We start from the raw sequence: 52,786 nt of genomic DNA, 5'->3' as shown, positions 1-52,786 counted from the left end.
AGCCGGACGGTCAACGCCTCAGCGGCGCACCGCTCAGGCCACCACGCCAAGCAGATGGACGGCAGTCGCGGCGGTGGCCTCCCGGACGCCGTCGAGGTACCTGCGTGGGTCGACGGCCTTCGGCCGGTCGGCGAGTTCTTGCCGCAGCCGGGCGGTGCCGGCGATCGCCAGAGCGGTGCCGATGTTGACCTTGCGAATGCCGGCACCGACCGCCGCGTCGAGCACCTCGTCAGGCACTCCCGAACTGCCGTGCAGCACCAAGGGCACCGGCACTACCGCGTCCAGGACGGCGATCAGGTCGAGGTCGAGGGTGGCTGTGCGTTCCAGCATCGCGTGGCTGCTGCCGACCGCGACCGCCAGTCCGTCCACCCCGGTGCTGGCGACGAACGCGACCGCGTCATCCGGGTCGGTGCGGACGCCCGGGGCGTGCGCACCATCCTTGCCGCCGACCTCGCCCAGTTCACCCTCGACCCACAGGCCGAGCCGGTGCCCGGCCGCGGCGACCCGGGCGGTGGCAGCAAGATTCTGCTCGTAGGGCAGCGTCGAGGCATCGAACATCAGCGAACCCAGCCCCAGCTCCTCGGCCCGGGCCAGCAGCGCTCCCGCGAGCTCCGGGTCGTCGATGTGATCGGCGTGCAGCGCCACCGGCTGGGTCGCAGCCCGGGCGAGTTCGCAGCAGGCCGCCAGCAGCGGAGCGAAGCCACGGCGGAACCTGATCGCGTTCTGGCTGACCTGCAGAATCAGCCCCCGTCCGGCCTGTTCGGCTGCCGCAACGACGGCTTCGGCCTGCTCCAGGGTGATCACGTTGAAGGCGGCCACCCCACGTCCGCGCCGCCGTGCAGCTGCGATCAGGTCGGCGGTTCGGGCCAGGGTCATATGTCCAACTCTCCGCCCAGCGACCGCGGCAGGTAGCTGGCGTGGGCGGCGGTGAGATCGTCGCACAGGGCCCAGATCTGCTCGGGGGTGAGCGTGGAACTGGCATTCGGATCGGCCAGCACGGCCTGCCGGACATACCGCGGGTCGCCGGTGCGGGCGGCTTCGATCGCCAGTTCGGCCACCGAGAGGTAGGCCCGGTTGAGTGCGGCGCCGAGCAGCGGGACGCTGCCGTAGTGCTGGGGATGGACGCCGGCAGCGTCCACCAGGGCGGGCACCTCGACCACCGCGCCTGCCGGCAGGTTGTCGATCAGGCCACGGTTGACCACGTTGGCATGGATTGTCCGGGTGGTACCGGTGAGCATGGAGTGGATGACCTGCGGCGCGTACTCGGCCGCTTCATCGTGCAACTCCAGGTCGCCGCCGGCGGCCAGGGTGGCGCGGGCCTGTTCGAACTCGCGGACGTTCTCCTCGGAGATGCCCAGGTACTCCCCCGGTTGTAGCCGGTAGCGCTCCACCTGCGCGTCCGAGCGCAGGAACCAACTGAGGTATTCCGAGGAGTGCTCGCTGGTCTCGGTGGGGTAGTAGCCCACCCTGCCGAAGATCTCCACCCGCACCCGGCGTTCGAGTTCGGGGTCGGCAGCGATCGCGGCGCGCAGCCGGGGGTAGAGGTCCTCGCCGTGCCGGCTCCACTCGGTGAGCCAGGCCTGGTGGTTCACCCCACCAGCGGTGTAGTCGGTGCCCTCCAGGGGAACGCCGATCAGCTCGCACAGATCGTGCACCGTCCAGTAGACGCTGTGGCACAAGCCGACCGCCTTCAGTTGGGGCGCGACCACCGACAGCCACCAGATGTTCATCGCCATCGGGTTGGTGTAGTTCAGCAGCCAGGCGTCGGGGCAGACCTCGGCCATGTCGGCAGCGATCCCGGTCAGCACCGGGAAGGTCCGCAGTCCGCGGAACACCCCGCCCACCCCGGTGGTGTCGCCGATGGTCTGCCGCAGTCCGTAGCGGGCCGGGAGCTCCAGGTCGACACGGGTGGCGTCGATCCCGCCGACCTGGATCATGTTCACCACGAAGTCGGCACCGGCCAGGGCCCGCCGGCGGTCGGTTTCGGCGCGCACGCCCAACGGCTTGCCGAGTTGCCGGGCGACATTGCGGGCGGTACCCAGGGCGACATCCAGGCGTTCGGCGTCGATGTCGAACAGGACGAGGTCCACGGTGGGCAGGTCGGGGAAGCGGAGCAGGTCGACGATGAGCTGCCGGGTGAAGACCACGCTTCCGGCACCGACAAAAGTGATCTGGGCCATACCCTGATTCTCGCCAGGACCGCGCAATCCGAGCAACAGATTGAGCGGATTGACGCGCAAATACTCAGCTGAGATGATCGGTTCGTGGTCACTTCGTCACTGCAACCCGCCAACTTCGTCGCCGGACAGCCGGGCAAGCGTTCTCGTCGGCTCGCCGAGCTGCTGGAGTTCATCGGCGGTCGAGTCGAGACCAGCGTCGCTGACCTCACCAAACACTTCGACAGTTCCCCGGCGACAATCCGGCGGGACCTGGCCGTCCTGGCTGACCAGGGCGTGATTCTGCGCACCCATGGCGGGGCCCGCCCGGCCGACGGAGCAATCGAGGTACCGGTGGCGCTGCGAGACACCCGCTATGCCGAGGCCAAGCAGCGCATCGCCCGGGCGACCGTGGCACTGATCCCGCGGGAGCGGCACTCGGTGGCGTTCTGCGGTGGCAGCACCACCGCCTGTGTGGCCCGGGAGCTCGGCTGGCACACCGACCTCACCGTGATCACCAACTCGTTGACCATCGCCACCATGCTGACCCGCTTCCCCCGGCTCAAGGTGCTGATGACCGGCGGCATCCTGCGGCCGCAGTCGCAGGAGCTGGTCGGCGTCCTGGCCGAAGGGACGTTCAACGCCGTCACCCGGATCGGAACCGCGATCCTCGGCGCCGACGGCGTCTCGGCCGAGGACGGCGTGACCACCTACGACGAGACCGAGGCCAGAACGAACCACGCCATGGTCGCCAAGGCGGACCGGACGATCGTCGTGGCAGACGGCTCGAAGATCGGTCGGGCAGCGTTCGCCGCACTGGCAGGGCTGGACGAGATCAACATCCTGGTCACCGACGAGTCGGCAGACCCGGCCGAGTTGGACCGGATCCGGTCAGCCGGGGTACGGGTGGTCGTGGCCGGCGCCAACTCCTAAAGACCGTGAGTCCGATTGACGACGTACTCAGCGTCAGCGGTGCCTCGAGGGACGCTGACGGGCGCGGCAACGCCCGACAATGCGCGCCGGTGATGACCTGCTAGGTGGTGCGACCCGATGCGGCAGACAGCGCTTGCCACATCCTCATCCTCCACACCGGAACAACCAGCGGTTCCTTCGGCGACCGCGTTAGCGCAGTCCCGATCGACACGCTGTGGGCCACCTGAGCGCAACGCCAGGCCACCCGGACCTCACATACCGTCTATCTGACCCGCCTTGGCGCTTAAGCGTGACACGAGGCCACTGTCATCGCCCACTCGCGCCAGAGGTCTCGAAATCGCAGCCATGAACGCACCTCATCGGCATGGACGCAACGTCCGGTGGCTGTGCTGAACGGTGTGATCCCGGCCATCGGTGCTCCTCGTGATGCCCTGGAACACACCCAGAACGAACCACGTGGCTCTCGACGGACACACTCAGCGGAATCTCACGGTCGAGGAACCCCGTCGCACCATGTCACCGTGCCCAGAGGAGGGCAGCACCCCGCGAAACCATTGGGCACGTATTGGGCACGGCCCTGAATTTCAGAGGCCCCAGACTCGATATTCACCGTAGCCAGGGGCCTCTTTTTACACGTGGCAGGTGTAGGATTCGAACCTACGTAGGCTGTGCCGACGGTTTTACAGACCGCTCCCTTTGGCCGCTCGGGCAACCTGCCGTGCGCGAGCACTGTAGCAAAGCGGATCGGTCGACAACTAATCGGCAGTGGCCGAAACTGGTCACTCACTCACGACCGCTGGCGCCGCACCGTTAGCCTTCATTGACACCTCGCCGTGAAGGAGCACCATGACGTCGACTGCCCTCGCGATCCGGCACGTTCGGTTCGAAGACCTCGGCATCCTCGCCCCACTCCTCGCGCAGCGCAGCTACCGCATGTCCTACCTCGATGCGGGCATCGATCCGCTCACCGACGATGCCCTGCTGGAGTCCGACCTGGTGGTCGTCCTCGGCGGCCCGGTCGGGGTCTACCAGACCGCGGCCTACCCATTTCTGGAAGCCGAGAAGCGGGCCATCGCGAGACGTCTCGAGGCCGGGTCGCCGACCCTGGGCATCTGTCTGGGAGCCCAGTTGATCGCTGATGCCCTGGGCGCCGAGGTGGCCGCGACCGGACGCACGGAGATCGGCTACGCCCCGCTCACCCTGACCCCGCAGGGACAAGAGTCCGTCCTCGCACCCGTGGACGGGGTGCCGGTGCTGCACTGGCACGGCGACCAGTTCGCCATCCCGGAGGGCGCCGTAGGCCTGGCTGGCACGCCCGGTTTCCCCCATCAGGCGTTCGCGAGCGGCGCGAACGTCCTCGGCCTGCAGTTCCATCTGGAGGCCGACCACACCCACCTCGAGCCCTGGCTGATCGGCCACGCCCACGAACTCGCCAGCGCGGGCATCGACCCCCGCACCCTCCGCGCCGACGCTGCCAGCCACGGGCCCGCACTGCGTCATGCGGCGACAGCGGTCTTCGCCACCTGGCTCGACGGGCTCGATCGACAGCAGTGAGGCAGAATGGCCCCATGGCTGGTGAGAGCTCTTTCGACATCGTCAACAAGGTCGACCGCATGGAGGTCGACAACGCGCTGAACATGGCCGCCAAGGAGGTGCGCAACCGGTTCGACTTCAAGGGCACCGATGCGGTGATCAAGTGGTCAGGCGAGGTAGTCGAAATGGAGGCCAACGGCGAGGAGCGGGTGAAGGCCGTCCTCGACGTCTTCCAGACCATGCTGGTGCGCCGCAAGGTCGACCTGAAGTCGCTGTCGGCCGGCGACCCGCGGCTGTCCGGCAAGCTGTGGAAGATCAGCGCCACGCTGGACTCCGGCATCAGCGCCGACAACGCCCGCAGAATCGCCAAGCTGATCCGGGACCAGGGACCCAAGGGGATCCGCAGCCAGATCCAGGGCGACGAGTTGCGGGTGTTCTCCAAGAAACGGGACGATCTGCAGGCCGTCCAGAAGCTGATCCGGGACGCCGACTACGACTTTGCCGTCCAGTTCACCAACTATCGCTGATGCGCCCGTCGACTGACTCGGCGAGGTGCGCTGGTCGCCCACGAGGATCGCTGTCGGCGGCCCGGGGATCCCGCGGCGAACGATGCTGTATCACCGTCGGTCCAGCATTGTTTCCTCACCTGCCGTCGTGCCGGCCGGTGATGCCGTGAGGATCGCCACCGTCAACGTCAACGGGATCAGAGCCGCCGTCCGCCGCGGGTTCGGTGACTGGCTGGCCGGACGCGACTGCGACATCGTCGCCCTGCAGGAGGTCCGCTGCCCCACCTCCCTGCTGCCCTACGAGGCCTTCGAGGGCTACCACCTGAGCTACCACGAGGGGAACCTGCCCGGCCGCAACGGGGTTGCGCTGCTCACCCGGGCCGAGCCCGAGGCCATCCGCGAGGGCTTCGGCTACGCCCACGATGCCGAGGGACGCTACCTCGAGGTTGACCTGCCAGGGTTGCGGGTGGCCTCGCTCTACCTGCCCAAGGGCGGCGTCCCGGACACCGACGACCCGGACGAGACCCGCCGCTACCAGCGCAAGATGCGCTTCCTGCGGTCCTTCCGTCCCTACCTGACCAGAACCCGCCGCGAGGCGAAGGCGCAGGGCCGGGAGTTCCTGGTGATGGGCGACTTCAACATCGCCCACACCCGCAACGACCTGCGCAACTGGCGTTCCAACCAGCACTCGGAGGGCTTCCTGCCCGAGGAGCGGGAGTGGTTCGGTTCGATCCTGTCGCCGCGCACCCTGGTGGACGTGGTGCGCCGGCTGCAACCGGACGCCGACGGTCCCTACTCCTGGTGGAGCTGGCGCGGCCAGGCGTTCGCCAACAACACCGGCTGGCGGATCGACTACCACCTGGCCAGCGCCGAGTTGGCCGCGCGCGCCCTCACCGGCGGCACCGATCGCGAGGCCGAGTACGACTCCCGGCTCAGCGACCACGCTCCCGTGGTGGTCGACTACGCCGACCGGTAGCGGGGGCCGTCCTCAGCCCTTGGTGGCTCCCTGGGTCAGTCCGGCGACGATCCACCGGCTGGCGAAGGCGAACAACGCCATCGTCGGCAGGATCGTCAGCACGGCCGCTGCCGACATCGGCCCCCACTCGATGTTGAAGCTGGAGATGAAGCCGTTCAGTGCCGTCGGGATGGTCTTGCGGGAGTCGGTGTTGATCAGGGTCACCGACAGGAAGAGCTCGTTCCAGCAGTTGACGAAGTTGAAGATGAACGTCGCGATGATCCCGGGTGCCATCAGCGGGACGACGATCCGCCACAGGGCGCCCATCCGGCTGGTGCCGTCGACCATCGCCGCCTCCTCCAGGCTGTCGGGGATGTTGTCGAAGAAGCCGCGCAGCATGATCGACGAGAACGGGATGGTCATCGCGATGTAGATCAGGACCAGCCCGAAGCGGGAGTCGACCAACCCCAGCTTGACGAACATCTGGTAGAGCGGTCCGAGCGCGATGAACGCGGGGATCATCTGCGTGACCAGAAAGGCCAGCAGCACCGCACCCTTGCCGCGGAACTGGAACCGGGACAGGACGTACCCGCTCAACATGGCGATCAGGGTCGCAACCAGGCCCGCCGACAGTGCCACGGCGAAGCTGTTCAGCAGGTAGTCGCCGAACTGCGCCTTCTGGAAAAGATGCAGGTAGTTCTCCAGCGAGAACGTCTTCGGCCAGTACCGGACGGGGTACTCCGCGATCTGGCTGGCCGGCTTGAGGGAGGTCAACAGGATCCAGTAGAGCGGGAAGAGGGTGATGATCGCCCAGATCGCCAGGCCCGCTGCCCGGGCGATCTTCAGCGACAACGGGTAGCGGCTGATCATGAGCGCTGGTCCTTTGTCAGCAAGGTCAGGTAGGCACCGGTGAACACCACGAGCACGCCCATCACGATGAAGCCCAGGGCCGAGGCCATGCCGTAGTCGCCCTGCTGGGTGAACTGAATCATCCAGGTGGTGGCGATCTGGGTCTGGTTTGCCGGTCCGCCGCCGGTCATCGCCCAGATGATGTCGGGGAAGTTGAAGATCCAGATCACCCGCAGCAGCACCGTCAGCAACAGCGTCGAGCGGATGTAGGGGACGACGACCCGGGTCAGGGTGCGCCAGCGTCCGGCGCCGTCGAGGGCTGCCGCCTCCCGCAGCTCGTCGGGGACAGACTGCAGCGCGGCCAGGATCATGATGGCGAAGAAGGTCACGCCGTACCAGACGTTGGCGATGATGACGGCCAGCAGCGCCAGGTTCGGGTTGGCCAGCCAGGGAATCGGGACGGACGTGATGCCGGTCCGCTGCAGCAGGTCGTTGATGACACCGAATTCGGAGTTGAACATCCAGCGGAACAGGATGCCGATCAGAAAGCCGGACACTGCCCACGGGTAGAAGATGACCGCCTGGTAGACGCCCCGGAAGCGAAACGTCTGCCGCAGCGCGAGGGCGATCAGGAAGCCGATGACGAACTGGGCGAGCAGTGAGCCGACCACCCAGATCGCCGAGTTGAGCATGGTCTTGCCGAACAGCGGGTCGGCCACGAGCTTCTGGAAGTTGCCCAGGCCCACCCACGGCGTGCTGGTGAGGTCCCACAACGTCCAGCGCTGGAAGGCCATCCGTCCACCCACGAACAGCGGGTAGTAGGTGAAGATGACGACGAAGACGAAAGCCGGGGCCAGATAGCCCAGGATCGTCAACCCGGTGCGGGTCGTGAAGCGCCGCCGGGGCGCGGGGCGGGCGCTCGGCGCGCCCACCCCGCTGGCGACCTCAGAGGCCGTCCGGGCCACCCGTCAGGCCTTCCACTTCTCGGTCCAGTACTGGTCCCAGCCCTTCAGGGCATCGGCAGTACTCAGCTGGCCGAGCAGGACGGACTGCAGGTCGGCCTGCTCCTTCTGCGTCCACTCCGTCCACCAGGCCACTCCGCGCGGCTCGACCACCGAGACGTAGGTCTGTGGCTGCGAGGTCATCTCGACATAGGCCGTCCACGGGCCCGTCTTGAAGAAGTCGTCCTCGGCGGCCGACTTCTGGATCGGCACCAGCGAGTTCTCCTTGGCGAACTTCGAGGACTGCTCCTCGTTGGAGAGGAACTCGATCAGCTTCAGCGCCTCGGCCTTGTGCTGGGTGAAGGAGGTGATGCCCCAGCCGGCAGTGGCCATCGGCCAGGCCGCCTTGCCGGACGGGCCCACCGGGTTCGGCGCGACGCTCCACTGGTCGTCGGTCAGCGAAGATCCCTTGACGGTCGCGATCACCTCGGGATCCTGCAGCAGGAAGGCGGTGGAACCATTGGTGAAGCCCTCCACCATCTCGGCGTAACCCCAGGCCACCGACGAGGGCGGTGAGCCCTTCTTGAACAGCTCGATGTACGTGTCGAGCGCGGCCTGCGACTCCGGTGTCGAGAAGATGGACGCGCCGCTGGCGAGCCGGTAGGCGTTCGTCGGATCGATGTTGTCCATGTTGTAGGCCTCGAGGATCGAGACCATCTGGCCGACGGAATTTGTGCCGCCGCGGAAGGCGTAGCCGTAGCGGTTCTGCGCCGGATCCTGGATCTTCTCCGCCTGCGTGACCAGGTCCTCCCAGCTCTTCGGCGGCCCGGCGAAGCCGGCGTCCTTCACCAGGTCGGTACGGTAGTAGAGGCTCAGCCCGTAGAAGCCGTAGGGGATGAAGTAAGTCTTGCCGTCGGCCGCCATCGCGCCGGCGCCCTTGGCCTGGTCGGTGAGGCTGGCGTAGCCGTCCCAGTTCTTCAGGTCATCGGTGATGTCGGCGAGCCAGCCGTTGTTGCTGAACGGGCCGACGGTCAGGTCGCGGACCTCGAGCACGTCGACGCCGGAGCCGGCCTGCAACATCTGCTGGATCTTGGCGTCGGCCTGATCGGTCGGCGGTGAGATCAGCTGCACCGTGATGCCCGGGTTGGCCTTCTCGAAGTCATCCAGCATGCCCCGGATCAGCTCGGTGCGAGCCGGTGCGGTGAGCGACTCGACCATCTGAAGGGTGACCTCACCTCCGCTGGTACCCCCACCGGTGGTGCCGCCATTGGTCTCCCCGGTGCCGGAACAGCCGGCGAGCGCGAGGGTGAGTGCCGTGACCGCCGCCGTGGCGGTTAGCAGGTGTTTCCGCATCGTTTCTCCTTGTGATTGGTGGTCTTCAGGACGCAGAGGTTCCCCTGTTCCGGTCGACGGACCACTGGTGGAGCAGGGGAATCCCCACCGTGGCCAGGTACTGGTAGTCGGGCAGCGCGTTGTAGGCGTGTGCCGACAGTCGGAAGTAGCCGCGGCCACCGAACTCGGTGAACGCGCCGGCGATGCCGACGGCGTCGCTGAACGGGACGCGCAGCGCGTCCGCCTCGTCATGGCTGCCGCCGAGTTCGCCCGGGAGCCGGACCAGGCGCATCGGGCCGACCGGCTGGCCGACGTCCGGCAACGGGTCGTCCACCAGACCGTCGAGCGCGGCGGCGACCAGCGCGCAGGCCTCGTCCATCAACTGCCGCGCCGCGGTGCGGATGTTGGCCCAGCCCAGGGTCTGATCGAGGTGGCGCCAGGCGAAGGGGGCGACCAACCAGGCCGTGAGGTCCATCGTCCCGTTGTGATCGAACCGCTCGGGGTAGGGCAGGTGCGCCCCCCAGGAGTCGGTCAGGGGAAACAGCTCCTGTCCGTCCCCGCGGCTCACCAGCACGGCGGCTCCGCGCGGGGAACAGGCGAACTTGTGGAGGTTGCCCACCCAGTAGTCGGCCTCGCGGCAGACCGGGTCGGCCAGGACGCCCGGGGCGTGGGCGCCGTCCACCAGCGAGAGGACACCCCGGGAGCGGGCCAGCCGGCACAACTCCTCGACCGGGAAGGCGCGGGCAGTGGCGGAGGTGATCTGGTCGATCACCAGCAGCGACGGGCGATGCCGGTCGAACTCGGCGGTGATGATCGCGACCACGTCGTCGGCAGTCGCGTCGAGCGGAATGTGGGCCATCGTCCAGTGGCCTCCGGTGCGGGTGGCCAGGCGTTGGGCACCCATTGTCACGGCCCCGTAGCCGTGATCGGTCACCAGGACGTCAACCGGACCGCGTCCCAGCAGCGACTGGTACACGACGGAGGCGCCGGCCGAGGCGTTCAGCACGAACCCGAGCCTGGCCGGATCGACCCGGAGCAACGCGGCCATCTCGGCGCGGGCTGCGGCGATCCGCTCCGGCTGGGAGGCGAACCAGCGGACCGGGTTCCACTCCACCAGCCGCCGCAACCTGTCCTGCTCGGCCTGCACGGCCTCCGGGACGGCGCCGAAGGAGCCGTGGTTGAGGTGGCGCACCCGCGGATCGAGCGTCCAGCGGGGTTCTGGGTCGACGACAACGACACCCTCCGGCGCAGTGTGGTGAATCGGCATCCGCCCTCCTTGTCGGACAATCATTATCGTCATCACCGGCAAAACGCCAGAGCCAGCCAAGATTTCGCAGTGATTGTCTGACAATCGTTACATTCGGCAAGATAGGGGCATGGATTCGCCTGTAAGCGCCGTCGAGATCGCCCGGCGCGGGCTGTGCCGCATGATCGCCACCGGCGAGCTGGCAACTGGCCAGTTGCTTCCCAGTGAGGCCGAACTGTGCGAACGGTTCGAGGTCTCGCGCAGTTCGCTGCGTGAGGCCCAGAAGATGCTCGCCGTCGCGGGCGTGCTGACCGCCCGTCCAGGGAGCCGCACCGCGGTCTCCGACATGTCGGCGCAGCAGATGATGTCCGGACTGGAGATGATCATCCCGCTGCTGCCACTCGACCGGTTTCTCGAACTGTTCCCACTCCGGGAGGTGCTGGAGGGCCACGCCGCCGCACTCTCGGCAGCGAAGGTGTCGGACGGCCAGTGCCGGCGGCTGGCCGAACTGGCCGACGAGCTCGCCGCCACCGAACCCTCCGATCGGGCCCAGCTGCTCGACGCGGACTTCCACTCCATGATCATCGACGGCGCCGGCGATGAGGTGATCGCCGCCCTGCTGGCGACGATCCGGCGGCGCGGACGCGACTACCACGTCTACGAGGACGCCGGCCATGCCGATCTCAAGGTCATCAGCGACCAGGCTCACCACAAGATCGCCCAGGCGATCGCCGGACGGGATCCGGAGTCGGCGCGGTTCCTGGCCATGCAGCACGTCCGCACCACCCGCGAGTGGCTGGAGGGCATCCGGCCCGGGCCGGTGATCTTCGAGGCCGGCACCCCACCGCTGCCGGCAGCGGTCTCGCCAACGCCGGCAGCGGGGACGGGCCGGCTCAGGCGGTGAAGATCGCCGCCACCTCGGCGGGCGTGACCTCGTCGAGGCTGGCGTGAGTCCAGTGCGGAGTGCGGTCCCGGTCCACCAGTTGAGCGCGCACGCCCTCGGCGAAGTCGGGGTGCCGGGCCAGTGCCGAGCAGGCCACCAGGTCCTGGGCGGCCACCTCGGCCAGCGTGAGCCCGGCCGCCCGGCGCAGCGCCGCCAATGCCACGTGCACCGCCAGCGGGCTGCGGGCGCGCAGCGTCTCGGCCGCCTGGTGGGCCTGGGGTTGCGGGTGCCGCGACAACCGTTCGAGGATCGCCACCGGGTCATCACCCGCGTAGCACTCGGTGATCCAGTCGTGGTCGACGGCCAGCACCGGGGACGGCAGGGTGCCCACCACCCGGTCGGCCAGCCCCAGCCAGAGCGCGTCCGCCGCGTTCACCGCCGTACCGGTCAGTGCCAGGTGGGTGCCGACCTCGGCAGGCATCCGGGAGAAGTACCAGGTCACCAGCACGTCGGGGTAGAGGCCGATCTGGGTCTCCGGCATCGCCAACTGCGAGGTCGGCGTCACCACCCGGTCGGAGCCGTGCACCGACAGTCCCATCCCGCCACCCATCGTGATGCCGTCCATCACCGCGGTGTAGGTCTTCGGGAACTCGGCGATCGCCAGGTTCAACGCGTACTCGAACCCGAGGAACTCCGCCGGGTCGGACCCGTCGCCGATCACCGCGCGCAGGGCGCGGACGTCAGCCCCGGCGCACAGCCCACGCTCTCCCGCGCCGGTCAACTCCACTCGCTCGACCTCGGGGTCGACGGCGAAGTCGTCCAGAACCCGGCGGATGGTCTGCAGCATCGCGTAGGACAGCGCATTGATCGCGCGCGGCCGGTTCAACCGGATCCTGCCCACGCCCGCGACGACGTCGACCAGCACCTCGGGTTCACTCATCGATGGATCTCCTGCAATTCGAGGGTTGACTGAGCGTGAGCCTGGGTGTGCCGCCAGACGAGCGCAAGCAGCAGGGCGGCCGCTCCGAAGACCAGCCCGATCGCGTCGTTGCGCCAGGCCAGGCCTCCGGCACCATAGGTCAGCAGCGTGGCCATCACCACCACCGAGAGCTTGACCACCCGATCGGACGGCCGGGTCAGCGGCAGCAGCAGCCCACCCCAGGTGACGTACCAGCTGTTCATCGCGATCCCACCGAAGGCGAACAGCAGCCAGCCCCAGCTCAGGAAGGCCAGCGGACGCCGGCGGCCGACGGTGAGCGCCAGCCAGACCATCGCCACGCCGGTGAGTGCCAGGCCACCGATCCGGATCCCGTTCCACGCCGACACGGCGGCTTCCGGCTGGCCGAGCAGGGTGAGGATCGCCAGCGCGGCACCCCCGATCAGGCTGGTCGGCGCCAGTGTGATCACCGCTCCCGGGACGGTCGCCGCCCACACCCAGCCATAGCCGAGCCCGGACAGCCAGGTGATCCCGGCGAAGACGCCCGCCCCGATCGCGGTCGCGAGCGCCAGCCGTCCCAACGCCCGCAGGCTGTCCCGCCACCGGAACGACTCCCAGGGATGGTCGATCAGCGCGACCGCCCACGCCGCCAGCAGGGCCGGCTGTTTGATCGACGTTGCGACGCCCACGGTGATCGCGGCCAGCCAGAACCGGCGGTCGAAGGCCAACCAGAGCGCGAGCACCACCAGCCCCATCATCAGGGCGTCGTTGTGCGCCCCGCCGATCAGGTCGATCACCAGGATCGGGTTGAGCACCGCGAACCAGGCGGTGAACTCCCGGTCCACACCGACCCGATCGGCGAGCTTCGGGAGCAGGACGACGATCAGCGCCACTCCCACCAGCGCGGGGATCCGCATCAGCGTTGCCGCCACGTAGGGGTTGTTCTGGGCGAGGATCACCAGGCCGTGGAAGAGCTGCAGCGACAGCGGCGGGTACATCGCGGTGGTATAGCGCCAGGCCCAGGCGGCCTGGTCGGCGAACGCGCCCGGCAGCACGCTGATCGGGTTCTCGTAGGGGTTGAGCCCGTTGCGCAGCAGCCAGCCCTCGGCGGCATAGGCGTAGGCATCGTGGCTGAACACCGGAGGCGCGAGCAGGAACGGGAGGCTCCACAGCAGACAGACCGCCCACGGTCTGGCGACCAGCGTCGGCCGGGGCCGCAGTCTCAGCCAGGCGTCCGCCAGCAGCCCCAGCCCGGCCACTGCCAGGGCGGTGCCGAGCACCCGCACCGGCCAGGAATCCAGCCCGAGGGCACGCAGCGGCTCCCACCACGGACTGTTCTGCGGCAGGTAGGCCGGGGTCAGCGAACCGGCGAACAGCAGCACGGTTCCCAGCAGGCCACGCCGGACCGCGCGCGACGACCACGCCTCCGCGAGTTCGCGGCGGCGTGCAGCCAGGTTCGGCGGCGCCACGGATGATCCTTCCAGGGGTTACCCGACAGCCTATTCCCCCGCCGTGGTGGCCACTGGCCGCACCACCGTCCACCGCCATCACCCGTTGTCACTCGCTGCTCGTCGCAGCCGGTAAGCTGGCTGGACGGGGCTGAGCGAGGACGGTATCGGCGCGGCCGCCAGAGAAAAGAGACATTCCAGATCCATGAACGACATCACGACGCTCGACCATGTGGTGATCCGTTTCGCAGGCGATTCCGGCGACGGCATGCAGCTGACCGGCAACCGCTTCACCCACGAGACAGCAGTGGCCGGCAACGACTTCTCGACGCTGCCGAATTTCCCCGCGGAGATCCGCGCCCCAGCAGGCACCGTCGCCGGGGTCTCCAGCTTCCAACTGCACTTCGCGGACTTCGACATCCGCACCCCCGGCGACCATCCGGACGTGCTGGTGGCGATGAACCCGGCAGCACTGCGGGCGAACATCGCCGAACTGGTTCGGGGCGGCACGATCATCGCCGACTCCGCCGACTTCACCGCCCGCAACCTGGCCAAGGTCGGCTACGCCTCCGACCCGCTCACCGACGGGTCGCTGACCGACTACCAGGTGTACGCCTTCGACCTCACCGCGCAGACCATCGCCGCGGTGGCCGAACTCGGCCTGGGCCGCAAGGACGCCGTCCGCACCCGCAACATGTATGCCCTCGGCCTGCTCAACTGGATGTACGACCGGTCGCTGGACGGCACGATCGACTTCCTGGCGCACAAGTTCGCCGGGAAGCCCGACATCCGCGACGCCAACATCGCCGCGTTGAAGGCCGGCCACGCCTTCGGCGAGACCGCCGAACTGATCGCCACCCGGTACCGGATCGCTCCGGCCCCGGTGCTCCCCGGCACCTACCGGCAGATCTCCGGCAACAAGGCCCTCGGCTTCGGCCTGATGGCCGGCGCCGCCCGCGCCGGGCTGCGGCTCTTCCTCGGCGCCTACCCGATCACCCCGGCCTCCGACGTGCTGCACAACCTTGCCGCGGCCAAACAACACGGGGTGACCACCTTCCAGGCCGAGGACGAGATCGCCGCGATCTCCTCGGCGATCGGGGCCTCCTTCGGCGGCCAGCTCGGCGTGACCGTCACCTCCGGCCCGGGCATGGCGCTGAAGTCTGAGGCCGTCGGCCTGGCGGTGATGCTCGAACTGCCGCTGGTGGTGTGCGACGTCCAGCGTGCCGGGCCGTCCACCGGGATGCCGACCAAGACCGAGCAGGCCGACCTCACCCAGGCGCTGTTCGGCAGGCACGGCGAGGCCCCGTTGCCGGTGATCGCCGCCGCCTCCCCTGCCGACTGCTTCGACGCCGCCTTCGAGGCCGTCCGAATCGCGATCACCTACCGCACCCCGGTGATCCTGCTGTCCGACGGCTATCTGGCCAATGGCGCCGAGCCGTGGAACGTCCCCGACCTGGCCTCGCTGCCGGCGATCGACCCGGCCTTCGCCACCGAGCCGAACGGCCCGGACGGCAGCTTCCTGCCGTACGCCCGCGACGCGAAGCTGGCCCGGGCCTGGGCGATCCCGGGCACCCCCGGGCTGGAGCACCGGGTGGGCGGCATCGAGAAGGCCGACGGCACCGGCAACATCTCCTACGACCCGGCCAACCACGAGCACATGGTCGGCCTGCGGGCCGCCAAGGTGGCCGGGATCGCCGCGGAGCTGCCACCCGCGGTGGTCGACGACCCGAGCGGACGGGCGCGCGTCCTGGTGGTCGGCTGGGGTTCCACTCAGGGTCCGATCGCTGCCGCGGCACGACGCGTCCGCAGCACCGAGCGTGCGATCGCCACCCTGCACCTGCGCCACCTCAATCCGCTGCCGTCCAATCTCGGGGAGGTCCTGCGGGCCTACGACCGGGTGATCGTGCCCGAGATGAACCTCGGGCAGCTCGCACTCTGGCTGCGCGCCACCTACCTGGTGAACGCCGAGAGCTACTCGCGGGTGCGCGGCCTGCCGATCCCGGTCGCCGAATTGGCCGCAGACCTTGAGGCCATTGTGGATGAGGAGGAAGCCAAGTGAGTCAGCAGATCTCCGCCGGGCTGCGCACCGTGCCGCTGGCTGTCGAGCCGCTGAACCGCAAGGACTTCACCACCGACCAGGAGGTGCGCTGGTGCCCCGGCTGTGGCGACTACGCCATCCTGGCCACCTTCCAGGGTTTGATGCCGCAGTTGGGCATCAAGCGTGAGAACACGGTGATCGTGTCCGGGATCGGCTGTTCCTCGCGGTTCCCGTACTACGTGGACTCCTACGGCATGCACTCCATCCACGGCCGGGCCCCGGCGATCGCCACCGGGCTGGCGATGGCGCGAGAGGACCTGGCGGTCTGGGTGGTGACCGGGGACGGGGATGCGCTCAGCATCGGCGGCAATCACCTGATCCACGCCCTGCGCCGCAACGTGAACATCACGATCATCCTGTTCAACAACCGGATCTACGGGCTCACCAAGGGCCAGTACTCCCCCACCTCCGAGACCGGCAAGGTGACCAAGTCGACTCCCGCCGGCTCGGTGGACACCCCGTTCAATCCGGTGTCGTTGGCGCTGGGTGCCGAGGCGAGCTTCGTCGCCCGCACCGTCGACTCCCACCGGGCCCATCTGACCGAGGTGCTCGGTGCCGCGATCAGCCACCGCGGGGCGTCCCTGGTCGAGATCTACCAGAACTGCCCGATCTTCAACGACGGCGCCTTCGACGGCCTGAAGGGGCCCGACTCCGGGCTGATCCCGCTGCGGCACGGCGAGCCGATCGTCTTCGGGCCCGACAACGCCCAGGGCATCGTCCGCGGTGCCGGCGGCGTGCTGCACGCCGCGCCGGTCGCCGAGGTCGGCCTGGAGAACGTCCTGGTCCACGACGCCCACCGCGCCGACCCGGGGCTGGCCTTCGAGCTCTCCCGGCTGACCGATGCCGGCACCGTGGTGAACGCTCCGGTGGGGATCTTCCGGGATGTCGAGCGCCCCGCCTACGACGACCTGGCGCGCTCCCAGGTCACGATGGCCGACGATCCCGCCGAGCGGCTCGCCGCCCTGCAGGGACTGGTCAACGGGCCGGACACCTGGGTGGTCTGAACCGGACCGGCCCGCGCTCAGGATGCCCGGCCGACCCGCCAGTAGCCGACGAACATGATCCGGTGCTTGGGTACGCCGGCGGCCACCAGGTGCCGCCGCCCCTCGGTGGCCAGGGCCTGCTCGCCCACCACGTAGGCCGACAGCAGGTGCGGGTTGGCGGGGGTGAACTCCCGCAGCCCGGCCAGCGCCAGCTCCCCGGGGGTGGCGTGCGGGTTGTCGCGGGGCAGCCACTGCACGGTGACTCCCTCGGGACGCTCGACCGGCTGGGTGTCGGCGGCGTCCGGTACCTCGATGAGCGCCAGCCCGCGGGCCTCGGCCGGCAGGTCACGCAGGATCCCCAGGATCGCCGGCATCGCCGACTCGTCGCCCACCAGCAGGTGGAAGTCGGCGTCCGGGAGCAGGTCGAAGCCGGTGCCCTGGTCGATCAACGCCACCTGTTCGCCGGGCTCGGCGGCGACCGCCCACCGTCCGGCGATCCCCTCGTCGCCGTGCACCACGAAGTCGATGTCGAGTTCACCGGCCTCGATCCGCAGTTCGCGCACCGTGTAGTTGCGAAACACCGGACGATTCCCCGCCGGGGTGCGCAGATACTTCAGGTAGCCGGTCATGCCGAACTGGTCGGGCATCCGGGAGAGATCAGCCGGGCCGTCGGTGCCGGGCAGGAAGATCCGGAACCACTGGTCGTAGCCGTGGCGGGGCAGCTGCCGCAGGTCGTCGCCAGCCAGGGTCAGCCGCACCACGTGGGGTGAGAGCTGGTGCCGCCTGATCACCTCCGCGGTGTAGAGCCCCCGCCCCTTGCGTGCGTCCTTGAATGCCACCGTCGCCTCCTGCTCTGGTCTGTGCGTTGGGAGACGCTGGGGTGCGGCACTGCCCCACCGTTGCGGTGCCGGGCTCGGCCGTGGCTCAGCGCATCCTTAGGTAAGGCTAACCTTAGCCAGGTTGCCCGAGTCGGGCCGCTCCGGCTCGACCAGCGGGATCGGTGGACCGGGCCGCAGCCGGACGGAATCGCAGCCGGGATACCCCCGGAGCAGGCCGGAGCGCGCTTCCCTGCCGCCAGGGCTTCTCAGGCGGGGACTCGGACGGTCAGGGCCCCCGGAAGCACCCTGCACGACAGGCTGCGGACCTCCCCGACCGGGTCGCCGTCCAGTTCGGCCTGGACAGGTTTCACCGCGTCGACCTCGATCGCACTGCCTGTGACATAGCTGACCGTGCGGTGTCCCCGGCGGTGCCTGCTGAGGATGTGCACCATCAGGGCCAGCCAGCTGGCCAGCGAGCGGGGCGAGACCACCACGGCGTCCAGCCGGCCGTCGTCGACTCGCGCATCGGGCATCAGCTGCAGGCCGCCGGTGAGTTCCCCGCAGTTGCCGACCAGGACGGTGGCCGCCCGCTGCCGCGCCGTCCGCTGGTCGCCGGCGGTGACCGCCACCGCGAAGCCGGCGCGGAACAGTGCCTTCAGCCCACCCAGCACGTAGGCGAACCAGCCGATCCGCCGCTTCAGGGAGGTGCTGGTCTGTGCCATCGTCTCGGCATCCAGGCCCATCCCGGCCATCACCAGGAAGATCTCCGGCTGGCGGTTGTCGAACCGGACGCTGCCGACATCGATGGCGGCGTCGCGGCCGGTCAGCGCCACGGTCAGGGCGCGGGTCAGGTCACCGGTGGGCAGCCCGAGGTTGCGGGCCAGCAGGTTCCCGGTGCCGCTGGGCAGCAGCCCCAGCACCGCGCCGCTGTCCAGCAGGCCGGCAGCCACCGCGCGCACCGTCCCGTCCCCACCGAGCGGGCACACCAGCCGGGCTCCGGCCGCGACCGCGTCACGGGCCTGGCCGGTGCCGGGGTCAGACGCAGTGGTCTCGTACCACAGCGGCTCCGGCCAGCCGTTGTCGGCACAGACCCGGGTCAGCTCGTGCCGGGTGACGGCGGGGTCATCGAGCTTCACCGGGTTCACCACCACTGCCCAGCGCTCCTCCGGCCGCGCGGACGGCGGCACTGCCGGCGGTTGCTCGCCGGAACCAGACGAGTCGGACATGGTGGTGATCGGCCTCCAGCGCGGGAACGGGTGAGTGAAGGCTACCGGGGTCCGGGAATCACACCTCGGCGATGTCCAGCGGCAGTACCAGCGGACGTCCGGTGACCGGGTCGGGTACCACCTGGCAGGCCAGGTCGTAGACCTGCTCGATGAGCTCGGCGGTGACGATCTCCTCCGGTGTGCCCCGGGCAACGATCCGACCCTGTTTCATCACGATCAGGTAGGTGGCATACCGGAAGGCCAGGTGCAGGTCGTGCAGCACCAGCACCACCGTTCGGCCGGCCCGGTGCAACCGCCGGGTGAGGTTCAGCACCTCGATCTGGTGAGCGATGTCGAGGTAGGTGGTCGGTTCGTCGAGCAGCAGCAGGGGGGTCTCCTGGGCCAGCGCCATCGCCACCCAGACTCGCTGCCGCTGGCCACCGGAGAGCTCGTCGACATTGCGGTCGGCCAGGTCGGCGACATTGGCGGCGATCAGTGCCTCCACGACCGCGCGTTCGTCCCCGGACGACCACTGCCGCAGCAGGTTCTGGTGCGGGTAGCGACCACGGGCGACCAGATCGGAGACGGTGATCCCGTCCGGGGCCGACGGCGACTGCGGCAGCAGGCCGAGCTTGCGGGCAACCGCTTTCGGTGCCAGCTGCTCGATCGGCTGGCCGTCCAGCAGCACCCGGCCGGCCCGGGTGGGCAGCATCCGGGCGAGTGCCTTCAGCAGGGTGGACTTGCCGCAGGCGTTGGGCCCGACGATGACGGTGAGTTCCCCTTCCGGGATGGCCACCTCGATGTCGTGCAGCACCACCTGCTGGGTGCCGTAGCCGACCTGCAGGTTCTCGCCGGTCAGCCGGCTGGGAGGTGCGGGAGTCACAGACGTTTCCTTTCCACGGCCAGCAGCCAGACCAGGTAGAGCCCGCCGAGCGAACCGGTGATCACTCCGACCGCCAGTTCGGTGGGCGCGAACAGCCGCCGGGCGATCAGGTCGCTGACCAGCACCAGCACCCCGCCCATCAGGGCCGCGCCGAACAGCGCCACCCCGGGCGTGCGGGTGAGCTTGCGCACCAGGTGCGGTGCGGCCAGGGCGATGAACGCGATCGGCCCGGTGGACGCCGTCGCCACCCCCATCAGCGCCACTCCAACGACGATCAGCACCAGCCGGGAGCGCTCCACTCGGACGCCCAGACCGGTAGCGGTGGCGTCCCCGAGCGGCAACTGACCGAGCGGACGGACCCAGGCGACCGCGAGCGGGGTGAGCACGGCCAGCGCGACCGCGACGGCGGTCGCCTCCGGCCACAGCGTGCTGTTCAGCGAGCCGGCCAGCCACTGGGAGGCGGTCTGCGCGGCTTCCAGCGGTGCCTTCACCACCAGCAGGGAGTTGATGGAGGCCAGCACCGCGCCGACCCCGATGCCCACCAGCACCAGCCGGAAGCCTGCCACCCCGGACCGCCAGGCCAGGCCGTAGACGATCGCGGCAGTGATCAGGCCGCCTGCCACCGCGGCGAGTGCGACCGCGAGGGTGTCGCCACCGAACACGATGATCTCCAGCAGCGCGCCGGTCGCCGCCCCGGTGGTGAAGCCGATCACGTCGGGACTGCCCAGCGGGTTGCCGGAGACGGTCTGGAAGATCGCCCCGGACATGCCCAGCGCGGCGCCGACCAGCAGTGCGGTGACTGCCCGGGGCAGCCGTACCTGGGTGACGAAGTACTGGGCCAACGGGTCCTCGGCGGTGCCGGCCAGCGAGGCCAGCACCTGGTCGAGGGTGATCGGGTAGTCGCCGATCAGGATGCCGACGACAGCCGCTGCGACCGCGACCAGCAGCAGTACCAGGTAGACGGCCGCGGCGCGGCGCTCGAACCGAACCCGCAGCCCGCCCAGGCCCAGCACCGCATGCCGCCGCCGCAGGCTGGCCTGCGCCAGGTCAGCGGCCACCTCCCGGTCAGCCAGCCCCGTCCTCACAGCGCCGCGATCTTCCGACGGCGGACGATGGCGACGAACACCGGCGCCCCGATCAGCGCGGCGATCACCCCGACCGGGGCCTCCTGTGGCCGCACCACCACCCGGGCCAGCACGTCGGCTACCAGCAGCCAGACCGGGCCGAGGATGGCCGAGAACACCGTCACCCAGCGCTGGTCGGAGCCGACCACCAGCCGGGCGGCAAACGGCACCGCCAGGCCGACGAAACCGATCGGCCCGACCGCCGCGGTGGCCGCCCCGCAGAGCAGCGTGATCGCGATCATGGTGCCGACCCGGGTGCGCTGGACCCTCACGCCCAGCGCCTTGCCGGTGTCGGTGCCGAGTGCCAGCGCGTTGAGCGCCGGGGCGAGCAGCAGTGCCAGCAGGGTGCCGGCCAGGATGAACGGCCCGACGGTGGCCAGGATCGGGTAGAGGCGTCCCTCCAGCGATCCCGAGACCCAGAACCGGAACTCGTTGTAGGCGGTCTGGTCGGCCAGGATGATCGTCTGGGTGAGCGCCTGCAGGGCGGCGCTGATCGCCACCCCGGCCAGGGCCAGCCGGGTGGGGGTGGCGGCCTGGCGCTGCGAGGTACCGAGCAGGTAGACCGCTACCGAGGCCAGCGCGGCCCCGGCGAAGGCGAACCACAGGTAGAAGCCGATCCCGCTCACGCCGGTGAGGGCGACCACCAGCACCACCGCCACCGAGGCGCCGGCGTTGACGCCGAGGATGCCCGGGTCGGCCAGCGGGTTGCGGGTGAGCGACTGCATCAGGCTGCCGGCGATGCCCAGGGCGGCCCCGACGACCACGCCCAGCAGGGTGCGTGGCACCCGCAGGTCGTGCAGCACCGTCGACTCCGCGGTGCCGTCCGGGGCCAGCAGCAGCGCCCAGGTGCGGTCCAGCGGAATGTCCTTCGAGCCCAGCGACAGCGACAGCAGGACGGCCAGGGCCAGCACCGCGACAGTACCGACCAGGGCGGCGGCGCGGATCCGGCCCGGCCGGGTGATCCGGGGCTCGACCAGCGACGGCGGCCGGCCGTCGGTCAGGGTCGGGCTGGTCATTCCCCGCCGAGGCCGGCGGCCGGCCGCGTCGACTGCCGGTTCCGACGGGCCAGTGCCCAGCCGACGGCGCCACCGCCCACCACTACCGAACCGGCCAGCGCGGCGATGCCGGCGACCGGGGTCGTGCCGGTCGTCACCTCGGCGGCGGTGGCCGGGGCCGGCGCGGGTGCCGAGCTGATCGGTGAAGAGTTGGAGACGGGCGTTGCGGGCGCAGCGGACGCCTGCTCGGCGACCGGCGCGACGGTGGCAGTGGCGGTCGGGGACGGTGCCGCGCTCGGGCTGGCCTCCTGCCCGGCCACCTCGAGTTCGACGGTACCGCCGGCGATGCTGCCGTCCGCCTTCGCCGACCCGCCACCTTTCACGGTTGCGCCGGAACCGCCGGCGTCCTTGCTCGAGGAGCCTGTGGCGACCACGGTGAAGTCGTTCCCGCCGCGGCGGGTGTAACCCTGGTACCCCAGCTTCTCGCCGGTCTTGGCGTCGTACACGTCGCCGGTGGCCAGCATCCGCAGCCAGTGTTTGCCGGGAGCCAGGTTGGGCACCACCAGCGAGCCCTTCGCGCGACCCTTGCCGTTCAACTTCTGGGTGTGGTAGACGCAGGCGCCGTGCGAGGTGTCGGTGCACGCGGTGCCGTCGTCGATCTTGATGTACACGGTCTCGTTGGCCGGGAAGCCGGACACCTCGAAGTTCAGCCGGTCGCCGGCTTTCACTTTCTTCGGCCACACCCGCGAACTGGTGCCCGGGCTCTCCGGCCCGGGGCCGTCCGGGGGCAGCGCCCGGGCGGCCAGGGGCAGGCCCAGGGCCAGTCCGCCGGCGAGCAGCAGGGCGGCGAGCGCGCGTCCGGCACGTCGGGGGGTGGAGGTCGTGGTCATGGTCGGTTCCTCGATGCTTGCGGGGTCAGGGACGGGGCCGGGCCGGTGTGCGCAGCACGATCACACCGCTCGCCGAGCCGGCCAGCACCAGCACTGCCAGGCCGAGCAGCACCAGGGTGATCGTGGTGTCGCCGGCGACGGGGGCCGGCGGGGCCGCCGCACCGGCCGGTACGGACCCGGCGGGTTCACCGGAGGTCCCGGGGACGTCGGCCACGCCTGTGTCCGGGTCCGCGGCGGGCAGCGCGGCCGGGCCGTTGGCGGTCACCCAACCGACCAGAGTGCCTTCGGCGTCGACCAGGGCGAGTTTGTGGATCCCGTCCGGCAGCCCGCCGATCGCCACCGTGATGGTGTGGTCGGTGCCCACCTGCACCCAGTCGGTGGCGACCACCTGGCCGGTCTGGGTGTAGAGGAAGGGATAGACCCAGTGGCCGCCGGCCACCGGCGGAATGGTGACCGTCAGCGTGCCGCCGGCGGTGACGGCGGTGAGCGTGCCGACATTGCTGTCGTCCAGGTCGGCGTAGCCGGGTACCGGCTGGGCCGGCGCCTTGGCCGGCCGGGGCTGGCCCAGCAGCAGGCTGGCAGGTTGCGGAGCGCCGAGGGTGATCGGCCTGAGGGTACCGCCGGTCTTCGGTGCTGCCACCGTGGCCGTCGTCCAGCCGAGCAGACCACCGCTGCGGTCCTGGACGCTCAGCTTGTTCGTCCCGGTCGGCAGGCTCGCCCCGGCCAGCGGCAGGGTGACCCGGTGCTTGTCGTTGACCTGGTACCAGGTGTTGTTCCAGGGGAAGCGGGGCGACTGACCGTCGTAGAGATTGACGTAGACCCAGTCGCCCGGCGCCGCCGCCGGCACGGTCACCACCCAGCGTTTGGCCTGCTGGTCGATCTGCACCCCACCGCGGGCGGCGGCGGTGAGGTCCTCGGTGGCGTGCAGCGGGTCGGGAGCGGCGCTCGGCCGGCCCGGCTTCACGTTCTCCAGCGGAACGCCCTCGGCCACCACGGTGAACTCCGGGGTCTTCATGGTGCGCGACGGGTCGGGCCGCTTGCCCTGGTAGTAGGGGTCGGCGCTCAGCGTGCGGGTCATCAGCCGCAGGGTGTAGGAGCCTTCACCAAATGCCGGCACCGAGTCGGCCCGGGTCGGCAGCGGGACGGTGACGTCGAAGGAGCCGTAGCGGTCGGCCTCGATGGTGTACCAGATGGTCTTGTTCGAGGCGCAGGCCCCGGCCGGGCAGCTTCCCACCTCCTTGCCGAGGTTCGCGTCGAACAGCCGCGCGGTGTCGATCGAGCGGTGAGAGTAGGCCCCGTCGTTGAGCTTGATCGCGATCAGCGAGCCGCCGCCGACCAGGTTGCACCAGTTCCTGCCGGTGAGCCGGATGCTGCCGCCGACATTGGCCGCCGGTGTCGCCATGCCGGGGGCGAGGTGGTAGCTGGCCGCGCCCGGGGCGGCGGTGCAGGTGGCTCCCTGTCCCGGTTCCGGGACGTAGGGGACGTTGTCGATGGTCAGCGGCTCGGACACCCAGTACCGCGCGACGTCGCCGAGGGCGGTGCCGTCGTCGGTGGTGGTCAGCTCCACGGCGACGAAGTCGCCCCCGCCGGCTTCGGCCGGCAGCGGCAGCCGGACGTCGAGGTCCCCGGTCTCGGACGCCTGTACCACCTGCCACACGGTCGGGTCGGCAGGGTTGGCGGGGTTGCGGTAGTAGGCGCCGGTTTCGTCCTGCAGCCGGACCGTGACGGTCGAGCCCCACTGCCGGTCCTTGGTCAACCAGCCGGTGCCGGTGAGGGCGGCGGTCTGCCCGGAGCTCACCTGCTGCTGCAGCCAGGCCACTGCCTGGTCGCCGGGTTCCTCGGAGGCGAAGGTCTGGTGCTGATAGGGCGGCTCGGCCAGCGCTACCTGGTCGTCGAGCGACTCCACGACCGTGAAGTACAGCGAGCCGCCGCGCTGCCGGTCGGGTGGGTTGCTGAGCAGCGAACCGGTGAGCATCCGGAAGCTGTGGGTGGTGCCGGGGGCGAACTTCGCGTCAAGGTCAGCCTGACTGTAGCTGCCTTTGCCGTCGCTGGTCGGGGACACGGCGTCGAGGGTTGGCCAGGGGATCTCCACCCGCCAGCTGCCGTCCACGTCCGCCTGCACGATCGCATGCGTCCGGCGGTCGCTGACCTGCTGGCCGGTGGCGGGGTTGGTGAACAGCCGTTTGGCGTAGACCGTATTCGGGTCGCCGGAGAACTCGGCATCGAAGAAGAAGTTCACCACCGAGCCGGTGCGGTTGTCGGTGGCGAGATAGCCGCTGATGCCCTCAATGACGATCGGCTGACCAGCCACCACCTTCTCCGGGCCGCGGAAACAGAACGGGATGCCAGTATTGGCCGCGCCCGGGCCGTAGGAGGTGCCGCAGTACTCCCGCACCACGTCACGTGGCGTCACGGTCAGGGTCGCCGCTGTGGTCACGACGCCGTCCGGAGCCGCCGGGTTGCGGAACACTGCCCGGAACCGCTGACCGTTCTGGGCCCGCGTGACGGCGTCGATCGTGTAGCTGGTCGCCGTGGCGCCGCGCAGGTCGAGCCAGCTGAGGCCGCCGTCGGCCGAGCGCTGCCACTGCACGGCGGGTGCCGGTGTCCCGCTGGCCGCGGCGGTGAAGGTGACCAGCTGACCCTCGGTGCGGATGGCGTCCTGCGGGTTTCCGGTGACCACCGGCGCGGCGGTGGTCGAGCCGGGCTCGACGGTGAGGGTCGCCACCGCGCTCGGGGTGCTGCCGGCGGTGTTGGTGGCCACCGCCCGCACCCGCTGGCCGGTGCGGTCAAGTCCGGCGGCTGCCAGGGTGAGGGTGGTGCCGGTGGCGCCGGGGATCGCGACCCAGTCCTGGCCCTCGGCGGCCTGCCACTGCAGGGTCGGTTCCGGGGCGCCGACCACCGCAACCGTGAAGTGGGCGTCCTGGCCCTCGGTCACCGTCAGGTCGCGCGGCTGGAGGGTGAACGTGGGTGCCACCGGCTCGGGTTCAGCAGGCTCACCCGCGACGGTGAGCGTCAGCGCGATGGTGCGCGAGACGTCCGGACGGGTGCAGCCGCCGGTGCAGACCTCGTTGCTGTAGAGGGTGCCGGAGAGCAACTGCAGGGTGACGGTCTCGCCCGCGGCCAGGGTGGGCGGGTTCTGGGCGAGGTCGGCGGTGGGCCAGGGGATGTCGATCGTCCAACTACCCGGGGTGGCGCCGCCCCACCAGTCACCGGTACCGGCTGCCTGGGCGATGTCCCAGACGTCCGGGCTGGGATAGTCGGCCTCACCGGTGCGCGGGTTGGGGACCCGCACCGTGCGGATCACCGAGCCGGAGGCGGGCATGAACTTGAACCCGATCACCGATCCCTCGTCGCCCTCGTCGACCTGGGGGTGGTTCGCAACGGTGAGCCAGCCGGCGCCACTCACCCGGAAGGACTCACCGGGCACCACCCGGTTCGGGTAGGTGACGGTCTCGCCGTCCCAGTAGGTGTAGGTGGAGGTGCCGTTGCCGTTGTCCACGCTGGTGCCGGGGGTGCCGGCCAGCGGGCTGACGGCAAAGCCGGTCAGGTCGGTCGTCCCGCGGTCAGTAGCATGCGACGTGGCCGGTGCTGCGGCGGAGACCGACGGCGTGGGCTCAGGGGTGGCCTCGGTCGTCGGCGATGCGGACGCGGGGGACGCTGGCGCCGCGGCGGACGGCGTGGCCGTCGGTGAACTCGACGCCGCGGGTGACGGTGTGGCCGACTCGCCCGGCTCCGGTGTAGCGGTGGCGGTCGGCTCGCCGGTCTGTTCATCCCCGCCGGTCGCCGGCTTCGCCGTCGGCTGTTCGTCGGCCGGTTCGGTCGCCTCGGGCTTCGGTGCCGCGGTGACGGGCTGGGCGCTCGGCGCCGGAGCCTGCTCGTCGTCCTCGGCCCGGGCGGCCACCGGCGTGGCGAGCGCCAGTCCGAGAGCGAGCAGCCAGGCCAGGCCTGCCGGGACCGAACGGGACCAGGCACGGGAGGCCACCGGACGGTGTCGTGTCGTGGCACGGGAGTGACGGTCGGTGGAAGCGGCGCTCACAGCAACTCCTGCTCGAGGAACTCGATGATCCGGCGCATCAGGATCGGGCCGCCGGTCGAGGTCCACAGCGAGCCGTCGACCAGGATCACGTGGCCCTGCCGGTAGGCGGCCAGATCGCGGAAGCCGGGCACGCCCTGGGCCTCCTGGTAGGCCTGCTGGGCGCCCGAGACGTCGGCGCTGCCGCCGGCCACCGGGTTGTCCACGCTCGACCCGCCGAGGGTGCCGAAGAACAGGTAGTCGGCATCGGCGTCGGCCAGGTTCTCCAGCGAGATCGGCTCGGAGTGGCCGCGGCCCTCCCTGTCCTGGGCTGGCGGGCGGTTCAGCCCGACCGCCTCCAGCGCCATCCCGGGCGGAAGTTCCTTGAGGATCAGCGAAGCATTCGACCCCTGCCAGCGGACGATCGAGAAGGTCTTGTCGGCATAGCCGGCGGCCTGCAGCCGGTCCTTCACGTCGGCGGCGTAGCTGTCGAACTCGTCCAGCACCCGCTCGGCCTGGTCGCCCTTGTTCAGCGCGTTGGCGACATTGCGGAAGGTGGTTGTCCAGGCGGCTCCTGCGTAGCCGACGAAGTAGACCGGGGCGATCTGCCGCAGGATCGCCACCGACTCGGGATTGTTGCCGCCGGAGGCGTAGGTGAGGATCAGGTCGGGCTTGAGCGCGGCGATCGCCTCGAAGTTGAACTGGGAGACCGAGCCGACCGCCGGGATGCCGTCGGCCAGGTCGAGCAGGTAGTTCGGCATGGTGGTCTGGCCGCGGCCGTTCACCGAGCCGACCGGCTTCACCCCGAGGGCGAGCGCGCCGTCCAGGGTGGGCTCGGACAGGGTGACCACTCGCCGTGGGTCGGCAGGGACGGTGATCTGATCGTGGTTGACGTCCTCCACCACCCGGATGGGGGTGCCGTCGGCCAGGCCCGGGACGCCGTTGGCGATGCCGTCACCGGCCACCGGACTGGTCGCGGGTGGAGTCGATGCGGTGGCTGGCGGCGACAGCGGTGCTCCGGACGCGACCCCGCACCCGGTCAGGGCGACCAGTGCGAGTACCGACCATCCCGCCAGAAAGCTCCTGCGTCGAGACCGGGCAGCTCCGGATCGGCGGACGGAGGCGACGGAACCGCCGGCCCCGGAACGTTCCACACCCTGCGGGGACACCAACAACTCACCCTTTTCCTCGCCGGCCACGATTCATCTGATCTTGGTAAGGCTAGCCTTATTTAATAGAGAAAGGTTAGCCTTACCTATTTCGTCGGGTCAACCCGTCCCGGGCTGCCGTGAGACCGGCAGCAGGTACCGCAGTCCGTCGGCCACCCCACCTCGCCAGCAGGCGTAGTCGTGGCCGCCGTTGTACTCGACGAACTGGACTTCCGCGCCGGCGCGGGCCAGCCGTTCGGCGAACTGGCGGTTGGGCTGGGCCAGCAGCCATTCCTGGCTGCCGACCTCCAGATAGGCCCGAAGCCCGCGGATGTCGGACGCCGCCAGCGCCGCGGTCAGGTCGTCCTGCCACAGCGAGGCCGACTGGCTGAGCACTCCGCCGACCTGGAAGGAGTTCTCCAGCGCGGTGCGCAATGCCACCAGGCCGCCCAGGCTCAGTCCGGCGACCACCACATCACCCCGGCGTGGGCTGATCGGATAGTGCCGCCGCGCCCAGGGCAGCAGCCGGCGGATGAGGTAGTGACCGATCTCCCCCGGCCCGCCCATCTCACCCCAGCGTGCGGTCGTGCCGCCGGAATCGAGCATCACCAGGTGAGCGGGACGAACCAGCCGGTCGGCGATCAGGTTGTCCATGGTGGCGGGCAGGTCCTGGCTGGAGGTCCAGACCTCACCGTCCAGCACCAGGACCACCGGCGTGGGCTCGGCGGCTGCCTGCGGTGGCGAGTACACCCAGAGCCGGCGCTCACCGGGGCCGCTGTGCTCGGTGACCGTGCCGCGGACGACCCCCGTCCGGTAGGCCACCTGGTGCTGCGCGGGCGCCGCGGGCAACGAGACCACCGACATCACGGTGCCCCGACGGTTCCGGCAGGTCTCGGCGTTGCGCGGATCGGCCAGACCGCGGTCCAGCGCCGCCCGGATCTCGGCCTGGTCGTCGCCGTCCAACCAGGGGGGACGGACGTCGTACTGGGGCAGGAAGGAGTAGGAGGCCCGCCAGTCGGCGGCCATCCGATAGGTGAGGTGCCACAGATCGGTGCCAGGCACCCGGCGGGCATAGCTGGCGGCCAGGTTCCGCTCGTCGGTGAGCCGGTTGACGAAGACCAGGACGCGTTCGGCGTCGGCGTCCTGCCACAGGAAGGTGACCAGCCGCTCGTCACGGTTCGGCAGTTCCTCCACCAGTGGTGAGTTGGCGCCGTTGGTGGCCCAGAAGTTCTGGACCAGAGCGGCACCCCGAGGCTTCCCGGCACCGCCGGCGCGCGCCACGTTGTTCTCCAGCGCGGTGATGATCGGGCTGCTGGCCAGGGGAGCCGGGCGCGGCCGCGGGGGCTTGGGTGGGATCCGCCGCGCCTGGGTCACGTCAGTGTCTCCGATCCGGACTGGTCCGCTGGGTCCCGGACCCGGCGCCCGGGACCCAGCGGCGTTCTGGGGTGGTCAGCGGACTTTGAGGGTCGCAGTGGCGGTGCTGGACTTGCTGGTCGAGGACGCGGTCGCACCGGACGGGGAAAACGACGCCTTCACCTTGTAGCTGCCCTTCTTCTTGATCGCCGGCAGCGTCACCGACACCTTCCCCTTGCCCGCCGTGGTCAGGCTGGCCTTGACCTTCGTGCCGTTCACCGTGACCGTCACGGTCCCCGTCGGCTTGGATACCGCAGCCGCCACCGTCAGTTTGACCGTGGCCGGCTTTCCCTTGGCCACCTTGGACGGCACCGACAGCTTCACCGTGGCCTTGACCTTCGCCACCGCCGTGGCCTTCGACGTCTTCGCCACCGCGACATAGCCGGTCTTCGAACCTGTCACCCGGACCGAAACCTTGTGCCCGGCGTCAGCCTTGGCCAGCTTGTAGCTGGTCTTGGTGGCCTTCGCGACCGGCTGCCCGTCCCGCAGCCACTGATACTTCAGGGTGACCTTGGACGGCTTCCAGGTACCGGCCTTCACCGTCAGCGTCTTGCCCACCTTGAACGTGCCCGACACCGTCGGCGCCGGGGTCTTCGTCAGCGCCTTGCCGGCCTTCACCGCCGCCGAGGTCGCCGACCCGGCGGTCACCCCCGGTTTCGATGCGGTCACCCGCACCTGCAGGCTCGTGCCCGCATCAGCAGCTGCCAGCTTGTAGCTGGCCTTGGTCGCACCACCGATCACGGCACCGTTCCGCAACCACTGATACCCGAACGACAACCCCGCCAGCGACCACGCACCCGGCTTGGCGGTCAGGGTGCTGCCCACCGCCGGCGTCCCGCTGATCGACGGCTTCACCGTCGCCACTGGCGCAGCAGCTGCGGCAATCGTGGCGGTCCTCGCCGACTCCCGGGTCACCGACCGATAGCCGGCCTTGCTGCCGGTCACCCGCACCGACAGCTGCTTGCCCAACTCGGCTGCGGTCACCGGATAGCTGGTGGTGGTCGCACCGGCGATCGCCTTGCCGTCAGCCAACCACTGGAAGGCCAGCGCCACCGGTGCCGGAGCCCACGTCCCCGCGGTGGCGGTCAGCCGGGCACCCACCACCGCACTGCCGCCAATCGTCGGGGTGGCGGCGACCAGCTCGGGATCGGGTTCGGTGTCAGTGGTCACCGCGAACGGCGTCGACTGCAGCGTGCGGGAGAGGTCGCCCGGCTTCAGACTGCCGGTGAGGAACCGCAGGGTGAAGCCGTCGCCGGGCACCAGCGCCGGGATGGAGCCGGGGACATCGGCGGTGTCGGCAGTCGTGCCGTTCGGGATCGGCATGTCGGTGGCGAAGTCGCCAGCCTCGTCGGCCTCCACGATCCACCAGATCGTCCGGTTGGCGTGCAGCGAGCCGTCAAGCCGCGAGTAGGCGCCGTCGTTGAGCTTGATCGCGATCGTCGAGCCCTCGGTACCGTTCGGGTGGAGGAAGCCCTGGCCGGTGACCCGGAGGGTGCCGCCCAGCTTCGCGGTGGCTGCGACCGTGACGCTGGCCTGCTCCGGTGCCTCGATGGTCACCACCCGGCTGACCTGGTGGGTGCCATCGCTGAACGTGATCTCGAATTCGCCCGGCACCACCTCCGCCGGGAGCTGCACCCGGGTGAACTCGGTGCGCGAGGTGTCGCCGTGGGCGTCCAGCTGCCACGCCTTCTGGTTCGCGAGCTGGCCAAGCCCGCTCAGCACGACGGTCTGGCCGCCGACCGTCGCGGTGGCAGTCAGGTTGCCGTTGGCAGCGAAGCCGACTGCGTGGAAGGTCCAGGTGCCGCCGCGTTGCACCAGCAGGTCCTCGACACCACCGGCGTGGTCGCCCGGGTTGTACACCCGGGTGGTCGCCGCCGTCACGGTGATGGCGTCACTGGTGGCGAGCAGCCGGCCGGAGTCGGCGTCGCGCACCCGGAGGGTGTAGCCGTTGCCGGGCGTGGCGTCGCGCGGCGCTGTCAGCTTGCGGTAGGTCTGCCCGTCGGGATTGGCGGTGTTGCCGTCCGCGCCGATGACGAACGGTGCGGATGCGAGGGCCTCGCCCTGCCCGTCGGCCAGCTCCACCGCCACCGCGTCGCCGGGCTCGAAGCCGCTCAGGGTGAACCACAGGTCGCCGCCCTGCTCGACCTCACTGGCGCTGGGGGCGATGCTGGCCGAGGCCGGTTCGGTCGGCTCGGTGGGCTCGTCGACCACGGTGAAGCGGACGGAGATGCCGCGCTGGTAATCCGCCGGGCTGGTCAGCAGCGAGCCGGTGAGGATCCGGACGATGTGCTGGCTGCCCGCCGTCCAGTTGGTGGCGAAGAAGGTGGAGTCCCGGTCGGTGTTGGACTCGTCCGGCCAGGGGATCTCGATTCGCCAGGTGCCGTCAGCCTTCGCCTGCACGATGCCGTGTGAACGCTTGTCGCTGAACACCTGACCGGTGGCCGGATTGACGATCTCGCGGCTGGTGTTCAGCGTGTTCGGGTCGCCGGAGTAGGAGGCGTCCACCATGAAGTTCGCCACCGAACCGGTGGTGCCGTCGGTGGCCAGGTATCCGGTGCCGGTGATCACGATCGGCTGGCCCTTGACCAGCGCGTTCGGGGCGCTCACGCTGAACGGCGTGTTCGGCTGGACCGGCCCATAGGACTCGCCGGAGACGGCGACCACGGTGGCAGTGTCCAGCCTGCTGAAGAAGCGAAGCTCGGCGGGGTAGGAGTTCGTCGATCCCGAGGCGTTGCTGAACACCGCGCGGTAGAAGGTGCCGTGCTGGGCGTTCGGGTCGGTGCCCGGCACGGTGAGCGTGGTGCCGGTCGCACCCGGCACGGCGCTCCAGCTGGACTCGACCGGCTCCCCGTTCGAGGCAGTCGTACGGGTCGACTGCCACTGCACGGTCATCGGCAACTCGCTGCTGGCCACCGCGCTGAAGGTGGCGGTCTGGCCGACCTCGATCGTCTGCCCGATGCTGTTGGGGTGCTGGGAGATGGCAGGAGCGGGTAGAACGGCCAGCCTGGCGGCCTGCGTGGTGACCGTGGCACCACCGGCATCAGTGAAGACCGCCCGGTACCAACGGTTGGTGACGTTCGTGTTCTGCCCCACAACCACGGTGAGCGTGGGCTTGGCGAAGCTGCCGTCGACGGTGTTCGCCGTGGTGAGGTCGGTGTAGGTGGCCGGAGCGGTCGTTGAGCTCGCGGAGGTGCTGCGCTGCCACTGCACGGTGACCGGCTCCTGGCCGCCGGCGACCGCTGCGGTGAAGCTCGCCTGCGCGCCGTTGGCTACCGAGGCGTCCTGCGGCTGCTGTGCCACCGTCAGGGCGTCCGCGGCGTGCGCGGCACTCAGCCCGGAGATGCCGCTGCCGACGACGACCATTGCCGAGACCGCCGCCCATGCGGCCAGCCGCTTCCCCAGCCGTCCGATCCCTGCCTGTCGAGTAGCCACTCCGGGAACCTCCTGCCGGCGAGGGCGCCGGCGACGCATGACGCCGCAGAGCGCACAGCGGACATCAGATGTTGGTTAGGCTTTCCTAACTCAATATCGCAAGAATAGATTCACGTATTTCTCGGAGGCAAGTCCGTCTCACCGCTCGGGCGCACGACGGCAGGGCCACCGGCTCGCACCGGCGGAAACGGGAGAACTCAGGAGGTGGCAGCGTCCGCCCGGGTGCCGGCCACCAGATCGCGATCGGCGTGCTCGGCCATGGCCGTGCCGGCGCGGAGCGGGTCGCGGTCCGCGATCGCCTCCAGCAGCGTCTGGTGGTCGGCGCGCCGGAGTTCCTCGGACGCGCCGTCGACCACCGAGCCGCTGGCGATCGCCTTGCGCAGCGCTGCCATCACCACCGCGTAGAGACTCACCAGCAGCGCGCTCTGGCTGGCCTCCAGGATCAGGAAGTGGAACTGGCCGGGGGTCCGCCCCCGTTCGACCTGGCCGGGACGGTCCAACTCCTTGTGCAGATCGCCCTCGTGTGAAGCCTGCAGGGCAGCCAGTTGCTCGTCGGTGCGGTGGACGGCGGCGCGCTGGGCGGCCTCGACCTCCAGCGCGCGGCGCAGCACCAGCAGGTCGTCCACGCCCTGCTCGGCCAGCACGTCGCCGAGCAGCGCGTTGACCGGCGTCCGCGAGCGGACGAAGGTGCCCCGGCCAGGCAGGGTCTCGAGCATCCCCACGCTGGCCAGCGACCGGACCGCCTCGCGCACCGTGGTCTTGCCGACGCCCAGCAGCTCCATCAGCTCTGCCTCGGTGGGGATCCGGGAGTTGATCGGCCACTCCCCCGACGTGATCCGGCGCCGCAGCATCGCCAGCGTCCGGCGGGCACGGGCAGAGCCCAGGGAGCCTTGCACGCGACCGGCCTCCTCCACGCTGACCTCGGACGGGATGCACGCGAGTGTACTGACTGGCCACGCCGGGGGACGACACGGGGCCGCCGGACGACGTCCGACGGCCCCGTGACCGGAGAGAGGGGTTCCCCGCTCAGACGACCTTGAGCTTCTTGCTCACGGTGGCCGACTTCGCGGTGGTCTTCCTGGTGTCACCAGACGGCGCGAAGCTCGCCTTGACCGGGTAGCTGCCCTTCTTGGTCAGCTTGGGCAGGATCACGGTGACCTTGCCCTTGCTCGCCGCCGTCAGGGTCGCGGTCACGGTCTTGCCGTTCACCGACACCTTGACGGTGCCGGTCGGCTTCGAGACGGCAGCGGTGACCGTGACAGTCACCCTGGCCTGCTTCGAACGCTTCACCGTCGAGGGCACGGTCAGCTTCACCGTCGCGGCGTACTTCGCCACCGCCTTGGCCTTCGACACCTTCGCGACGCTGGCATACCCGGACTTCGACCCGGTCACCCGGACGGAGACCTGGTGCCCGGCATCGGCCCTGACCAGCTTGTAGCTCGCCTTGGTGGCACCCTTGATCGCGGCGCCGTCGCGCAGCCACTGGTAGGCCAGAGTGACCTTGGACGGCTTCCAGCTGCCCGCCTTCAGCTTCAGGGTCTTGCCGACCTTGGCGGTTCCGGAGACCTTGGGGGTCGGCGTGGCGGTGAGCGCCTTGCCTGCAACCACGGTCGCCGAGGTGGCGGTACCGGTGGCGTACCCGGCGCGGACCGCACTCACCCGCACCGCCAGTTTCGCGCGGACATCGGCGCTGACCACCGTGTAGCCCGGCTTGGTGGCACCGCTGATCGCCTTGCCGTCCCGCAGCCACTGATAGGAGAAGGTGAGGCCGGCCAGCGACCAGGAACCGGGCTTGGCAGTCAGGGTCTTGCCCACTGCCGGCGTCCCGCTGATCGACGGTTTGACCTTGGCCACCGGGGCCGCGGCGGCGGTGACTGCCGCCGTCGTCGCGGAGGCCTTCGTCACCGACGGGTAGCCGGCCTTGCTGCCGGTCACCTCGACGGCGATCCGGGCGCCCAGGTCAGCGGCCGTCAGGACGTAGCTGCTCGCCGTCGCCGTGGTGATCTCCTTGCCGTTCCGCAACCACTGGTAGGCCAACGACACCGGAGCCGGGCCCCAGCTGCCGGCGACAGCGGTCAGCTTCTGACCAACCTGCGCCTTGCCGGACACTGTCGGGGTGGCGGCGGTCAGCACGGGTTCGGGTTCGGGTGCGGCCTTGGGCGTGATCCGGTAGACCTTGTTGCCGGCGTCCTTGTTGACCACGTAGGCGTTGCCCAGGCCGTCCACCGACACGTGGTTCGACTTGCTGATGGGCAGGTTGGCGATCTTCGTGCCGTCGAAGTCGGTCACCGTCACCGACGCGCTACTCAGGTTCGTCACGTAGGCGAGCCGGTTCACCGGGTCGAGATCGACGTTCAGCGCCCCGGCGCCGGTCGGCACCTCCTTGATCGTGGCACCGGTGGAGGCGTCGGCGACCAGCAGTTCGTCGTTGTTCTGGCTGGCGACGAACAGCCGGTTCGTCCCGGCGTCGTAGGCGACGCCGGAGGCGCCGCGTCCGCCGACGTCCAGGCCGGGCAGGGTGAGGATGGTGTCGGGCAACTCCGGGTCGTTGGTGTCGACCCAGAGTGCCTTGTCGTGGAACAGGCTGACCGTCCACAGCTTGCCCGACTGCTTGTCCAGGAACAGGCTCACCGGATTGAACTCGCTGCGCGGGTGCACCGCAACGTTGGGCAACTGCTCCAGCGTCTTGGCGTCGAAGACGGCGATGTAGCCGTCGCCCGACTGGCCCTCGTTGGCGGAGCTGACGTAGACCCGGTCGTGGGCGGCGTCGTAGACCACGTCGCGGGAGTGGGTGACGGCGCCGGACTCGAACTGCTTGACCAGCGAGAGGTCGCTCTGCCGGTAGACGGCCACGGTGTTCTGCCGGGTGTTGGTCACCCAGACATTGCCGTTGACGTCGTCCACACCGATGCCGTAGGCGGCCCAGATCGCCCCGCTCGTCCCGCTCACGTACGCCGGGACGACACTCGCCCTCACCGCCAGGGTCTGCGGATCGAGCTTGTAGATCGTGGACGTCGTGGTGACATTGGCGGTGGTGACGAACAGCGAGTCGGAGGCGGCGCTGTAGGCGGACTGGTAGAGGCCCTGCTCAATGGCCCCGTCGGCGGTCTCGGTGATGGTGAAACCGTCGGTGCCGAAGGTCGTCGGGTCGGGCGAGACCTTCACCGAGCTGGTGTAGGTCGCTGCCACCGGGGCGGTCTGGGAGACCACGACCGGGACAGTGCCGAGCGCCGCGTCGGAGGGGATGGTGTAGTCGCCGGTGGCGAGTCCTGCGCTGTCGGCGGTGAGCCCGGCAGCGACCGTGTCGTCACCGACCTTCACGGTGGAGACGACGGCATCGGCCGGCAGCGCAACCAGCGTCAGAGTGCCGGAGGCACCCTGGGTGCTGCCACCACCGAAGGAGACGCCGGGGTTGACCGCCGCGGACACCTCGACCGGCGCGGCGCCGTCGCTGCTGCGGGTGATGGTCAAGGTGAGCGGCCCGGCCCGGAGCACGCCCGGGGCGAAGACCACGTTCGCCGACAGCGTGCCGGCGGCACCAACGGTGTACTCGCTGTAGCTGGTGGCCGGACGCCCCGACGTCCACTGCAGCGGGGTGCCGTCGCGACTGACGGTGAGCTTCTCGCCCTCGGTGAAGCCGGCGCCGCTGACCGCGACGCTGACCTGGCCGGCGTTCGCACCGGTGGCGGTCGTGGTCGCGGTGGCGGTGGCGGTTGGCTCGACAGGCGCCGCAACCACCTGGAAGGTCAGCATGACCGACCGCGGCGTGTCACCGTTCTTCATCGAGCCGGTCAGCAGTCGCAGGGTGTGGGTGGTGCCGACCGCCCAATCGGCCTCGCCGATCGCAGGCTTGGTGGTAGCCGGGGTCGGGAAGTCGAGATCGACGGAGAAGCTGCCGTCCTCCTCGGCCCCGATCGCCGCCCAGATGCCCAGACCAGTCGCCGGATCCCCGGTTGCCGGATTGGTCACCGGCCCGGCGACCGGCTCGATGCTCTGGCTGTCCAGCTTGACACCGATCACCGAGCCACCATCGGTTGGATGCACCCAACCGGACCCTTCCAGGTGGATCGACGTACCGGTCACAACGGTGTCGGCAACGGTTGCGCTCGCTGCGCCCGAACTGCCGGTGTCCGCCTGCGCGGGCGCAGCGGCCAGCCCCGACAACCCGATGGCGGCGGCCAGCACGCCAGTGCCGATCCCGCGGACGCCGCGCACGGCGCGTCCTGCCTGTCCCCCGGCACGGGCACTGCCCGGCCCTGTCGCGACCCGGCCGTGCCCCTGAGCGGGTGCCGGGTCGAACCGCGAAGCGGTCACGTCCATGCTTTCCTCTTCCTCGACTTCATCTGATTTAGGTAAGGCTTGCCTTAGCCCACTTTGGAAAGCGTAGCGTTGCCAAAATCTGATGTACAGGAATATCCGGGCGCTGAGACGATGGCGGAGGGACCCGGACAGCGCCGGACCACGGGGCCCTGACGAGGGCAATCCTCAGGAGCCGGCTCGCCCGATCCGCCAGTAGCCCATGAAGGCGACCTGGCTGCGAGCCAGACCGAGGTCGCGCACCAGGTGCCGTCGCAGGGTGGTCACCACGCCGCTCTCGCCGGCGATCCAGGCGTAGAGGCCGGGACGACCATCGGCGCCGGAGAGTTCCTCACCCAGGCTGGAGTAGCTGGGTGTCTCCCAGACCGGGAACTCCGTCGCGGCGTCCTGGACAGCACCGTGCTGCCGGACACCCAACTGCTCCAGCACCGCCGGGATCAGCCGGGCGCCATAGCTGCTGCCGTTGCGGGGCAGCCAGCGGACCTCAAACCCCGGTGGCGCCGGCAGCGGCAATGCGTCCGACGCGGTCGGCACCTCGATGAAGGCGGCGCCGCCGGGGCCGGGCTCCAGGTCGAGCAGGATCCGGGCGATCGCCGGCGCCGCGGTTTCGTCCCCGGCCAGCAGGACCGTCGTGGCGTCGGCCGGACGAAACTCCAGCCCGCTGCCAATGACACCCCGGCGGGGCCCGAACAGCAGCACCCGGTCCCCCGGTGCCGCCAGGCTGGCCCAGCGGGAGGCTGGGCCGGCGAGGCCCTCGGCGAGGTGGAGCACGAAGTCGACCACGATGCTGGTGTCCGCCCCCTCCCCCTGGATGTCGCGGATCGAGTAGGTGCGCATCACCCCGCGGGCAGCCTCGGGCAGGGTCTGCCACTGCGTCCACCAGTCACTGCCGGCGCTCAGCCGGGGCAACCGGCCAGACGGTGGCGGCAGGATCACCTTGATCCGCTGGTCGAAGGTCCGCCCGGGGTTGCCGAAGTCGGCCAGGTCGGGCCCGCGGAACCACACCCGGGCGAAGCTCGGGGAGATCCGTTCCACCCGGTCAACGGTCGCGGTGGCGATCACCTGGGACGAACTCGCGCCACCGGTGTCAGACGGCATGGTGGCGTCCGATCGGGAGCATCAGCGGGCGGCCCGAGACCGGATCGGTGATCACCCGGGAGTCGAGCCCGAAGACCGCCCGGACGGTCTCCTCGCAGAGCACGTCTGCCGGGATTCCGGCGGCGTGCACCCGTCCGTCGGCGAGTGCGACCAGGTGATCTGCGTAGCGGGCGGCCAGGTTCAGGTCGTGCAGCACCATCACGATGGTGGTGCCGCGGTGGTGGTTGAGATCGGTGAGCAGGTCGAGCACCTCGACCTGGTGGGTGACGTCGAGGAAGGTGGTGGGCTCGTCGAGCAACAGCAGGTCGGTGCGCTGCGCCAACACCATGGCGATCCACACCCGCTGCCGCTGGCCGCCGGACAGTTCGTCGACCGCACGGTCGGCGAGGTCCACGGTGTCGGTCGCCTCCAGCGCCTCGGCGACCGCAAGGTCGTCGGCGGCTGACCAGCGCGACCAGATGCCCTGGTGCGGGTGCCGGCCCCGTCCCACCAGGTCGGCGACCGTGATGCCGTCCGGCGCGATCGGCGACTGCGGCAGCAGCCCGAGGGTGCGCGCGAGCTGTCGGGCAGGCATGCGGTGGACGTCCTGCCCGTCCAGCACCACCTGGCCGCCGCGGGGCGCCAGCAGCCGCGACATCGACCGCAGCAGGGTGGACTTGCCGCAGGCGTTCGCGCCCACGATGGCGGTCACCCGTCCGGGCGGGACGGCCAGTTCGAGATCCTCGATGACGACGCGGTCGCCGTAGCCGAGGCTGAGCCGCTCGGCGGTGAGAGTGTGGTCGGCTGTCACAGCGAGCCTCCGGCGCGGTTGGTGCGGACGATGAGGTAGACCAGGTACGGCGCACCGAGGACGCCGGTGACCACGCCGACCGGGAAGCGGGTGCCCAGCGCCCACTGCCCGAGGAAGTCGGCCACCGCGACCAGCAGCGCGCCCACCAGGCCGGCCGGGACCAGCAGCGAACCCCGGGGTCCGAGAATCCGGGCGGCGATCGGTCCGGACAGGAAGGCGACGAAGGCGACCGGGCCGGCAGCGGCGGTTCCGAAGGCGATCAGCCCGACGGCCGTGATGATCAGCAGGACGCGGGTGCGTTCCACCCCGACGCCCAGCGCGCCGGCGGTGTCGTCCCCCAGCCGCAGGGCGGTCAGGTTGCGCGACTGGGCGAGCAGGACGGGGGCCAGCGCGACGAAGGCGATGCTCACGGTGACGGCGTCGCCCCAGGTCGCGCCGTTGAGGCTGCCGGCCAGCCAGCGCATCGCCTGCTGCAGGTCCCACTCCCCGGCCCGGGACAAGAGGTAGGAGGTGACCGAGTCCAGCATCGCCGCCACCCCGATGCCGACCAGGATCAGCCTGGTGCCCAGCACGCCGGAGCGGAAGGAGAGCAGGTACACCAGCAGCGCCACGGCCAGCCCGGCGACGATCGCGAACACCGAGACCTGCGCGTCGCTCAGCCGCAGGACGATGATCGCGAAGGCTGCCGCGGCGCCGGCACCGGCGGTGATGCCGATGATGTCGGGGCTGGCGAGCTGGTTGCGCAGCATGGTCTGGAAGGTGACCCCACCCATCCCGAAGCACAGCCCGACCACCACCGCGACGATCGCCCGCGGCAGTCTGAGCTCACCCACGGTGAAGTTCGCGCCGCCAGCGTCCCGGCCGAGAATCACCTGCAGCACCGTCTCGGGTGGGTAGAAGGTGTGCCCGATCATCAGGGAGGCGGCAAAGGTGACCACGACGAGGGCCGCGAGCAGGGTGAGGATCAGCCGGCGGCGGTGCAGCTGCCGGGCCCGCCCGAGCCGGACGGCGGCGACGGTGGCGGCACTCACAGCTCACGCACCTTCTGCCGGCGGACGATCGAGATGAAGAAGGGCGCGCCGATCAGCGCGGTGATGATGCCCACATCCACCTCGGAGGGTCGGGCGACCAGGCGTCCCACGACGTCGGAGCCGGTCAGCAGGATGGCGCCGCCGACCGCGGAGAAGGGCAGCAGCCAGCGGTGGTCGGGGCCGATCAGCAGGCGGCACAGGTGCGGAACCACCAGCCCGACGAAGCCGATCGGGCCACAGACGGCTGTTGCCGCACCGCACAGCACGACGGCGCCGAGCGCGGCGACAGCACGGGCCAGCGCCACCCGCTCCCCCAGCCCGGCGGCGAGTTCGTCACCGAGCGCCAGGGAGTTCAACGACCGGGCAGAGGCCAGGCTGATCAGCATCCCGACCGCCAGGAACGGAAGCACCTGCCCGATCGCCTCGAAGGAACCGCCACCGACGCCACCGATCTGCCAGGAGCGCAGCGTGCTGGCGATGTCGTTGCGCCCCAGTACGACGGCGGTGATGAAGGACGACAACGCCGCCGAGGTGGCGGCTCCGGCCAGCGCAAGCTTGAGCGGTGTGGCCCCGCCCCTGCCCAGCGAGCCGATCGCGTAGACGAAGACGGCAGCGGCGGCAGCCCCGGCGATGGCGGTCCAGATGTAGCCGGTGTAGGTCACCAGCCCGAAGCCCGCCACCGCGATGGCCACGGCCAGCGCTGCGCCGGTGTTCACCCCCAGGATGCCGGGGTCGGCGAGCGGGTTGCGGGTGACGCCCTGCATCACCGCACCGGCCAGCCCGAGCGCGGCGCCGACGAGCGCGGCAAGCAGGGTGCGCGGGATCCGCTTGGCCACCGCCGCCTGTTCGAAGGTGTCCGCGGCGCCACCGAAGGCCGCCATGATGTCCTGCCAGCCGACCTCACGGGAGCCGAGCGCCACCGAGGCGGCCATCACCGCCGCCAGGACGAGCAGGAGCCCCACCAGACAGAGGGTGCGCCCTCGGGTCGGGCGCCGCACGGCGGCGACGCCCGACCCGAGGGCTTCTGAGACTGCGGTCACGTCCTCCTACTTGGACTTCTCCGCGGCGGTCACCAACTGGCCGACGTACCAGTCCAGCAGATAGGGCAACTGCAGCGGGGTCGGGTTGGCGGCGGTGGCGTTCGCGCTGGCGCCGTCCAGCAGGACGACCGCGTCGTTCTTGATCGCGGGCATCAGGCCCAGCAGCGGATCGGCCTTGAGGGTGTCGATCATGGCCTGGTCGCCGTAGGTGACGATCAGGTCGACGTCGTTGAAGGTGTCGGCGTTCTCGGCACTGACCTGCCCGGCGAACGGGTTGGCCGGATCGGGTTGGAAGGCGGCGATGCTGGCCGGGGTCTTCATCCCCAGATCGGTGAAGAACTGCACCCGGGTGTCGGCGGGGGTGTAGAAGTTCACCACCGACAGGTCGGTGACGTCGACGTGGGTGAGGAACATCACCGAGGTCTGCGCCAGCACCGGATTGGCGTCAGCAGCGGCCCTGATCTTGCCCTCCAGTTCGGTGATCAGTGCGTTGCCCTCGTCAGCCATCCCCATGCCGGTGGAGTTCAGCGTGATCATCTCGCGCCAGGATGTCGTCCACGGAGTCGCGGGGAATGCCACCGTCGGGGCGATCTTGGTGAGGGTGTCGTAGTCCTCCTGGGTGAGCCCGGAGTAGGCGGCCAGGATCACGTCCGGCTTGGTGTCGGCGACCGCCTCGAAGTCGATGCCGTCGCTCTCGTCGAACAGCACCGGGGTGGCGGCGCCCAGTTCGTCCAGTTTGTCCTTCACCCAGGGCAGCAGGCCGTCCCCGTCCGGGTCGGCGAAGTTCGCTGCCGCCATGCCGACCGGCACCACGCCGAGTGACAGCGGCACCTCGTGGTTGGCCCAGGCGACCGTGGCGACCCGCTCCGGCTTGGCCGCGATCGTGGTCTCGCCGAAGGCGTGTTCGATGGTGATCGGATAGGCCTGCGAGGACGGTGTCACGCTGGTGGCAGCGGTGCTGGGCGCTGCCGAGCTCGCGGCCGGACTGGCCGGGGCACCGGACGAGCAGGCGGTCAGGAGGGTGGCTGCGACAACTGCCGCCAGCGCACCGGGAATGCGGGGCATCCTCATCGGACGTCCTTTCGAGGGTTCGGTCAAGGAACCTGAATCAGGTTTGGTTAGGCTTGCCTAAGTTTCACTGTAGCTCAAATACATCACTGCGTAGTGACGTATTACCGTGAGTGACGGGCCGCAGTTCGGCAACGCGGGACGCCCCGTGCCCGTCCCGCCGCACGCCGTCATCGCGGGCAAGCCGTGGGATGGTTCGGCGGTGAGGGTAGGTTGGCCGCCGGGAGGACAGCACATGATCGAGATCCTGAACCCGGCCGGAGTGGCACGAGCGCGCGTCAGCGGCGCTCTGGTGGGCGACATCCTCCAGACGATCAGGAGTCGTGCCACCGTCGGCACGAACCTGCTGGAGATCGACGAGTGGACCAGGAGCCTGATCGTCGCCGCCGGGGCGGAGTCCTGCTACGTCGACTACGCGCCGTCCTTCGGGCGTGGGCCGTTCGGGCACTACATCTGCACGGCGGTCAACGACGCCGTTCTCCACGGCAAACCCCGGGACTACGCCCTGGCCGACGGCGACCTGCTGACCCTCGACCTGGCGGTGGTGAAGGACGGCGTCGCCGCCGACGCGGCGATCAGCTTCCTTGTGGGTGACGCCCGGCCGCCGCAGGGAGTCGCGCTGATCGCCGCCACCGAGCGCGCCCTGGCCGCCGGTATCGCTGCCGCCCGGCCCGGGGCACGGATCGGAGATATCTCCGCCGCGATCGGCGCCGTCCTGACCGAGGCGGGGTATCCGGTCAACCTCCAGTTCGGCGGCCACGGCATCGGCTCGACCATGCATCAGGATCCGCACGTCCCGAACGCCGGCCACCCGGGTCGCGGCTATCGACTGCGTCCGGGACTGCTGCTCGCGCTGGAGCCCTGGGTGATGGCCGACACCGCCGAGTTGGTGGTGGACGACGACGGCTGGACGCTGCGCAGCGCGACCGGCTGCCGGACCGCGCACACCGAGCACACCATCGCCATCACCGCCGACGGGGCCGAGATCCTGACCCTGCCCACGAGCCAGCCCGGGGCCGCCGACTCCCACTGGCCCGAGGTTGCCACCCCGCAGTTCTGGGAGGAGCGCTACGCCATCACCGACCGGATCTGGTCGGGACGGGTCAACCGGGTGCTCGCCGATATCGCCACCGAACTGGCGCCGGGGACCGCCCTCGACCTGGGCTGCGGCGAGGGAGCAGACGTCCTGTGGCTGGCCGACCACGGCTGGCAGGCCACTGGCGTCGACGTCTCGGAGACCGCCATCGCCCGCGCCACCGAGGCGGCCCAGACGGCCGGTCTTGCCGACCGCGTCCGCTTCCTGGCAGCCGACGCCTCCACTCTCGCCAGCCCCGGACGGTTCGACCTGGTGACCGCGAGCTTCCTGCACTCCTCCGCCGGCGCTCCCCGGTCGGTGATCCTGCGCCGGGTGGCGGACTGGGTGGCACCGGGTGGCCACCTGCTGATCACCTCGCACGCGGCGCCACCGCCCTGGGCCGCCGGCCACGCCCACGACCATCACTTTCCGACCCCTGCTGAGGAGCTTGCCGCCCTCGACCTCCAGCCGGGCGACTGGCAGCTGGTGGTCGCGGAATCCCGGACACGCGCGACGGCCTCCCCCGACGGCGAACCTGCCACCCTGGAGGACAGCGTCGTGCTGCTGCGGCGGAACCGTCCCGGCGCCGCCTTCTGAGCCCTGCTTCGCACGTGCGTGGAGCCGCTCCCGGCCACGCCGTGGCCCATCCTGCGGGGTGGTCGGCGAGCATGTCCCGGACCGGGATCCTGCGACCGGCACACGGTCGCGATGCCCGGTAGATGAAACCCGCCGTCCTGAGCCCTGGGACGACCGTGCTAGCCTCATGCCATGCAGCAGGCCCCGACCACCGCCATCGCGGTTCGGCGCGCCTGCCTGTGCCGGTGTTGTTGTCGTTGACCTCCCGTCCGACAACTCCACCAGGAGCCGGCCCTCACCAGCGGTGAACCGGACCGGCCCACCCGCCACAGCACCAGCCGACCGCAGTGTCGGCGCATCAGCGCTTCCCTCAAGGACTCACCATGCCCACCTCGCCATCTCCCAGCCCTGCTGCCACCGGAATCGACCCGCGCGGACCGCGCTTCGGCGCGGCCATCACTGTCGTCCTGCTGGTGGCAGCCCTCATCCTCGGCCCCACTCCGGCCGGGCTCGCCGTGCTCGCCGTCCAACTGCTGGCCTTCGCCGCCGGCGCCCTGCTCGGGCTGGCCTACCAGCCGTGGGGTGTGCTCTACCGTCGCCTCGTCCGGCCCCGCCTGCAACCACCTACCGAACTTGAGGAGGAGGCGCCGCCCCGGTTCGCCCAGCTGGTCGGGCTGATCTTCGCCGCCGTCGGCTTCGTCGGCGGACTGCTGACAGCACCGGTCGTGTTCTACGTGGCGCTGGGGTTCGCCTTGATCGCGGCCTTCCTGAACGCGGTCTTCGACTTCTGCCTGGGCTGCGAGCTGTACCTGCTTGGCCGCCGGCTGCGTGCCCGGTTCCAGCCCACCACCACCTGAAAGGCCTCACCGTGACGGGTCTGATCGTCGCGCTGGTCGCAGTGGCAGTAGCGGCCGCCTTCGGGCTCTACCGTCGGATCACCGACGGACGGGCGCGCCCCGTTCGGGAGGACGTCCCCCGGCTCCACCCCTCCCACCTCGGACGAGAACTGGGGACGGAAGCGACCCTCGTCCAGTTCTCCTCGCCAGTCTGCGCCCCCTGCCGCACCACCCACACCCTGCTGGCGAGCCTGGCGGCGGAGGATCCCGGCCTGGTGCACATCGACCTCGACGCCACCGAACACCTTGGGCTGACCGAGCGGTTCGGCATCCTGCGCACCCCGACCGTCCTCGTCCTGGACCCGGGCGGTGCCGTCCGGGAACGGATCACTGGCGCGCCGCGCAGGCCCGAGGTGCTCCGCGTCCTGGCCGCACTCCAACCGTCCGCCTGACCCGCCCGGCAACCCGAAGAATCCGGCCCGGACGATCCGACGGGAACGTGGAGGGCCCTCCTCGCCATCCCCGACGCTGTCCACCGACACGGCGAGGCCGGACGCTGGACCAGTTCCGCGGGAGCGGGGAACCCGCCGGCGGTCAACCTGCCCGAAGGCGCGCGAAGAGACGGGGCATCGGGATTCGGCACCGGCGGTCGCGGCCAGTGACGCGATTCTGCGTCTCGATGATGCCGAACCTCGGAATGCGCGGTCGCGCGGGCATCGAGACGCAGAATCACGTCACTGGGCGTACCAGGCCGTGACCACCGCCACCGCGAGCAGGCCACCACCGGCAGCCAGGAGACGGCGCGCGAGGCGGCGTCGGGGACCCTGCCCCTCCGACCGCCCTGCCGCCTGTGGCTGCGCACGGCCCAGCGCGCGCAGCACACCCGTGGAGCCGACCAGCATGCCCGAGCCAACTGTCAGCAGTGCCAGCGCCACCAGGAAGGCCAGGTCAGAGATCGTCCGGGCGGTCACCGCGATGCCCCGGAGCCGACGGCTGCTATCACCGCTCCTCCACGGCCACCAGGAATCCGGGACATCTGCTTCCAGCCTCCTACCCGGCGGCACTCGTGACGGGATCCGCACCCGCCTCCGCCAGCCCACCGACTCCGATGGCTGGCGGCAGCAGGAACTCGTGCTGCCCGGACACCAGTCTGGGCGTGCCGCTCAGAAAGCCTGCCACAGCCGAGGTGCCCGGTGGAATCTCGACCTGAACCCGAACCGACTTCTCCTCCCGCTGCCAGGCAACCCGAATGCGACCGCGGGGTGCCTCGTACTCGGCACGCACGAAGTCAAGTCGAGGGTCGAAGCGCGGCGCCAGGACGAGGTCCTCGAAGCCGACGCCGCCAGCGGTCTGTGCTACGCCTCCGACCGTGCTGTACAACCATTCTCCGACCGAGCCGAGTGAGTAGTGATTGAAGGAGTTCATCGATGCCGCCTGGAAACCGGCATCTTCGGTCCAAGCATCCCAACGCTCCCAGATGGTCGTGGCACCGTGGCGAATCGAGTAGCCCCACGACGGATACTCGGTCTGGAAGAGCAGGTCGAAGGCAAGCGGAGTCTCACCGATCCCCGTGAGCACCGGGCACAGCAGGCCGACGCCGAGGAATCCTGTGCTGAGCCGGCTGCCGTTGGCCCTGATCAACTCAGCCAGACGGGCACTGAAATCGGGATGGAACTCACGGGGAACCAACTCCCAGGCGAGCGCGAACAGATAGCCGGTCTGGGTCTCGGGGGCGAGTCGGCGTTCGTGGACGAACTCCTCGACGAAGGCGGTCCGCACTTGGGAGGCGAGTTCTGCATACCCTGCCGCATCGTCGTGCCTGCCCAATGCCTCAGCCGCCCGACTGACCAGGTCGGCACTGCGAGCACGATAGGCGGTGGCAACCAACACCGACGGGGTCTCCTCACCGACGGCCAGCCAGTCGCCGTAGTTGTTGCCCAGCGCGTTGCACCACAATCCGCCCGGGTTTCGGCTGGTGACATAGTCGACCCAGGCCTTCATGGACGAGTATTGCCGAGCGAGCAACTCCCGATTGCCGTAGGTCCGGTAGAGGTGCCAGGGGATGACCACGGCGGCGTCCCCCCAGCCCGGTGCTCCGTAGTCGAAGATCTCTGCTGGGGGCGGCAGCGGGACGACGTCCGGCACCGAGCCGTTGGGAAGCTGGTTGTCGCGCAGGTCGAGCAGCCACCGATCGAAGAAGGCTTCGACGTCCGACAGATAAGTAGCGGTGGGAACAAAGACCTGAGCGTCGGCGGTCCAGCCCAACCGCTCGTCCCGCTGGGGACAGTCGGTCGGGACGGAGAGGAAGTTGCCGCGCTGACTCCAGCGGATGTTCGACAGCAGTTGTTGGACCAGCGGCGATGAGGTCTCCAGACTGCCGGCGTTCGGGAGTCTGGAACTGACGACAACGCCGTCAATGCTGACGACCCTGGCCTCCACTGGCACGCCGGTGACCTCGGCGTAGCGAAAACCGTGGAAGGTGAACCAGGGCTCGAACCGGACCGATTCCTGGTCCGGGATGACGGTATCGATGGCTTCCGCCGAGCGTAGGTTCTCGGTGGAGAGCTCACCTTGGTCAAGCACCTCTCCATGACGAATGCGGATCGCGAGGTGCGGTTGGATCCCCTCCAGCTGAAGAGCGACGTGACCGACCATGTTCTGGCCGAAGTCGACCAGGATGCGTCGGGTATCCCTCGAAATCACGGTCCCGGGCAACCTCTGCACAACGCCGACAGGCTCGTCGCGTTGGCCGACCAAGGTTCGGGTGGCTGTGTCGTAGACCGCACAGGGGCGCCAGCCTGCGGCCGTTGCGCCGGCAGTGCACCAGTCACTGTCGAGCAGAGTGAGATCGTGCGCTTCTCCCATGAGCAGGTCGCTGTAGACGATCTCGCCAGGGCGCTCCTCCCAACTGCCGTCCGTCCCGAGGATTGCCCGACTGCCGTCGTCGTGGTCCAGGACCAGTTGGGCGAAGGCGTGGGGACGACTGCCATAGTGATTGGCGTGGCGACGGACGTCGTAGCCCACGCAGCCCGCCCACCAGCCGTCGCCGACGACCATTCCGATCATGTTCTCGCCGGCGGTGACCAGCCCTGTGACGTCATGGATCTGGTACTGGACACGCTCGCGATAGTCGGTCCAGCCGGGTGCGAGTTCGTCATCGCCCACCCGGACGCCGTTGACGAAGGCGCGGTACACGCCGTGGGCCGTGACAACAAGCCGGGCACGGACGACGTGCCCCTCGCAGCGGAACCGGCGCCGGACGCGCAGTGCGGCTTCTGCCATCTGCATGCTCTGGGGCCGCTCGAAGTGGATGCCCGGCGGGAACATGCCGGTGATGTGCTCGCGACTGCGTCCAATCCAGGTCGCCTGCCAGTCGGGCACGGCCAGCGCCCCGGTCTCGAACGACGAGCGGGCGAGGGACTGGCCGCCCAACTTCCAGCGGATCTGCAGCGTCCAGGTGTAGCTGGTGAAGGCGACCAGGGGATCACCCTCGTAGCGGACCCGCACGCGGTTGGAGTCGACCCAGCCGCTGTCCCACACCGCCGCGGCTTCGTCACCGGCAGGGGTGAGGCGGTGGACGATGATCCGGTAGCTGGTCTGGTCATCACCGTGGCCACTGGACCGCAGCCGCCAGCTGAACAGTGGCGTGGGGCTGTCCACCTCTCGCGGATGAGACCGCAGATTGGTGCGGAGGTTGTAGATGGCTAGTCGGGTGAGCAAAAGAAGTCCTCGGGATCGGCGCAGTGGTGGGCCCGGTCCGTCCAGGCCCACCACCTGAGAGTCAGCTGATAGCTGCGAAGGCCTGGATCTTCATCGCGTTCCTTTCCTGGTCGAGAGAGGGTGGAGCGCGAGTCGGTCAGCGGCTTGGCAAAGAACGGCGGCACAACCGGGATCGACCCGACAGGTCAGCACGGAGGTCGGCGTCGTCACCGTCAGCGATTCGTGGTCGGCGACGATCCGCAGACGCACGCCGCGCCAGATCACATTGGCGATCCCGAAACGGTCGAGTACCCGGGGCAGGTTGGGCCGCAGCACGAGCCCGTCCGGTCGTGGGTCGAGACCGAGGAACGCCGGGAGCGCGGCAAAGGGGACCAGTCCGCTCTCGGGGAAGGGGTTGTCCACCCCGACCTGGCCGGGAAGCGCGGCCTGGGGAATCTCGCCGTGCCAGAGCGGGCCTCCGCCACACAGCAGATCAGGTTCGCCGGCCCTGTCGAGTACCTCAATGAGGCGCTGCCAGGCGAGGTCCGGTGAGACCCGGGCGCGGGCTTCGATGTCGAAGCCGGAGATGTAGAGCGAGGTGCCGCCGTCCTGGACCTGGTCGCCGTAGCTGGTCTCAACCCCCGACCAGCCGAAGGTGTACCAGAAGTCGTTGCGTCGGGTGGTGGCCCGGGGCGCGAACCGCCACGCGCTGTAGATGTCACGCGCGCCCGGATGGTGCCCGGACACGGCGGCGAGACTGAGCGCGATGCCGTCATCGTTGCTGCCGCGCTGCCACCCCAGCCCGGCCGCGTCAGCAGTCAGGCGCAGTCGATAGTCCCCGGGAGGCTGGTCGCCGACATCCAGGCTCGCCCATCCGCGGTCCCACCAGCGCTCAAACCGCCGCCGGGCGAGTTCGGTGCCGTCCCTGGAGAGGAGCGTCATGGTGAATCCCACCGCCGGATCAGTCGCGGTCACGAGCGCGGCAACCGACCGGAAGCCGGCAGCGGTGAACTCCTGCTCGGCCGGTACACCAGACCCCAGCCGAACGCTGTCACCGGAGGGGGAGGCGAGCACCACGCGGTCGGTGAGCTCGGAGTTACCGGTGTCGAGCCAGTTGAGAACTCTGCGGGCTTGTTCGTCGGTTCCCAGGCCCAGGGCGAGTGCCTCAAGGTTGAGGTAGGTGGCTCCGTAGTCGTGGACGGTGCCGGCGACGTCGATGTTCTGGACGAATCGGCCGTCGGTGTCGTTCCAGAACTCGGTCTCGAAGGTCCGCTTGACCCGCTCGGCAAGACCCGCCAGGTCGACGGCTCGTTCGTCTTCCCCGCAGTGCCGTTCCAACCGCGCCAACTGGATAAGGGCTTCATACAGCAGCACGTTGGCGTAGGCGTCCTTGTGACCACCGGGGACGATGTCCCAGTAGTGGGAACCGAGCGAGCCGGCCTGGCCGTCCTGGTCGGGGATGCTATTGACCAGCAGCCCGTACTCGCGGACACCGTAGCTGTCGATGATGTGCGTCATCGCACGACGGGCGCGCGGCAGTTGGGTAGCGAGCCAGTCGTCATCGCCGGTCCAGGAGTAGTGCGTGACCATGCCCGCCACGTAGCTGAGGCTGGCCGAGGGATGGCGAGTGTCGTAGCGAGTGGGATCGGGGAAAGGCCAGCCTTCACAGTCTGTGCGGGTCCACAGCCAACCAGCCTCGTCCTGCGGTGTCTCAGCGAGGTCGACGGCCTGGCTGGCGGCACCGTCGGTGTCCGTCCAGGACAGCACCCGGGTCATCCAGTGACGCCATCCGACGGCGCTGGCGGTGTAGTCACGGAAAGGCCAGCTGAGCGCGCGTTCCCAATAGAACCGGGTGAGACGTTCAGCCAACTCCCAGTCGGATGCCTCGAACCGGGGAAGCCGCTGGGTCAGGTCGTCCCGTTGGACGGTGGTGGAGAAGTCGATGACGCCGTCGGATGCCCGGGCCGTGACGGTCATGGTGTCGATGAACATCTGTCCGGTCAGGCTGAGGCCAGCAGTCGAGCGCACCACGAATCCAGTCGGACCGGACAAAAAAGCGACCTCGGTGTCGTCGATGGAGAACGGCCAGGTTGGCGTGCGCTTGAACTCCTGGGCGGGAACGTAGCGTCCGCCACAGCTGATCACGGTGTCAAAACCGACTCCGTCGGACGCCGACACCGAGTAGCCGTCGTACCGCCACGGAAGCTCGAAGCCGATGACTGCGTCGGTGGCGCCGTGGACTCGTAGTCCGTCATCGGTGGCGAGCAGTTCGAGCGGGAGGTACTCGACGGTCTCGGCCTGCCAAGCGATCGAGTTGTCGTCCGCCCCCTCCGGGGCAGCGGGAGCCGCGGTACCGCAGACCACCGTGACCCTCAACTCGTAGCATCCGGCCGATGGCAGAGCAGGACACAGTTCATACCAGACCTGGTCGATGGCCGGATGGAGGTGTTCGCTGGCAACGACCGTGTCCTCGCCGTCCCCGGTCCGGACGAGCGCAAGGACTACCTCCGTTGCGGTGCTCCCGAAGGTGTGCAGCCGGACTCGCACCACCGAGAGCGGGTGATCGAGGTCGAACTCGACGGCGCGGGTTTGTCCGGGCGACATGGGCGCCGAGGGTTGCCGGACGGAGCCCGCCCCGACGGTGTGAAGCCTCGCAGCCCAGAGTCGGCGGACAGGGAAGCGGCTCGGATCCAGCGCCCGGCCGGCGACGGTGAGCAGGTCATCGCGGACAACCGGCGTGATGGTCATCAGACGCGTCCCTTCATGGCAACGGCGCCTTCCACGAAGGTCCGGTTGGCGAAGATGAACAGCAACAACAGCGGGATCGCCGCGATGGCGTAACCGGCCATCAGCGGCCCCCAGGCGGTGTAGTACGAGTCGCGGAACCGCAGCAAGCCGAGCGCCAGCGGAAACAGGCCCTTGTCATTGAGGGTGACCAGGGGCCAGATGACGTCGTTCCAGGTGCCGAGCACGTTGAACAGGGCGACCACCGCCAGGATCGGCTTCGACATCGGAACGGCCATCGTGAGGAACACCCGGAACTCGCCGGCCCCGTCCAGCCGGGCAGCCTCGAACACCTCTGAGGGCAGGGACTCAAAAAAGGCCCGGATCAGGAAGACGGCGGTGACCTGGCCGAGCGCGACCCAGGGCAGGACGAGTGCCCACCACGAGTTGAGGAGCTTCAGGTCCCGCACCACCTCGAACTGGGGGATCAGGGTGAGCACGCTCGGAATCATGATCAGACCGATGAAGGCGTAGAACAACGTCTTGCGGCCCGGGAAGTCAAAACGGGCGAACACATAGGCACTGAGCGCGCCGATGAAGGTGACCAGCACAGCTGTGACCGCGCTCAGCACGATGCTGTTCAGCAGATACCGCCACATCACCCGGAAGGCTGTGGCGTAGTTCTCCCAGTGGAACGGAAAGGTGAGTCCGTACGGATTGACGGCGTACTGGCTGGTGTCCTTCACTGAGATCACAAGCATCAACAGCGTCGGCACGATCATCAGGAACAGCACGACCACCAGTACCGTGTGGCGGCCGAGGTCGCCGATCAGGCGAGTGCGCTTCATGACTATCGCTGGTTCCTCAGGATCGTGTTGAACAGGGCGGTCAGGACAAGGATCAGGATGAAGAGGGTGACGCCGATGGCGCTGGCATAGCCGAGTTGGCCGAGCATGAACGCCGCACGGTAGAGGTACAGGCCCGGGACCATCGTGGCGTTTGCTGGTCCGCCCTGGGTCAGGACGAGCGGCGCAACGAAAGCCTGCGTCCCACCGATCACGGACAGGATGAAGTTGAGCCGTATCTGGCCGTTGAGCAGCGGGCGATCGAGATGCCAGAAGCGGCGGAATCCCGCGATGCCGTCCACCGCACCGGCGTCGAAGACCTCCTTCTCGATGTCTTTCAGCCCGGCGAGGTAGATCAGCACGGCGAGTCCGCTCACCCACGGGAACCCGGTGAAGATGACCGCCCACAGGGCCGTGGAGATGTTGCCCAGCCAGGACGTCTGCAGATGACCGAGCCCAATCGCACCGAGAAGGCTGTTGAGCATGCCGGAGTCGCCGTCGTAGATGAACTGCCAGATCAACAGCGTGACCACACCTGGCACGATCACCGGCCACATCACCAGCACCCGGTAGACGCTCTTGGCTCGCTCGGAGGCGAGCCAGAAGATCGTCTCGGCGATGAAGAGCGGGATCACCGTCGACAGCAGCGCGGTCACGAGGGTGAAGATCGCCATGTTCGCCACGGCCTGGTGGAACACCGGATCGCCGGCGAGTCTGGCGAAGTTCTCCAGGCCGACGAAGTTGCCCATCCGGCCGTAGCTGCCGTCGAAGAGGGCGTTCACGACCGCTTTGCCGGCCGGGTAGTAGGCGAAGACGGCAACCAGAACCAGGCTCGGCGCCAGCAGGACGTACAGGCCGGAGTTCCTCCGCCACGCCCGGCGGCGCTGGTGGTGCGACGCGTCCCCGGGTCGCACCACCCCGCCGACCGGTGTGACTGTTGGCATGCGAGCTGTCCCCCGCCGGTGGT

At 69.7% G+C, this 52,786-nt stretch carries 40 protein-coding genes and 1 tRNA gene; 10 read left to right on the top strand and 31 right to left on the bottom strand.

The window, feature by feature from the left end; translation table 11 throughout:
* Positions 1–33: 33 nt before the first annotated feature.
* Together VB080_RS12325 and VB080_RS12320 are read right to left on the bottom strand one after the other, a co-directional pair.
* The gene (locus tag VB080_RS12325; RefSeq protein WP_323418753.1) at positions 34–876 is read right to left on the bottom strand and encodes a class II fructose-bisphosphate aldolase; all 843 of its coding nucleotides are present in this window, start codon (positions 874–876) and stop codon (positions 34–36) included.
* Positions 873–2,180 carry an alpha-glucosidase/alpha-galactosidase gene (locus VB080_RS12320; RefSeq protein ID WP_323418752.1) on the bottom strand — a complete coding sequence of 436 codons (1,308 nt, stop codon included), beginning with the start codon at positions 2,178–2,180 and terminating at the stop codon, positions 873–875. Before VB080_RS12320 ends, VB080_RS12325 begins: the two co-directional genes overlap by 4 nt.
* Before the next feature lie 84 nt (positions 2,181–2,264).
* Between VB080_RS12320 and VB080_RS12315 the strand changes: the two genes are divergently transcribed.
* Positions 2,265–3,089, top strand: coding sequence for a DeoR/GlpR family DNA-binding transcription regulator (locus tag VB080_RS12315; protein ID WP_323418751.1), 825 nt, complete (start codon positions 2,265–2,267; stop codon positions 3,087–3,089).
* Positions 3,090–3,725: 636 nt separating this feature from the next.
* On the opposite strand, the gene VB080_RS12310 is transcribed toward VB080_RS12315, so the two are convergent.
* Positions 3,726–3,807, bottom strand: a tRNA-Tyr gene (locus VB080_RS12310).
* A gap of 128 nt (positions 3,808–3,935) precedes the next feature.
* Here VB080_RS12310 and VB080_RS12305 point away from each other — a divergent pair.
* The 3 genes from VB080_RS12305 (at position 3,936) to VB080_RS12295 (ending at position 6,104) form a co-directional block, all read left to right on the top strand.
* Positions 3,936–4,643 (top strand): glutamine amidotransferase, encoded by a 708-nt coding sequence (locus VB080_RS12305; protein WP_323418750.1) that lies wholly within the window; start codon positions 3,936–3,938, stop codon positions 4,641–4,643.
* Between the two features lie 14 nt (positions 4,644–4,657).
* Positions 4,658–5,149, top strand: a complete 492-nt coding sequence (locus VB080_RS12300; RefSeq protein ID WP_323418749.1) for a YajQ family cyclic di-GMP-binding protein — start codon at positions 4,658–4,660, stop codon at positions 5,147–5,149.
* 145 nt (positions 5,150–5,294) lie between these two features.
* Entirely contained in the window at positions 5,295–6,104 is an 810-nt protein-coding gene (locus tag VB080_RS12295) for an exodeoxyribonuclease III (protein WP_323418748.1), read from the top strand.
* Between the two features lie 12 nt (positions 6,105–6,116).
* Here VB080_RS12295 and VB080_RS12290 read toward each other — a convergent pair whose 3' ends face one another.
* Genes VB080_RS12290 through VB080_RS12275 form a run of 4 tightly spaced genes read right to left on the bottom strand, consistent with a single transcriptional unit; the run spans position 6,117 to position 10,472 of the window.
* A complete protein-coding gene (locus VB080_RS12290) occupies positions 6,117–6,953 on the bottom strand; it encodes a carbohydrate ABC transporter permease (RefSeq protein ID WP_323418747.1) in 837 nt (278 codons plus the stop codon).
* The gene (locus tag VB080_RS12285) at positions 6,950–7,897 is read right to left on the bottom strand and encodes a sugar ABC transporter permease (protein WP_323418746.1); all 948 of its coding nucleotides are present in this window, start codon (positions 7,895–7,897) and stop codon (positions 6,950–6,952) included. The genes VB080_RS12290 and VB080_RS12285 overlap by 4 nt, the downstream gene beginning before the upstream one ends.
* Positions 7,898–7,900: 3 nt before the next feature.
* Positions 7,901–9,226: a sugar ABC transporter substrate-binding protein gene (locus VB080_RS12280; protein ID WP_323418745.1), complete on the bottom strand. Its 1,326-nt coding sequence runs from the start codon at positions 9,224–9,226 to the stop codon at positions 7,901–7,903.
* 25 nt (positions 9,227–9,251) lie between these two features.
* Positions 9,252–10,472 carry an aminotransferase class V-fold PLP-dependent enzyme gene (locus tag VB080_RS12275; protein WP_323418744.1) on the bottom strand — a complete coding sequence of 407 codons (1,221 nt, stop codon included), beginning with the start codon at positions 10,470–10,472 and terminating at the stop codon, positions 9,252–9,254.
* A 109-nt stretch (positions 10,473–10,581) separates the two neighbouring features.
* On the opposite strand from VB080_RS12275, the gene VB080_RS12270 reads away from it, so the two are divergent.
* Positions 10,582–11,355 carry a FadR/GntR family transcriptional regulator gene (locus VB080_RS12270; protein ID WP_323418743.1) on the top strand — a complete coding sequence of 258 codons (774 nt, stop codon included), beginning with the start codon at positions 10,582–10,584 and terminating at the stop codon, positions 11,353–11,355.
* Here VB080_RS12270 and VB080_RS12265 read toward each other — a convergent pair.
* Both VB080_RS12265 and mptB read right to left on the bottom strand, forming a co-directional pair.
* A complete protein-coding gene (locus tag VB080_RS12265; protein ID WP_323418742.1) occupies positions 11,345–12,274 on the bottom strand; it encodes an enoyl-CoA hydratase/isomerase family protein in 930 nt (309 codons plus the stop codon). The genes VB080_RS12270 and VB080_RS12265 overlap by 11 nt on opposite strands.
* Positions 12,271–13,740: a polyprenol phosphomannose-dependent alpha 1,6 mannosyltransferase MptB gene (gene mptB, locus VB080_RS12260; protein WP_323418741.1), complete on the bottom strand. Its 1,470-nt coding sequence runs from the start codon at positions 13,738–13,740 to the stop codon at positions 12,271–12,273. Before mptB ends, VB080_RS12265 begins: the two co-directional genes overlap by 4 nt.
* Positions 13,741–13,924: 184 nt before the next feature.
* Here mptB and VB080_RS12255 point away from each other — a divergent pair, with 184 nt between their 5' ends.
* Positions 13,925–15,778: a 2-oxoacid:acceptor oxidoreductase subunit alpha gene (locus VB080_RS12255; protein WP_323418740.1), complete on the top strand. Its 1,854-nt coding sequence runs from the start codon at positions 13,925–13,927 to the stop codon at positions 15,776–15,778.
* Entirely contained in the window at positions 15,775–16,821 is a 1,047-nt protein-coding gene (locus VB080_RS12250) for a 2-oxoacid:ferredoxin oxidoreductase subunit beta (protein WP_323418739.1), read from the top strand. The genes VB080_RS12255 and VB080_RS12250 overlap by 4 nt, the downstream gene beginning before the upstream one ends.
* A 17-nt stretch (positions 16,822–16,838) precedes the next feature.
* Here the strand turns inward: VB080_RS12250 and VB080_RS12245 are convergent, their stop codons facing one another.
* From VB080_RS12245 to VB080_RS12165, 17 genes are all read right to left on the bottom strand, one after another.
* A complete protein-coding gene (locus VB080_RS12245; RefSeq protein WP_323418738.1) occupies positions 16,839–17,639 on the bottom strand; it encodes a siderophore-interacting protein in 801 nt (266 codons plus the stop codon).
* A gap of 245 nt (positions 17,640–17,884) precedes the next feature.
* Positions 17,885–18,844, bottom strand: a complete 960-nt coding sequence (locus VB080_RS12240; RefSeq protein ID WP_323418737.1) for a diacylglycerol kinase family protein — start codon at positions 18,842–18,844, stop codon at positions 17,885–17,887.
* 58 nt (positions 18,845–18,902) lie between these two features.
* Positions 18,903–19,706: an ABC transporter ATP-binding protein gene (locus VB080_RS12235; protein ID WP_323418736.1), complete on the bottom strand. Its 804-nt coding sequence runs from the start codon at positions 19,704–19,706 to the stop codon at positions 18,903–18,905.
* On the bottom strand, positions 19,703–20,791 hold the full coding sequence (locus VB080_RS12230) for a FecCD family ABC transporter permease (protein ID WP_323418735.1): 1,089 nt from the start codon (positions 20,789–20,791) through the stop codon (positions 19,703–19,705). Before VB080_RS12230 ends, VB080_RS12235 begins: the two co-directional genes overlap by 4 nt.
* On the bottom strand, positions 20,788–21,846 hold the full coding sequence (locus VB080_RS12225; RefSeq protein ID WP_323418734.1) for a FecCD family ABC transporter permease: 1,059 nt from the start codon (positions 21,844–21,846) through the stop codon (positions 20,788–20,790). The genes VB080_RS12230 and VB080_RS12225 overlap by 4 nt, the downstream gene beginning before the upstream one ends.
* On the bottom strand, positions 21,843–22,715 hold the full coding sequence (locus VB080_RS12220) for a hypothetical protein (protein ID WP_323418733.1): 873 nt from the start codon (positions 22,713–22,715) through the stop codon (positions 21,843–21,845). The genes VB080_RS12225 and VB080_RS12220 overlap by 4 nt, the downstream gene beginning before the upstream one ends.
* A gap of 25 nt (positions 22,716–22,740) precedes the next feature.
* On the bottom strand, positions 22,741–26,751 hold the full coding sequence (locus VB080_RS12215; protein WP_323418732.1) for a hypothetical protein: 4,011 nt from the start codon (positions 26,749–26,751) through the stop codon (positions 22,741–22,743).
* Positions 26,748–27,692 (bottom strand): iron-siderophore ABC transporter substrate-binding protein, encoded by a 945-nt coding sequence (locus VB080_RS12210; protein ID WP_323418731.1) that lies wholly within the window; start codon positions 27,690–27,692, stop codon positions 26,748–26,750. Before VB080_RS12210 ends, VB080_RS12215 begins: the two co-directional genes overlap by 4 nt.
* A gap of 303 nt (positions 27,693–27,995) precedes the next feature.
* Positions 27,996–29,249, bottom strand: a complete 1,254-nt coding sequence (gene fes / locus VB080_RS12205; RefSeq protein WP_323418730.1) for an enterochelin esterase — start codon at positions 29,247–29,249, stop codon at positions 27,996–27,998.
* Between the two features lie 75 nt (positions 29,250–29,324).
* Positions 29,325–32,720 carry an Ig-like domain repeat protein gene (locus tag VB080_RS12200; protein ID WP_323418729.1) on the bottom strand — a complete coding sequence of 1,132 codons (3,396 nt, stop codon included), beginning with the start codon at positions 32,718–32,720 and terminating at the stop codon, positions 29,325–29,327.
* A gap of 197 nt (positions 32,721–32,917) precedes the next feature.
* Positions 32,918–33,616, bottom strand: a complete 699-nt coding sequence (locus VB080_RS12195; RefSeq protein WP_323418728.1) for a FadR/GntR family transcriptional regulator — start codon at positions 33,614–33,616, stop codon at positions 32,918–32,920.
* Positions 33,617–33,746: 130 nt separating this feature from the next.
* Positions 33,747–37,040 carry an Ig-like domain repeat protein gene (locus VB080_RS12190; RefSeq protein ID WP_323418727.1) on the bottom strand — a complete coding sequence of 1,098 codons (3,294 nt, stop codon included), beginning with the start codon at positions 37,038–37,040 and terminating at the stop codon, positions 33,747–33,749.
* A gap of 165 nt (positions 37,041–37,205) precedes the next feature.
* The gene (locus VB080_RS12185) at positions 37,206–38,135 is read right to left on the bottom strand and encodes a siderophore-interacting protein (protein ID WP_323418726.1); all 930 of its coding nucleotides are present in this window, start codon (positions 38,133–38,135) and stop codon (positions 37,206–37,208) included.
* On the bottom strand, positions 38,125–38,925 hold the full coding sequence (locus tag VB080_RS12180) for an ABC transporter ATP-binding protein (protein ID WP_323418725.1): 801 nt from the start codon (positions 38,923–38,925) through the stop codon (positions 38,125–38,127). Before VB080_RS12180 ends, VB080_RS12185 begins: the two co-directional genes overlap by 11 nt.
* Entirely contained in the window at positions 38,922–39,956 is a 1,035-nt protein-coding gene (locus tag VB080_RS12175; protein ID WP_323418724.1) for a FecCD family ABC transporter permease, read from the bottom strand. The genes VB080_RS12180 and VB080_RS12175 overlap by 4 nt, the downstream gene beginning before the upstream one ends.
* The gene (locus tag VB080_RS12170) at positions 39,953–40,918 is read right to left on the bottom strand and encodes an iron ABC transporter permease (RefSeq protein ID WP_323418723.1); all 966 of its coding nucleotides are present in this window, start codon (positions 40,916–40,918) and stop codon (positions 39,953–39,955) included. Before VB080_RS12170 ends, VB080_RS12175 begins: the two co-directional genes overlap by 4 nt.
* Positions 40,919–41,002: 84 nt before the next feature.
* Positions 41,003–42,067 carry an iron-siderophore ABC transporter substrate-binding protein gene (locus tag VB080_RS12165; RefSeq protein WP_323418722.1) on the bottom strand — a complete coding sequence of 355 codons (1,065 nt, stop codon included), beginning with the start codon at positions 42,065–42,067 and terminating at the stop codon, positions 41,003–41,005.
* A gap of 232 nt (positions 42,068–42,299) precedes the next feature.
* Here VB080_RS12165 and map point away from each other — a divergent pair, with 232 nt between their 5' ends.
* The 3 genes from map to VB080_RS12150 all read left to right on the top strand — a co-directional run bounded on the left by map (position 42,300) and on the right by VB080_RS12150 (position 45,003).
* A complete protein-coding gene (gene map, locus VB080_RS12160) occupies positions 42,300–43,736 on the top strand; it encodes a type I methionyl aminopeptidase (RefSeq protein ID WP_323418721.1) in 1,437 nt (478 codons plus the stop codon).
* Positions 43,737–44,098: 362 nt separating this feature from the next.
* The gene (locus tag VB080_RS12155) at positions 44,099–44,572 is read left to right on the top strand and encodes a DUF4395 domain-containing protein (RefSeq protein ID WP_323418720.1); all 474 of its coding nucleotides are present in this window, start codon (positions 44,099–44,101) and stop codon (positions 44,570–44,572) included.
* Between the two features lie 11 nt (positions 44,573–44,583).
* Positions 44,584–45,003, top strand: coding sequence for a thioredoxin family protein (locus tag VB080_RS12150; protein WP_323418719.1), 420 nt, complete (start codon positions 44,584–44,586; stop codon positions 45,001–45,003).
* Between the two features lie 282 nt (positions 45,004–45,285).
* Here VB080_RS12150 and VB080_RS12145 read toward each other — a convergent pair whose 3' ends face one another.
* From VB080_RS12145 to VB080_RS12125, 5 genes are all read right to left on the bottom strand, one after another.
* Complete coding sequence (locus VB080_RS12145) at positions 45,286–45,522, bottom strand: hypothetical protein (RefSeq protein ID WP_323418718.1); 237 nt, start codon at positions 45,520–45,522, stop codon at positions 45,286–45,288.
* A gap of 79 nt (positions 45,523–45,601) precedes the next feature.
* Entirely contained in the window at positions 45,602–48,211 is a 2,610-nt protein-coding gene (locus tag VB080_RS12140; RefSeq protein WP_323418717.1) for an alpha-L-rhamnosidase, read from the bottom strand.
* A gap of 150 nt (positions 48,212–48,361) precedes the next feature.
* Entirely contained in the window at positions 48,362–50,998 is a 2,637-nt protein-coding gene (locus tag VB080_RS12135) for a glycosyl hydrolase family 65 protein (protein WP_323418716.1), read from the bottom strand.
* Positions 50,998–51,822, bottom strand: coding sequence for a carbohydrate ABC transporter permease (locus VB080_RS12130; protein ID WP_323418715.1), 825 nt, complete (start codon positions 51,820–51,822; stop codon positions 50,998–51,000). The genes VB080_RS12135 and VB080_RS12130 overlap by 1 nt, the downstream gene beginning before the upstream one ends.
* Positions 51,823–51,824: 2 nt before the next feature.
* Positions 51,825–52,763, bottom strand: a complete 939-nt coding sequence (locus VB080_RS12125; protein WP_323418714.1) for a sugar ABC transporter permease — start codon at positions 52,761–52,763, stop codon at positions 51,825–51,827.
* Between the last annotated feature and the right edge of the window lie 23 nt (positions 52,764–52,786).

It is taken from the genome of Propionicimonas sp. (assembly GCF_034927565.1).
Lineage (GTDB): Bacteria > Actinomycetota > Actinomycetes > Propionibacteriales > Propionibacteriaceae > Propionicimonas.
Note: the sequence above shows the minus strand (reverse complement) of the source record. Positions and strands in the feature narration are given on the sequence as shown.

Bases quoted from the DNA above. Each gene is read 5' to 3' on its own strand.
- map (WP_323418721.1), top strand. From the start codon at position 42,300: ATGATCGAGATCCTGAACCCGGCCGGAGTGGCACGAGCGCGCGTCAGC.
- VB080_RS12125 (WP_323418714.1), bottom strand. From the start codon at position 52,763: ATGCCAACAGTCACACCGGTCGGCGGGGTGGTGCGACCCGGGGACGCG.
- VB080_RS12270 (WP_323418743.1), top strand. From the start codon at position 10,582: ATGGATTCGCCTGTAAGCGCCGTCGAGATCGCCCGGCGCGGGCTGTGC.
- VB080_RS12255 (WP_323418740.1), top strand. From the start codon at position 13,925: ATGAACGACATCACGACGCTCGACCATGTGGTGATCCGTTTCGCAGGC.
- VB080_RS12290 (WP_323418747.1), bottom strand. From the start codon at position 6,953: ATGATCAGCCGCTACCCGTTGTCGCTGAAGATCGCCCGGGCAGCGGGC.
- VB080_RS12300 (WP_323418749.1), top strand. From the start codon at position 4,658: ATGGCTGGTGAGAGCTCTTTCGACATCGTCAACAAGGTCGACCGCATG.
- VB080_RS12305 (WP_323418750.1), top strand. From the start codon at position 3,936: ATGACGTCGACTGCCCTCGCGATCCGGCACGTTCGGTTCGAAGACCTC.
- VB080_RS12155 (WP_323418720.1), top strand. From the start codon at position 44,099: ATGCCCACCTCGCCATCTCCCAGCCCTGCTGCCACCGGAATCGACCCG.
- VB080_RS12185 (WP_323418726.1), bottom strand. From the start codon at position 38,135: ATGCCGTCTGACACCGGTGGCGCGAGTTCGTCCCAGGTGATCGCCACC.
- VB080_RS12135 (WP_323418716.1), bottom strand. From the start codon at position 50,998: ATGACCATCACGCCGGTTGTCCGCGATGACCTGCTCACCGTCGCCGGC.
- VB080_RS12130 (WP_323418715.1), bottom strand. From the start codon at position 51,822: ATGAAGCGCACTCGCCTGATCGGCGACCTCGGCCGCCACACGGTACTG.
- VB080_RS12190 (WP_323418727.1), bottom strand. From the start codon at position 37,040: ATGGACGTGACCGCTTCGCGGTTCGACCCGGCACCCGCTCAGGGGCAC.
- VB080_RS12280 (WP_323418745.1), bottom strand. From the start codon at position 9,226: ATGCGGAAACACCTGCTAACCGCCACGGCGGCGGTCACGGCACTCACC.
- VB080_RS12320 (WP_323418752.1), bottom strand. From the start codon at position 2,180: ATGGCCCAGATCACTTTTGTCGGTGCCGGAAGCGTGGTCTTCACCCGG.
- VB080_RS12165 (WP_323418722.1), bottom strand. From the start codon at position 42,067: ATGAGGATGCCCCGCATTCCCGGTGCGCTGGCGGCAGTTGTCGCAGCC.
- VB080_RS12265 (WP_323418742.1), bottom strand. From the start codon at position 12,274: ATGAGTGAACCCGAGGTGCTGGTCGACGTCGTCGCGGGCGTGGGCAGG.
- VB080_RS12220 (WP_323418733.1), bottom strand. From the start codon at position 22,715: ATGACCACGACCTCCACCCCCCGACGTGCCGGACGCGCGCTCGCCGCC.
- VB080_RS12225 (WP_323418734.1), bottom strand. From the start codon at position 21,846: ATGACCAGCCCGACCCTGACCGACGGCCGGCCGCCGTCGCTGGTCGAG.
- VB080_RS12240 (WP_323418737.1), bottom strand. From the start codon at position 18,844: ATGTCCGACTCGTCTGGTTCCGGCGAGCAACCGCCGGCAGTGCCGCCG.
- VB080_RS12275 (WP_323418744.1), bottom strand. From the start codon at position 10,472: ATGCCGATTCACCACACTGCGCCGGAGGGTGTCGTTGTCGTCGACCCA.
- VB080_RS12325 (WP_323418753.1), bottom strand. From the start codon at position 876: ATGACCCTGGCCCGAACCGCCGACCTGATCGCAGCTGCACGGCGGCGC.